The 53450-nt window shown below is 50.8% G+C and carries 52 protein-coding genes (1 of these 52 cut by a window edge); 11 read left to right on the top strand and 41 right to left on the bottom strand.

Annotation, left to right across the window (positions count from 1 at the left end; genetic code table 11):
- Positions 1-316: 316 nt before the first annotated feature.
- Both KQI79_RS03330 and KQI79_RS03325 read left to right on the top strand, forming a co-directional pair.
- Complete coding sequence (locus KQI79_RS03330; protein ID WP_216536803.1) at positions 317-619, top strand: AbrB/MazE/SpoVT family DNA-binding domain-containing protein; 303 nt, start codon at positions 317-319, stop codon at positions 617-619.
- Positions 616-951, top strand: a complete 336-nt coding sequence (locus KQI79_RS03325; RefSeq protein ID WP_216536802.1) for a type II toxin-antitoxin system PemK/MazF family toxin — start codon at positions 616-618, stop codon at positions 949-951. The genes KQI79_RS03330 and KQI79_RS03325 overlap by 4 nt, the downstream gene beginning before the upstream one ends.
- A gap of 79 nt (positions 952-1030) precedes the next feature.
- On the opposite strand, the gene KQI79_RS27445 is transcribed toward KQI79_RS03325, so the two are convergent.
- The 16 genes from KQI79_RS27445 to KQI79_RS03245 form a co-directional block, all read right to left on the bottom strand.
- The gene (locus KQI79_RS27445; protein ID WP_356709468.1) at positions 1031-1120 is read right to left on the bottom strand and encodes a TraB/GumN family protein; all 90 of its coding nucleotides are present in this window, start codon (positions 1118-1120) and stop codon (positions 1031-1033) included.
- Between the two features lie 592 nt (positions 1121-1712).
- Positions 1713-1931, bottom strand: coding sequence for an SHOCT domain-containing protein (locus tag KQI79_RS03315; RefSeq protein WP_216536801.1), 219 nt, complete (start codon positions 1929-1931; stop codon positions 1713-1715).
- Between the two features lie 14 nt (positions 1932-1945).
- Entirely contained in the window at positions 1946-3298 is a 1353-nt protein-coding gene (locus tag KQI79_RS03310; RefSeq protein WP_216536800.1) for a sensor histidine kinase, read from the bottom strand.
- Positions 3288-3989 (bottom strand): response regulator transcription factor, encoded by a 702-nt coding sequence (locus KQI79_RS03305; RefSeq protein WP_216536799.1) that lies wholly within the window; start codon positions 3987-3989, stop codon positions 3288-3290. Before KQI79_RS03305 ends, KQI79_RS03310 begins: the two co-directional genes overlap by 11 nt.
- 92 nt (positions 3990-4081) lie before the next feature.
- On the bottom strand, positions 4082-4342 hold the full coding sequence (locus tag KQI79_RS03300) for an FAD/FMN-containing dehydrogenase (RefSeq protein WP_216536798.1): 261 nt from the start codon (positions 4340-4342) through the stop codon (positions 4082-4084).
- 511 nt (positions 4343-4853) lie between these two features.
- Positions 4854-5603: an ABC transporter permease gene (locus tag KQI79_RS03295; protein ID WP_216536797.1), complete on the bottom strand. Its 750-nt coding sequence runs from the start codon at positions 5601-5603 to the stop codon at positions 4854-4856.
- Positions 5600-6367: an ABC transporter permease gene (locus KQI79_RS03290; protein ID WP_216536796.1), complete on the bottom strand. Its 768-nt coding sequence runs from the start codon at positions 6365-6367 to the stop codon at positions 5600-5602. Before KQI79_RS03290 ends, KQI79_RS03295 begins: the two co-directional genes overlap by 4 nt.
- The gene (locus tag KQI79_RS03285) at positions 6364-7086 is read right to left on the bottom strand and encodes an ABC transporter ATP-binding protein (protein ID WP_483311364.1); all 723 of its coding nucleotides are present in this window, start codon (positions 7084-7086) and stop codon (positions 6364-6366) included. The genes KQI79_RS03290 and KQI79_RS03285 overlap by 4 nt, the downstream gene beginning before the upstream one ends.
- 83 nt (positions 7087-7169) lie before the next feature.
- Positions 7170-7967, bottom strand: coding sequence for a HAMP domain-containing sensor histidine kinase (locus tag KQI79_RS03280; RefSeq protein WP_253297919.1), 798 nt, complete (start codon positions 7965-7967; stop codon positions 7170-7172).
- Between the two features lie 208 nt (positions 7968-8175).
- Positions 8176-8853 carry a response regulator transcription factor gene (locus tag KQI79_RS03275; protein ID WP_216536794.1) on the bottom strand — a complete coding sequence of 226 codons (678 nt, stop codon included), beginning with the start codon at positions 8851-8853 and terminating at the stop codon, positions 8176-8178.
- 131 nt (positions 8854-8984) lie between these two features.
- Complete coding sequence (locus tag KQI79_RS03270; protein ID WP_216536793.1) at positions 8985-9986, bottom strand: TraB/GumN family protein; 1002 nt, start codon at positions 9984-9986, stop codon at positions 8985-8987.
- A 69-nt stretch (positions 9987-10055) separates the two neighbouring features.
- Entirely contained in the window at positions 10056-11345 is a 1290-nt protein-coding gene (locus KQI79_RS03265; protein ID WP_216536792.1) for an ABC transporter permease, read from the bottom strand.
- Positions 11338-12240 carry an ABC transporter ATP-binding protein gene (locus KQI79_RS03260; protein ID WP_216536791.1) on the bottom strand — a complete coding sequence of 301 codons (903 nt, stop codon included), beginning with the start codon at positions 12238-12240 and terminating at the stop codon, positions 11338-11340. The genes KQI79_RS03265 and KQI79_RS03260 overlap by 8 nt, the downstream gene beginning before the upstream one ends.
- Complete coding sequence (locus KQI79_RS03255) at positions 12240-13154, bottom strand: ABC transporter ATP-binding protein (protein WP_216536790.1); 915 nt, start codon at positions 13152-13154, stop codon at positions 12240-12242. The genes KQI79_RS03260 and KQI79_RS03255 overlap by 1 nt, the downstream gene beginning before the upstream one ends.
- Positions 13155-13177: 23 nt before the next feature.
- The gene (locus KQI79_RS03250) at positions 13178-13567 is read right to left on the bottom strand and encodes a GntR family transcriptional regulator (protein ID WP_216536789.1); all 390 of its coding nucleotides are present in this window, start codon (positions 13565-13567) and stop codon (positions 13178-13180) included.
- 42 nt (positions 13568-13609) lie between these two features.
- Positions 13610-14329: a hypothetical protein gene (locus KQI79_RS03245; RefSeq protein WP_216536788.1), complete on the bottom strand. Its 720-nt coding sequence runs from the start codon at positions 14327-14329 to the stop codon at positions 13610-13612.
- A 214-nt stretch (positions 14330-14543) separates the two neighbouring features.
- On the opposite strand from KQI79_RS03245, the gene KQI79_RS03240 reads away from it, so the two are divergent.
- The 3 genes from KQI79_RS03240 to KQI79_RS03230 are packed head-to-tail and all read left to right on the top strand — an operon-like array spanning position 14544 to position 16913.
- The gene (locus KQI79_RS03240; RefSeq protein WP_216536787.1) at positions 14544-15095 is read left to right on the top strand and encodes an RNA polymerase sigma factor; all 552 of its coding nucleotides are present in this window, start codon (positions 14544-14546) and stop codon (positions 15093-15095) included.
- Positions 15079-15435 carry a hypothetical protein gene (locus tag KQI79_RS03235; protein WP_216536786.1) on the top strand — a complete coding sequence of 119 codons (357 nt, stop codon included), beginning with the start codon at positions 15079-15081 and terminating at the stop codon, positions 15433-15435. Before KQI79_RS03240 ends, KQI79_RS03235 begins: the two co-directional genes overlap by 17 nt.
- Positions 15432-16913, top strand: a complete 1482-nt coding sequence (locus KQI79_RS03230; protein ID WP_216536785.1) for a hypothetical protein — start codon at positions 15432-15434, stop codon at positions 16911-16913. The genes KQI79_RS03235 and KQI79_RS03230 overlap by 4 nt, the downstream gene beginning before the upstream one ends.
- Positions 16914-17202: 289 nt before the next feature.
- On the opposite strand, the gene KQI79_RS03225 is transcribed toward KQI79_RS03230, so the two are convergent.
- From KQI79_RS03225 to KQI79_RS03195, 7 genes are all read right to left on the bottom strand, one after another.
- Entirely contained in the window at positions 17203-17667 is a 465-nt protein-coding gene (locus KQI79_RS03225) for a DUF420 domain-containing protein (protein ID WP_216536784.1), read from the bottom strand.
- A 29-nt stretch (positions 17668-17696) separates the two neighbouring features.
- Complete coding sequence (gene ctaG, locus KQI79_RS03220) at positions 17697-18605, bottom strand: cytochrome c oxidase assembly factor CtaG (protein ID WP_216536783.1); 909 nt, start codon at positions 18603-18605, stop codon at positions 17697-17699.
- An 88-nt stretch (positions 18606-18693) separates the two neighbouring features.
- Positions 18694-19011, bottom strand: a complete 318-nt coding sequence (locus KQI79_RS03215) for a cytochrome C oxidase subunit IV family protein (RefSeq protein ID WP_216536782.1) — start codon at positions 19009-19011, stop codon at positions 18694-18696.
- A gap of 3 nt (positions 19012-19014) precedes the next feature.
- The gene (locus KQI79_RS03210; RefSeq protein ID WP_216536781.1) at positions 19015-19647 is read right to left on the bottom strand and encodes a cytochrome (ubi)quinol oxidase subunit III; all 633 of its coding nucleotides are present in this window, start codon (positions 19645-19647) and stop codon (positions 19015-19017) included.
- Positions 19644-21494 (bottom strand): cytochrome c oxidase subunit I, encoded by a 1851-nt coding sequence (gene ctaD, locus KQI79_RS03205; protein ID WP_216536812.1) that lies wholly within the window; start codon positions 21492-21494, stop codon positions 19644-19646. Before ctaD ends, KQI79_RS03210 begins: the two co-directional genes overlap by 4 nt.
- 47 nt (positions 21495-21541) lie before the next feature.
- Entirely contained in the window at positions 21542-22594 is a 1053-nt protein-coding gene (gene coxB, locus KQI79_RS03200; RefSeq protein WP_216536780.1) for a cytochrome c oxidase subunit II, read from the bottom strand.
- 437 nt (positions 22595-23031) lie between these two features.
- Entirely contained in the window at positions 23032-23211 is a 180-nt protein-coding gene (locus tag KQI79_RS03195) for a hypothetical protein (RefSeq protein WP_216536779.1), read from the bottom strand.
- 335 nt (positions 23212-23546) lie between these two features.
- Between KQI79_RS03195 and KQI79_RS03190 the strand changes: the two genes are divergently transcribed.
- The 6 genes from KQI79_RS03190 (at position 23547) to mscL (ending at position 27934) form a co-directional block, all read left to right on the top strand.
- Positions 23547-24725, top strand: a complete 1179-nt coding sequence (locus tag KQI79_RS03190; protein WP_216536778.1) for an MFS transporter — start codon at positions 23547-23549, stop codon at positions 24723-24725.
- 52 nt (positions 24726-24777) lie between these two features.
- Positions 24778-25104 (top strand): zinc ribbon domain-containing protein, encoded by a 327-nt coding sequence (locus tag KQI79_RS03185; RefSeq protein WP_216536777.1) that lies wholly within the window; start codon positions 24778-24780, stop codon positions 25102-25104.
- Positions 25105-25367: 263 nt separating this feature from the next.
- Complete coding sequence (locus tag KQI79_RS03180; protein WP_216536776.1) at positions 25368-25649, top strand: transposase; 282 nt, start codon at positions 25368-25370, stop codon at positions 25647-25649.
- A 432-nt stretch (positions 25650-26081) separates the two neighbouring features.
- A complete protein-coding gene (locus KQI79_RS03175; RefSeq protein WP_216536775.1) occupies positions 26082-26426 on the top strand; it encodes a DUF4870 domain-containing protein in 345 nt (114 codons plus the stop codon).
- Between the two features lie 77 nt (positions 26427-26503).
- Positions 26504-27400: a diacylglycerol/lipid kinase family protein gene (locus KQI79_RS03170; protein ID WP_216536774.1), complete on the top strand. Its 897-nt coding sequence runs from the start codon at positions 26504-26506 to the stop codon at positions 27398-27400.
- A 60-nt stretch (positions 27401-27460) separates the two neighbouring features.
- Positions 27461-27934: a large conductance mechanosensitive channel protein MscL gene (gene mscL, locus KQI79_RS03165; protein WP_216536773.1), complete on the top strand. Its 474-nt coding sequence runs from the start codon at positions 27461-27463 to the stop codon at positions 27932-27934.
- Positions 27935-27976: 42 nt separating this feature from the next.
- Here the strand turns inward: mscL and KQI79_RS03160 are convergent, their stop codons facing one another.
- The 18 genes from KQI79_RS03160 to secA all read right to left on the bottom strand — a co-directional run.
- Complete coding sequence (locus tag KQI79_RS03160; protein ID WP_216536772.1) at positions 27977-28774, bottom strand: TrmB family transcriptional regulator; 798 nt, start codon at positions 28772-28774, stop codon at positions 27977-27979.
- 412 nt (positions 28775-29186) lie between these two features.
- A complete protein-coding gene (locus tag KQI79_RS03155; RefSeq protein WP_216536771.1) occupies positions 29187-31262 on the bottom strand; it encodes an amylo-alpha-1,6-glucosidase in 2076 nt (691 codons plus the stop codon).
- Positions 31243-33390, bottom strand: coding sequence for a glycoside hydrolase family 3 N-terminal domain-containing protein (locus tag KQI79_RS03150; protein ID WP_216536770.1), 2148 nt, complete (start codon positions 33388-33390; stop codon positions 31243-31245). The genes KQI79_RS03155 and KQI79_RS03150 overlap by 20 nt, the downstream gene beginning before the upstream one ends.
- Before the next feature lie 24 nt (positions 33391-33414).
- Positions 33415-34245, bottom strand: coding sequence for a carbohydrate ABC transporter permease (locus KQI79_RS03145; protein WP_216536769.1), 831 nt, complete (start codon positions 34243-34245; stop codon positions 33415-33417).
- Positions 34245-35159 (bottom strand): carbohydrate ABC transporter permease, encoded by a 915-nt coding sequence (locus tag KQI79_RS03140; protein WP_216536768.1) that lies wholly within the window; start codon positions 35157-35159, stop codon positions 34245-34247. The genes KQI79_RS03145 and KQI79_RS03140 overlap by 1 nt, the downstream gene beginning before the upstream one ends.
- 87 nt (positions 35160-35246) lie before the next feature.
- A complete protein-coding gene (locus KQI79_RS03135) occupies positions 35247-36491 on the bottom strand; it encodes an ABC transporter substrate-binding protein (RefSeq protein WP_216536767.1) in 1245 nt (414 codons plus the stop codon).
- A 174-nt stretch (positions 36492-36665) separates the two neighbouring features.
- Complete coding sequence (locus tag KQI79_RS03130; RefSeq protein ID WP_216536811.1) at positions 36666-38213, bottom strand: response regulator; 1548 nt, start codon at positions 38211-38213, stop codon at positions 36666-36668.
- Entirely contained in the window at positions 38191-40029 is a 1839-nt protein-coding gene (locus KQI79_RS03125; RefSeq protein ID WP_216536766.1) for a cache domain-containing sensor histidine kinase, read from the bottom strand. The genes KQI79_RS03130 and KQI79_RS03125 overlap by 23 nt, the downstream gene beginning before the upstream one ends.
- Positions 40030-41530: 1501 nt before the next feature.
- The gene (argH, locus tag KQI79_RS03120; RefSeq protein ID WP_216536765.1) at positions 41531-42946 is read right to left on the bottom strand and encodes an argininosuccinate lyase; all 1416 of its coding nucleotides are present in this window, start codon (positions 42944-42946) and stop codon (positions 41531-41533) included.
- The gene (locus KQI79_RS03115) at positions 42943-44184 is read right to left on the bottom strand and encodes an argininosuccinate synthase (RefSeq protein WP_216536764.1); all 1242 of its coding nucleotides are present in this window, start codon (positions 44182-44184) and stop codon (positions 42943-42945) included. The genes argH and KQI79_RS03115 overlap by 4 nt, the downstream gene beginning before the upstream one ends.
- 36 nt (positions 44185-44220) lie before the next feature.
- The gene (gene argF, locus KQI79_RS03110; protein WP_216536763.1) at positions 44221-45177 is read right to left on the bottom strand and encodes an ornithine carbamoyltransferase; all 957 of its coding nucleotides are present in this window, start codon (positions 45175-45177) and stop codon (positions 44221-44223) included.
- Positions 45178-45194: 17 nt separating this feature from the next.
- On the bottom strand, positions 45195-46391 hold the full coding sequence (locus tag KQI79_RS03105; protein ID WP_216536762.1) for an acetylornithine transaminase: 1197 nt from the start codon (positions 46389-46391) through the stop codon (positions 45195-45197).
- A 34-nt stretch (positions 46392-46425) separates the two neighbouring features.
- A complete protein-coding gene (argB, locus tag KQI79_RS03100; RefSeq protein ID WP_216536761.1) occupies positions 46426-47247 on the bottom strand; it encodes an acetylglutamate kinase in 822 nt (273 codons plus the stop codon).
- 76 nt (positions 47248-47323) lie between these two features.
- The gene (argJ, locus tag KQI79_RS03095; RefSeq protein ID WP_216536760.1) at positions 47324-48568 is read right to left on the bottom strand and encodes a bifunctional glutamate N-acetyltransferase/amino-acid acetyltransferase ArgJ; all 1245 of its coding nucleotides are present in this window, start codon (positions 48566-48568) and stop codon (positions 47324-47326) included.
- A gap of 16 nt (positions 48569-48584) precedes the next feature.
- Positions 48585-49634 (bottom strand): N-acetyl-gamma-glutamyl-phosphate reductase, encoded by a 1050-nt coding sequence (argC, locus tag KQI79_RS03090; protein ID WP_216536759.1) that lies wholly within the window; start codon positions 49632-49634, stop codon positions 48585-48587.
- 212 nt (positions 49635-49846) lie between these two features.
- On the bottom strand, positions 49847-50761 hold the full coding sequence (locus tag KQI79_RS03085) for a YitT family protein (RefSeq protein ID WP_216536758.1): 915 nt from the start codon (positions 50759-50761) through the stop codon (positions 49847-49849).
- Positions 50762-50823: 62 nt separating this feature from the next.
- Positions 50824-51931, bottom strand: a protein-coding gene (prfB, locus tag KQI79_RS03080) for a peptide chain release factor 2 (RefSeq protein WP_216536757.1) whose coding sequence is annotated in 2 segments (ribosomal slippage) — positions 50824-51858 and positions 51860-51931 — 1107 coding nt in all. Because the reading frame shifts where the segments join, the coding sequence is not laid out codon by codon here.
- Positions 51932-52035: 104 nt separating this feature from the next.
- Positions 52036-53450 carry the 3' portion of a preprotein translocase subunit SecA gene (secA, locus tag KQI79_RS03075; protein ID WP_216536756.1) on the bottom strand. Its footprint extends 1096 nt past the window's final position, so only the last 1415 of its 2511 coding nucleotides appear in the window; its start codon lies off the right edge, out of view; it ends in the stop codon at positions 52036-52038.

Raw genomic sequence — 53450 nt, 5'->3', positions numbered from 1 at the left:
ATTGATACACCAAAAAGCTTTCGACCTATGATCTGCCCATATTAATTACCCCAAAAACGGATACAGTTTGCAACTCTATTTTCATTTATGGCGATGGTCGTCAGGCCATGGGGGATTTGTGTGAAAATTCCTGTATTATCGCAGGCTTTTCTCACCAGTGCAGGAATTCGTACTCACATTTGAAAAGTTTCAAATTTAACAACATTATGAGCGCTGCGTTTCTTGCTCGGACTAAGTCTCCCCGGGCTCCGGAGTATCATCTATAAGCTTTATGTATATCATAAGGATATACATTTTCTCGGGGAGTGAAGTATAATTGAATCATAAGAAAGAGAAGGACGTGATTCTAATGACGACTGCAACGCTCAGTAAATGGGGCAACAGTACTGCTGTCCGTATTCCAAACCAAATTCTTAAACGTCTTAATCTGGAAGAAGGCACGGAAATTGAAATCATCGTAACACAGGAAAACGAATTATTATTACGCCCTAAGAAAAAAACACAAGAATCAAATGAGGAGCTGCGCAACCATCTGAAACAGCTGCTTTCCAAAATGAAGCCTGATTCGCCGCGTCATGATGAAGTGGACGTAGGCATTGAAGGAGACGAGCTCATTTGACGATTCCAACTCGCGGCGATTTAATATGGCTCGATTTTGATCCGCAAGCCGGGCATGAACAAGCTGGCCGACGTCCCGCAGTCGTGCTGTCCGAATCGGAGTTCAACGAACTGACCGGCTTTGCTGTCGTGTGTCCGATTACAAGCCAAGTCAAAACTTATCCTTTTGAGGTTCCTCTTCCGGATGGGTCCCCAATTACTGGAGTTGTCCTTACGGATCAATTTAAAAGTTTGGATGTTAAGAAACGGAACATTAAAATTGTGGGCAATGTCGGCAGCGAATCAGAATTTATGAAAGCTGTTCTTCGAAATACTCGATCGATCTTAGCATGAGCAACAAAAAAACGCAGAGCGTTCCATGGACGCTCCGCGTTGCCTTATTCTTTCCCGGCCGGTGATCCGGCCCCGACGCTTACAATTCCTTCTCCACCTTGTACCCCTTCCGCTCCAGCAGCTTGACGATGCCTTGGTCTCCGAGATAATGGGCGGTGCCGACAACGATTCGTTTTTACACTGGATCGCCCGGCTGGCCGGATCATTAATATATCCGTGGGCTGACACGGTCTTCGAGAACGCGAACATACAAGCGAATACGAGCAGCAATCCGCCGCCAATCAGCATTAATCGTAGGATGAAACGGGAATCTAAACGGGTTTGAAGATCATCACATTACCTCCCATGATTTGGTTTGGGCATGATGTGCCTTTCTGACATTCATAGCGCGCAACTATGTAGAGATCAAAACCAAGGAAGTGCGCCTATAGGTAAAGAAACGGAGGGGATTGGAATCCTGTCTCATTATGGAGGAATCTGTGGCATAATAGAGTTTCGTCGCAATTGGAGTCGTGTTAGCGGAGTGTCATGAAGTTAAGTGAAGCTGATGTATGGGTCAGACATCAGACAGAAAAGAAAGATATATTACGAGTTATCGGTTGTATATTGTTGAATAATAACCATTTCTTGTAAATGGTGTAATTTATCCACTCATTGCTCCGGCTGCTGTGAGGGAGTCCAAATTATCAGTATATTGCTAATGCCTGGTACAATGTTCTTGTACCGATAAAAAAAAGCCGCTAAATTAGCGACCTTCCTGATTAGTCACGCAACATATTTTTCATTCGAAGATATTCGTCTTCTGAGATTTCCCCTCTTGCAAACCGCTCATCCAAGATTCTTTCTGGTGTGTTTTCATTGTGGCGTGTGTTTCCTTCTCCTCTTACCCATTTTATTACCAAATAAATTACGCCGACAATTAAAAGAAAATTGATGATCATGCCAAACGTTCCGAACCCAAAACCATAACCCATCATCATTTTGTCTCATCCTTTCATCGAATTATGGGGAGCCGAACACAAACTGTTGTCCCCTTATTGACCTCGCTTGTCACATGTAAGGTTCCAGCATGAGCATCCACAATTGCTTTTACAACGGCAAGTCCTATTCCAGCCCCGCCTGTCTTCCGGTTTCTTGATTTTTCCCCACGGTAAAAACGTTCAAAAATATAAGGGAGTTCCTCTTCCGTGATTCCCATTCCTGTATCGGATATAATGACGACACCTTCGCCTTTATCTTTGGTCACTTCAATATGAATATTTCCTGAATTCGTATATTTATATGCATTTTTTATTAGATTCAAGAATACCTGAACCAGCCGTGAGCGGTCCCCGGTAATCCATACATCACTCTTGTTTACCAGATCAACTGAAAGACCTTTATGCCAATACTGGCTTGATATAGTATTCATCGACTCCCGTACAATTTCATTAAGAGGTACCATTTCCGTCTTAAGCTGAGCCATGGGATTCTCTACAACAGTCAGATTTTCCAAATCACTTATAAGTTGAATCAGGCGCATTACTTGGTCATGACACACTTGAAGCTTATCAGGGGATGGTTCCCAGATGCCATCTTGGAATGCCTCCAAATGGCTTTGTAGAGTCGTTAAGGGCGTGCGCAGTTCATGAGCTACATCAGCGGTCAACGTTTTCCTTAACTGATCTTGTTTCTCCAACCCGTCAGCTAAATGATTAAGAGCCTGGCCCACCTCATAAATCTCCGTATTTTGATTAGTCCCTTCTACACGGGAGCTGAGGTCTCCTTCTTTCATTCTTAAAGCAATATCCTTTATTTCCAAAAGGGGTTGGCTAATACTTTTAGCCATATATCTGCTAAACAGATACGTTCCGACTATGACGATACCTAACGCCACCCATAATAGTGTGTTAAACATGCGGAGGAACTGTTTATTCAGACTTTGGGACGTTTCGTTCACCGATTGGAATTCCAATATTCCCACCTGCTGATTGCCTTTTACAATTTTTTTTTGGATAGGGCTTAGCAAGGGCTTGGATTTCGCCTCTCTATGCATTCCCATTAGGCTGGTATCCCAAATCAAGCGGTGGTCATTGTCATAAACACGTACGACATAGTCGCCAATCATCGCCTGGTGAGAAAGAAGCATCCAAATATCGGTATTCCATTTACCAGTAGATTCATTATAAGAAGCTTCTAGATCTTCAAGAATACTTTGTATTTCCGCCTGCTGCTGATTTTTCTGATACTGATTGAACGAAAGGCCCATGACCAGATTAACAAGCAGGACAATGGACAGAAGCGCACTGAGCGCAACACCGGTATGGGAGACAAGGAGCTTTCTGCTCAATCCACCACTACTTTTCATCAGTATTCACCAAAAATTTATAACCCACCCCAAAGACAGTACCTATAAATTCAGGGTGTTTAGGGTCATCGTTAATTTTATGTCTAATATTCTTGATATGAACATCAATGGTTCGCTCAAAGCCTTCAAAAGTATCACCTTGGCTAAGGTTAACCAGTTCAAGCCGCGAGAACACTCGCTTCGGATGCTTTGCCAAAATTTCCAGCAGTTTGAACTCCATCGGTGTAAGAGGAACGGGCTCATCTTGAAATTTTACTTCATAGCGTTCCAAATCCACGGTTAAACGGCCTTGGGCAAAGGACATTAATGACGTATTATTCTCCTGTTCAGAATGATTAGATCTTCTCAATAAACTAATTACGCGAGCGAGGAGCTCTCTTGGACTGAATGGTTTGGTAATATAATCGTCTGCTCCGATCATAAGTCCATTTATCATATCGTCTTCACTACTTTTCGCCGTTAGCATGAGAATCGGAATGTTCGAAGTCTTCCGTACTATTCTGCACACTTCCTCTCCGGATATATCCGGAAGCATTAAATCCAACACGATAAGATCAGGATGTAATGTCTCAAAAAGATGAAGAGCGCCCTTTCCAGTATCGGCCTCATACACTATATAATTATTTTTCTCCAAGTAAGCCTTGATGACGTGCAGGATATTTTCTTCATCATCCACCAATAGTATCTTCACAAACTTCCTCACCTATCTCTTTTTGTTTACAAAGACAGACCTTCATCATTGAAGGTCTCATCTTATGAAAGTCTTATCTTATTATGACCGGATTAGAAGTTCATCATGCCTGCTCTGAATTGAGAATTTCTCTTGATTCCTGACATTCCTGCCCCATTTGAGTTGTTACAATAATTGTACATTTGCTCAATTTGTTCATTTGACAGGTCGGGATGTATCTGTTTAGCAAAGGGCAGCATATTTTCGAAGAAGCCACTGTTGTTGCCATTGTTTATCGAAGCTGCGTAAGCACCAACTGACCCAATTCCCATAACCAGTAGTAGTGCCCCTAATCCAATCCCCAATTTCTTCATTTTTATCTCCTCCTTATAATTACACTATAAAACAGAGTTATGAAGAATGAATTTGCAACTTATGAAGAAGTTATGAAGGAAAAAAGAGTGAACGTCAAATAGACCCATCTAGCAATCGCCTGTCCCAGCAAGCTCTTCGGCATCGGCTGGGATTTCTGCAGACGAAGCCAAGCGCATAATAGCCATCCGGCCCTTGCGCAGTCACACTGTACGGATTGCTTATGGCTTCCGGCACGGCTTTCAGCGCTTCATCGTATTTGCGACGCGCATGCGCCTGACGTTTAGCAAGAGCTGTATCAAAGGCTACGGAGACCTTTTTATCCAGTGTTCTCTCACGAGCTATAGTAAATAATTCACCACAGAGAAAGTATAACTAAGCTTTCCGTTGATCAACACATCGCCGCACCAGCTTGAACGGGCAAGACTTTCGGTTGCCTGATTCTCCTGCATGAATAACAAAAAGCCTGATACACCAGGCTTTGTCTCAAAAAGTCTTTTAAGAAACCTAAACTTAGGCATCTCGTTTACGGTAAAATACAATAGCTACTGTAATAAAGATCAGTGTCCATAACATTGAAATACCTGTCCCTTGCATTGGTGTAAGGACATTTATTTCATCAGAGGAAGGCGGCATATACATATAATATCCTGCCGTATCCGGCAAATATTTAGGTAGCAAATCTCTCGTCAATGGACTGACAATGTAATAATAACCAAGCAGCATCACTAAAGCAGGAGTGGTTCGTCTTAGTAAAGCACCTATAGCTGCACTGAGAAGTGCGGTTAATGTTAGATAGCCTGTTGCACCTACTAATGTTTTTATCATTGTGTCTATTTCAAACCCTACTGCTGTGTCTCTCATCATAATAAAAGTATATAATACACCTGATGCAGCAATAATAAACGCCACAGGAATGGTTATAATCGCCAATGCCAAATGCTTCGCGGATAATTGAAACCCACGCCAAGGTATCGTAGTTAAAGTCGTTCGAATCTGTCCGCCAGTATACTCCGAACAAGCAGCTAAGATACCGAGAATAATGAACCCTGCTTGAAGATATCCCATAGAAGCAAGTCCTATATTCAGTATATTTTGCGTTCCTGCCGCCCCTTGTAGACCAGCCGAAGTAAAAGCTGCGGCTAAAACTAAATTAAGAATGAATGTACCCATAAGAGTGAGCCATATCAATGGTAATGTAACTAATTTATCCAGTTCAGCACCAAGGATTTGTGTTATCTTTCTACTAGATGAGACACTCATGATGCAACGTCCCTCCTATGGAATACGATAGCTGCAACAATAAAAAAAACGGCTACCCAGGCAAACATGACTAAACCGCCTGTGAACGGGGTGTGAAATCTGTCGAAAAAACTGCCTGTGAACGGGGTGTCGCTCATAGACATAAACATATCAATGCCAGCCCGATCCGGTAAGTAAAATGCCAACTTTGTAACCTTAGAAAACAGGACACTAAATGATACAACGGATGAATTTATGATGAGCACAGCAAGCGGGATTATGCCATTCTTTGTTAGAACAGTAATCCCAAATGCTAAAAGAGCAGTAAATGTCCAGTAACAAACCACGCCGATAAGTCTAGACCATTCAAATGCAGGGGCATATTCACCAAGAATAAGCTGCGTTGCCGATACAGTTGTCATAATAGCAACCATACAAAGCAGTATGCTGATCACGGTCACAGCGCCTGCTTTTGCCAGCAAAAAATGAAGCCTTGATGAAACAACAGTTAAACTTGTTGTAATCTGCTGCCCTCCACCCGATTCACTGCTCTCTGTCAAATATTCACTGCTGACAGCAAGCACACCAAGAATAATGACACCTTGCACACCGAAACCTAATCCATCATAACCGGCTTCCGATAGCCCTGTAGCTATAATCTCCGCTTTTTGTTGTGTAATGACCAAGGCTGCAATGACCGCTGGGGTAAATGCTCCAATAAGAAAGGCAAGCCAAATGCCCGGCAGGGAGAACAATTTAGATAATTCCGCGTTGAATGCTCTCATACAACATCACCTGCATGTTCAGATGTCAGGGCAAAAAAGGCTTCCTCCAGCGTGGAATGGTTACCTATTACTTCTTCCAATGTTCCATCTGCAACGATTTTTCCTTGATGAATAATCACCACATCATCAACCGTCTCTGCAAGCTCTCCCATGAGATGACTGGATAGTAACACCGTGTTTCCAGACGCAGCACGTTCACGTAAAAATGTCCGAATCCAGCGGATTCCTTGTGGGTCGAGCCCGTTAACGGGTTCATCTAAAACCAATATTTTGGGATCGCCAAGCAGTGCAGCTGCCATTCCAAGTCTTCTCCCCATGCCAAGGGAATAACTCCCAACCCTTTTCCCGGCTGCATTCGTAAGACCTACGATTTCCAGAACTTCCTCGACACGTGAGCGAGACAATCCTGCGGCACGAGCAATCCAACGCAAGTGTGCCCGTCCTGTTCGCATACGATGAGCTCCAAATCCATCAAGTGCGGCACCTATCGTTGCTAGCGGATTATGCAATTCTGCGAATGGCTTTCCATTAATTAGTGCACTGCCTGAGGTGGCACGATCTAATCCAAGCAAGATGCGAAGTGTAGAACTTTTCCCTGCCCCATTCGGACCTAAAAAACCAGTTACTCTCCCTGGTCTAGCTTTAAAACTGATACCCGATAAGATTTCCACAGTTCCGCGATGTTTGACCAAGTTATTAATTGTAAGCAACCATAACACTTCCTTTCTGTTATGGTTCTAATTATAAAGAAGCAAAGTTACAACTCGGTTATCACGCTGTTTACTTCTGGGTTAACTTTAGGTTACGCTCTACCAATAGCTACTCTTGTGCCATTTTCATTTGATGTAAAGTCAGCTTTCAGCTTCATTTTTTTCAACATATAATTTGAAGTCGATAAACCAATCCCCGCCCCACGCTCATAGGAAGAGTTATCCATACCTGGACCTCTGTCAGCAACAATGATCTGTTCTTTTTCTACATCAACCACAATGTTTGCATATTTCCCCTCTGCCGCATGGCGAAGAATATTCTGAAATAAATTATCCAGTACCCGTGTCATCCATTTAGGATCTGCTTCCCAATAAAAAGTCTCTTCTGTCGGTAAATCAACATCGAGCTGAATTTCTTTCTCTTCAAATGCAGGATACCACGCAGCAATAGATGCTCTTACTAAACGTCCAATATCTGTTGAAGTGGGATGAAAAGGATGTTTCCCTGATGTAAGCAATGTATAGGAAAGCAAATCATCCATTAGATCTCCGACTCTTGTAATCGTATGGTTCATCTCTGTTAATGAGTTTTGTCCTTCTAAACTTATTGATTCTTTATTTAATCTGGTGACATGTCCTCTCAAAATGGTAAGCGGCGTTCGTAAGTCGTGAGATAAATTCGCAATGAGTCGATGTCGTAATAATTCCTCTTCATATTCTCGCTTGCGACTGTCTTCAAGCTGCTGAATCATCCAATTAAAAGAACTTCCTAACTGGTCTATTTCATCCATACGATCCCTTTGAACAGGTATTGGTTTAGGAAATGAGTTATGATTAGCTGAAAATGACATGACTTCCTGCAAGCGAGCGAGACGTTTTTGAAGTTTCAAGAAGAACAGCCAAGATAATACAACAAATGCGACAATAATAAAACCAAACAATAGCACGGTAACGTAAAATAGATTTAATTTATTTGGATCTTTTTCATGGATATCAGAAAACCCAACGAATGTAAAGAAGAAAATAAGCACAGTTAGAGGAGAAAGATAAATAGAAAATGTCCTTTTAGAAAACGACGAAATAATGATCTAGACTGTTTCATAGTTTCACCCGATAGCCTATTCCCTTTAACGTTTCAATAATCTCCGGGGAATCCGGATGACGTTCCAGCTTTTGGCGCAGTCGATGGATATGCACCATTATTGTTTTATCACCTGTTATATAAGCTTCTTCCCAAATAGCTTCATAAATTTGTTCTTTTGGCAGAACTTGATTAGGGTGGCGTAAGAAATACATTAAAATTTGATGTTGTTTCCCAGTCAATACAATTTCTTCTCCTGTGCGTTTGTCAAATACCATTTGGGCTTCCGGATCTACTTCAATATGATTTCCTAATGAAATGCGTTCGGAATGCGTTCCACCGCTTCGACGGATTAATACTTCTAATCTTGCAACTAATTCATCCGTATGGAACGGTTTCGTTAAATAGTCATCGGCAAATTGTAAACCATCTACCTTATCATCTATCGATGTTCGAGCAGATAACAACAAAATAGGAACAGCAGGAGCTGCCTTTTTTAATCGTTTTCCCACCGTAAATCCGTCTAATCCGGGTAACATGATATCCAAAATAACGATTTCATGCTGATGTACTTCTTTTTCGGCTCCTTCACCGGAAAGCAGCCACTGAACCGAAAATCCTCGCTGTTCCAATTCTTCTTTTAGCAGGCTGCCTATTTTCTCATTATCTTCAATATATAATACGTTTCTTTTCAAGTAACATCCCTCTCTCTAAATTGAGTTCATTATTAGACAGATTAACACAATCTAAAAAATGGCATGAGCAAAAAAACGCAGAGCGTTCCATGAACGCTCCGCGCTGCCATATGGCAATCCGGCCCCGACGCTTACAGTTCCTTCTCCACCTTGTACCCCTTCCGCTCCAGCAGCTTGACGATGCCCTGGTCTCCGAGGTAATGGGCGGTGCCGACGACGACAAAGTACGTTTTATTTCCTTCGCCTTGCAAATATTGCTCGATTTTCTCGGTCATCGTGACGTTCCGCTTGTCGGTTAGCGCCTCCATGTAGATGGCGTAATTGTCGCTGTATTTCTCCTCGACAGGCGCGAACAGGAATTCCGCCAATCCTTGTTCGTTGCCGGTTTTCCAATATTCGGCCAACTGCTGCAGCGTTTCTTGCTTATCCGCCTCCGGATTCAGCGCTAGTTCCAGCAATGTCTTCTGCACGTCTTCGGAAAATCCGTCGAACATTTCAAATTGGAACTGCGCTCCTTCCAGCTCCAGAATATCCTTGCTATCCTTCGCTTTTTGCAAAAAATAGTAATCGATTCCTTGCTGCGGATCGAGTCCGGTAGCGATGGCGTCCATACTTTCCAACAGCATGTTGACGTACCAAACTTCATAGTTCTCCACCATTTCTTCCGGTATCCCGTATTGATCGAACCGATGCTTCAATTGGCTGTACAGCTCAGGGGTTAGGTGATCCTTCAGCTTGGATCCGTCCGCATATTTGGCAAGGCCGTCAATCTGCTGCCGCATCGCGGCCGGGTCGATGTTCGCTACATCGGCTTCCACAACCAATGCAACCGATTCGTCAAAGGCGGATTCGATCTTGGAATGGAGCGGATAGAAATCCGCCGTGGCAACGTGAATCGAGCCTAACATATGCACGGTGTTTCCGTTATGGCTTACTTTCCACAGAAAGCCGCCCGAGCCTTCCCCGCTCCCCGCGCTGTCGCCCGGCGTCGGTGCCGGAGATTCCGTACCCGCCGTTTGTTCCGCCGGCTCCCCTTCTTGCAGGTTGTGCGACGTTCCTCCGCCGGCGCCGCAGCCTGCCATAACGAAAACGAACATCAGGCTTGCCATCAAAATCGTAACTTTCTTCATCATCGGTTTTCTCTCCATCCATCTTCTTTTCTTTCTATATCCGTATCCTCGGTTCACCAGTTAGTCTACATTTTATATTTTGTACGCCTTCATCGCTTTTCGCAGTTCCTTGAACGTAGGCCGTTTGCCGTACATCAATACGCCTGTGCGATAAATTTTGGCCGACAGCCAGCCGAAGACGTAGATGGATACGGCGAGAATAGCGATAGATAGCCAAATTTCCCATGCGGCGACATGACCGACGCCAATGCGCAAAATCATGCTCGTCGGCGAGAAAAACGGAATAAACGACGAAACTTTCACCAAGATCGTGTTCGGCGTCGATACGCTGAACGTGCTAATATAGAAAGCTGCCAAAGACAATACGGTGATCGGCATGACCGCCTGGCCCAATTCCTCGGTGCGGCTTACGAGCGAACCGATCGCCGCGAATAAAGTCGCGTACAAGAAATAGCCAAGTACATAGAAGATGAAACCGTAAATGATCATTGCCGGATCGATTTGCGACAAATCGAGCCCGATATCCGCGAATACGGCCGCATTATGAGGCAGAGACAGATTGACGGCGATCGTGATCGCGAATACGACAATCTGCACCAAACCGACCAAGAACATCCCGATCACTTTCCCGAACATTTGCTGCAACGGCGAAGTGCTCGTAATGAGAATCTCCATAATTCTGGAGCTTTTCTCCGCCGTCACTTCCGATGCGATCATATTGCCTGTCATCATAATCGTCATGAAAAACAGTACCATTAGCACGGTGACCATAATATATCCGATCGCCGCTTGCTCTCCGGTTTTCGCCGGATTCTCTCCCGGTTCCGTCGCAATTTGCTCGCTCTCGATTTGAATCGGAGCGTTTAACGCCTCTTTTTGCGCTTCCGTCAACGAATCCTTCACGATCACTTCCATTTTAATTGTGCGGAGTGCATTTTGCAGCGAGGAACTGACGTTCATATCAATCATTCCTTCGGATTTATAGACGAAATCCGGGAATCCGATTTGCACGTTTTCTTGAGGCACCAAATAGCCTTTAATGACCTTGTTCGCCACTTCCTGCTTCAATTTCGTTTCGTCCGCCTGCGCCGACGCTTCCTGATCGTACAGACGGATTTGCAAATCCGGGTTTTCCTGCTTATCGTAATAATCCTTCAGCATGGCGGCCACTTCCGTTTTGCCGTCCGCCACGACCCCGATCGCCGCCGTTTTGTTCTGGTCTCCGTCGAACAAGGAAATGATAAACGGAATATTGATTCCGATCGTCATGAGAAGAATGAGAACGATCGTCGTGACCAAAAACGCCTTCGTTTTCACTTTGTTCTTAAATGTAAATCCGATAATCGTGCCCAGTTTATTCATTGCTCTCACCTACCGCCTTAATGAAAATTTGATTCAACGTCGGTTCAACCACTTCGAAGCGGTGCACAACCGCCTGTTCCATCGCTTTGGCCAAGATAGGCTGGGCCGCCGCCTCGTCCGAAATGGCGATTTTATAGCCGGACTCGTGCTTCTCCACCGTTCTCACGCCGGGGATTTGCTCCAAACCGGATACTTCCCTGTCCGTACCCAATATGACCTGTTCCCGCGGAAATTTGCTTTTAATTTCTTTCAAGCTGCCCTGCAGCACCGTGTTCGATCTGTGCAATATCGTTACATTGCGGCATAATTCCTCGACATGCTCCATCCGGTGCGTCGAGAACAAAATGCTCGCTCCTTCGTCGCGCACTTCCTTCACCGTTTCTTTCAGCAATTCCACGTTGACGGGATCCAACCCGCTGAACGCCTCGTCCAAAATAAGAAATTGCGGCTTATGAATGACGGCGGCAATAAACTGAATTTTTTGCTGGTTGCCTTTGGACAATTCTTCAATGCGTTTATTGTAGTATTCCGGCACATGAAAACGTTCAAGCCACCGTTTCAAGCTTTTGTCGGCCTCCGAGCGCGACATGCCGCGCAGCTGCGCCAAATAGATGAGCTGATCGCTCACTTTCACCTTCGGATACATCCCCCGCTCTTCCGGAAGGTATCCCATCATTCGCTGCATCTCGGCGTTGTACGGTTTGCCGTTGTATAGAATTCTTCCTCCATCCGGATAGATGAGGCCGAGCACCATTCGCATCGTCGTCGTTTTGCCCGCGCCGTTCGCGCCAAGCAATCCGTAAATTTCCCCTTTCCCCACTTCCAGGTTGACACGGTTCACTGCCGTATGTTCGCCGAATTGCTTCACGACATATTCCAATTGCAATGGTTGCATTATGATTTCTCCTCTCTCATCGTCTGTTTCCGCTGGATTAAATACAGCAACGTTTCATCCAACTCCAGCGTTCTTGTTTTGACCGGGTTCCATCCGAACTCCCGCATCGTCCGCTCCGTGGCGCTCGCGTCGCTGCTGACAAGCCGGATCATGCCGCCCGCTTCCCTTCCCCATTCGACAAGACCGGGAAGTTCGCCCGCATCCTGGGCCATGCCCGTCTCTTCCGTTACCCACATCTCTTTCCAGTTATCGAGCAGGCTGTCTTTTTCGAACATGCCCAGCACTTGGCCTTGGAATACGAAGACGATATAGTCCGCGAGCCGCTTCATTTCATCGACAATATGCGTCGACAAGATGACGGTGCGGTCTCCTTGATCCATGAAGCCGCGAAGTTCGTCAACCATCATCTTCCAAGCAAACGGATCGAGCCCCGACGACGGTTCATCCAGTATGAGCAGTTCCGGTTGACAGGAGAGCGCCATCGTCAATTCGCATTTCCGCCGGACCCCTTTGGACATTTTGCCGAATTTCTGCGTCGGTTTCAGTTGAAACTTCGCTACAAATTCGTCATATTTGCTCCAACTCCAACCCGGATACCAATGCGCCGTAAACTTCGCCAGTTGTTCCAGCGTGAAATGATCTTCATCGCGGCTGGACACTTCCGGCACATAGCCGATTTTTTGCTTGATCGCCCGGTCCAACGGCTTGTCAAGACGCTGTCCCAACAAACTTGCCGTTCCCGCATCCGGATGCAGCAATTCCAATGCGATATTCAGCAGCGTGCTCTTCCCCGATCCGTTCGGACCGACGATGGCAAATACGTACCCTTTCGGAAGCTGCAGATCGACCGGACCGAATAACAACGAATCCCGATGTTTCATGACGCCGTTCATCGTCAAAACGGATTCTTCCATATGAATTCACCTCATTCTGCCATCTATGATTGATATTTTTTCGTCATGATGTCCGTAAAAATGGCCATCATCTCTTCCCGCGAACAGTTCATTCGCATGCCGATGTCGATTGCCGCTTCCATCGCTTCCACAACGGCGGTGCGCCGGTGCCGATCTCGTTCTTCCGTACCGACTTTGGCTACGAATGTGCCGGTTCCTTGCTTCGTGCGCAGCAACCCTTCATTCTCCAGGTCTTGATAGACGCGCCGCACCGTAATGACACTGCAATTCAATTCGCTCGCAAATTCGCGAATGGAAGGCAGCAACGTCCCTGCTTCGATCTGACCGCTTATGATAAGAGAACGCAATTGCACTTCTATTTGATGATATAGCGGCTCAGCGCTATTCTCGTTCAATTGAATCGGAATCCACACCTTAACACCTCTTTTCCCGTTATGCTTCTCGCAGGCATCTAGTTATGCCAAGTCCCTCGTTTGAAGCTTTCGCCTCGACAGCCGGTATGACAAAGCAAGGCTCCCGAGCCCAATGGCTATCGCAGCAAGCGGCATAACGACATTCATTCTCTGCGCCTGTTCAATCGTAAACAAGACGACGTTCGAGCCGAGCGCCTGAACCATGACAGCGACAGCCACCAATAAGAGCATGGAGAGCATCGATAAGTAAAAATATATCTTCCCTTTGAAGCCTAACTCCATGTAAATGTATAGGGCCGAAACGATGAACGCATAGCCGATCCAAGTGAAGGCATACACCAAAAACGGGCCTGCGGACAACAGATTCCGTATGCTTGCCGCAAAAACATACTGTATGGCGAAGAAGAGGATTGCGTTGCCTATCAGCGCAATGAACAGGAGCAATATTCGCGCCAAAATCATTTCTTCCAACTTGACGGGCAGCACCCGCAACCGTCCCAGCGATTTCGTATAAGAATCTTCCCTTAAATACCTTGCCGATTTCCGCGAAAAGAAAAAACCGAGCATGGGAATGAGAATGAGAAAGTAAAAATCCATAAAAAAACCGAACGTTTTGCCATCCTTCGTACCTAGAATCCCTTGCAGCATCGGGACCGACATCCCCCCAATATAAAGGTTGAAAATAACGGTCCAAACCAGCGGTACATGAATTCCTATAAATTCCAACTTCGTAATCATCCAAGCGTTTCGAAGCCGTTCCATGCGCTCACCCTTTCAACTTGCCGTTGCATGTGTATACTGTATATAATCTTATGCACAGTATACATTGCGATCCGGCTGCCGTCAACATCTATAGAAGACCAATGTTTGGAAAATGATATTTTCATTGCAAATTATCTCTCTTCTTTTGTCTTCATTTGCAACCTTTCAGCCGTCTGCAAACATCATAGTATAATGAGGAGTGAGGAGGAAGGTTATGAATCCGGAGCAGGAATGGATCGAGCGGTTGCGCCAAGGAGACGGTTCCGCCTTGTCGAAGCTGATGGACCGGTACGGCAACGATGTGTATCGCACCGCCATATTGCTTATCAAGGACCGCCATCTGGCAGAGGACATTAGCCAGGAAGCTTTTCTCGCCGCTTTTCAAAAGATTCGGCAGTTTCGCGGTCAGGGCAGCTTGCGCGCTTGGCTGCTGCGGATTACAGTCAATCTATGCCGAAGCAAAATGAGGCTCGCCGCCTGGAAACGCTTGTTGTACCGCGATATGACGGATGATGCGATTCCCAGTACGGAGCCGGGACCGGAGCAAGCGGCGGCCCGTTTATCGCTCATGTCCGACATTCAACAATTGCCGTATAAGTATAGGGTCGTTATCGTGCTGTATTACTATCAGGAGTTAACGATAAAGGAAATCGCCGCGGCGCTCGGGGAATCCGAAGGAACCGTCAAAAGCAAATTATCGCGCGGCAGAACGCTGTTAAGAAGCAAGTTAGAGGAAGGAGATGGGGTCGATGGGGCAACCATCTAAACATAACATTCGTTCCGCCTTGGAACGGGAATTAGCCGATGCCGAGTTCACCGATATCATGAAGCGACGGGTTCTGCAGCGTGCCAAGCCGTCTTTCTGGGAGCGTGAAATTCGCATCCCCGGTTCGGCCGCCGCCGCCGTTTGTCTGCTTGTCATTGCAGGCGGCTGGTTGTGGCTGGATTGCGCCGACTCGTCTTCGTCCTATCTCAAGCAGATGCAGGCCGTCATCGAAGAAGAACGCCGCGATATCGGCACAGTTGAGCGGTACGAGTCCGAGTTGATTGCCATGAACGGAGGCGTATATTACAAAGAGCAGCTTCAGAAGGGATGGGAGCGATGATTCGGATCAAAGTCAAAACGTTGGCGCTCGGACTCGCCGGACTATTCCTTCTATCGGCGGTTGCCTATCTTGCCATGCCCTCCGTTCTATACAAAATGCAAAAATACGATGCGGTGTTAACCTATTTTCCTAACAGCAAAGAAGCGCCCGAGGCGTTGTACTGGGCGGCGGAAACGATGGTGCCGTTTCCGGGTCAAGATCATCTGTTGTTCGTCTTTCCGACTGCGTCGTCGTACTCCCATGGAGAGCGAAACTCCAAACGGCAGTTGGCCTACGCCGAGAAACTGTTGGAGCGGCTGCTGTCGGAATATCCGGACTATCGCCATGCCGGTATGGCTCGTTGGAAATTGGCAGACTTATATATGGTCGGGGAAAAATGGGATGAGGCGGAGAAGCTGTACCGGGAGATTGCGCAAGACGATAGCACGTATGGCGAACGCCGCAAAACGGCAAAAATGCATGCGGCGATGCTGGCTTCGCGGCATGTTCGTCCTGATGCCGCCCCTTCCGTAACAGGAAGCGTGCAGATCGGCGACGCTCCCGCCGCGGATGCGTATGCCGTACTTCGCCGCAAAGGAGAGAACGTGTGGCATAGCCCGCCCTTCGGTTATTATCCGATGGCGCTGACGGATCGGGACGGCACATTCCGCTTCTACGATGTCGCCCCAGGCGAATACGAGATTGGAGTCGGCTTGCGGAAAGAGAAGGTCGACGGCTATTATCTTGCCGAGCCGGCGAACCAAACGGTCGTTGTGACGGAAGGAACGACCGCCGAATATGACGTTCGGTTCGTCCCGCAAGTGAAAGTGGTAAACCCGACGAATAAAGAAACGATTGCCGAAGACGTCATCCGCTTCGAGTGGGAGCCGTACCCCGGCGCGGATTATTATAAACTGACCATTTCGGCGATAGATAATGTCCGGGAGGGCGAATCGTACGATACGTTCCCCATTGCATTGGAGGATACGTGGCGCGAGCCCTATGCGGAGTACGGCATCGAAACGCTGCGCACGGTGCCGCGCGGATATGGCAAGACGTCGGACGGAGAAGGGAGAACGCAGTTGTCTCCGGCCGCGATTCTAGGCGCCGTCTATCCAGGAGGCAAATTCGTCTGGTCTGTCGACGCATACGACAGCGACGGCTTAAAAATAAGCAGTTCCAGCGGCTATTATACCTCCTTCGACAACAACCTGCCTTTCTTCTCTCTGGACGATAAGGAGCAGTTGAAAGGCGACAAGCTTGTCGTCGAAGGCAAATACGAAGAAGCGATGCAAACGTACGAAACGGAGCTCCACAACCCATATGCGCTGCGCGCGCTCGCGATCATGCATTTGCACGGCATTACAATGAATGACGAGGGCGATCCGCAGACGGCGCTGAGCTACTTGCGGCAAATTCCGCATCCGAGCCCGTTCGATCGGGAACTGATGCGCGAAACGGAAGCTCGGGCGAGAGAAAGCGACGGCAAGCAAAACTGATGAATCCGGGCGACGGTTAGGCGAAACAGAGAGATGGAGGCCATCAGCCCTGCATCTACTCATTTCGCCTTCTATCGAAATCCCTCTCCCTCAGAAAAGCGGGCCGATCAATGGAATGTGAGGGTAACGACGGTCCGGGCCTCTCAATGATGAAAGTTGGCACACTGAACTAGGGGGATATCGACAGAAGGCGGGGAATGGAGCAGTATGACACAACGCATAAAAACAAAATCGCCTTATTTACGAATCTTCATTCGCAAATAAGGCGATTTCATTTCCTAAGGCAAGCCTACAATCCGAAAATGGCGTCGATCATCGGTTTCGTATGCCCGCCCGGATAGAGAACGTACAGCAAAGTGTACACCATGACGCCGGTAATTGCCGAACCGAACCAGATGACGGCCGTCACCCTGCCCCATTTGCGGTGTTTGGCGAACCGTTTTTTAAATGCCAGGACCAATGTCGTCAAGCCGAATACAGCCGCGATCGTCGCCAGCGTAATATGGAAAAACAAGAAAATATGATAGTACAGCTTCAAATTTTCGGGACCGCCCCATGACGTATTGCCGACGAAGATCGTCCTCGACATATAAATGACGAAAAAGACGATCGCCGCAATAGCTGCTGCAATCATCGTCTTCTGATGCGCTTCGCGCCTGCCCTTTACGATCAGGACCCATCCGATCGCCACGAGTATGGCGCTAATCACGATAAACGACGTGCTGATCGTCGGAAAGATCGTATACAAATCCATCTGTTTCCCCATCCTTTCCCGATGCCGTTCTATGCTTTGTTTAATTGACCGGTTTCCGGTATCACATCCATGATATCATCGTCTTTGCTCTCGCGCTTGAACCAATGAATAAAGACATAGGCAAGCACCGAGCCGTTGACGAATTCCTGTATTAATTTCATTGCAATTCCGCCGATCTGCTGGTCCTCCAGCGGCGTGAACAAGTTGAAAAATGCCGGTCCCTCATACAGCTCCAGCAATACCGCCGGGTCTCCCGAGAAACAGTAGCCCATCGCCTGCGACCATATCTCCGGATCGTTATAGGTCGCATATACCGGGGCGCCCGCGAAAATAATCAACCCGCATGCTGGCGTAATTAATACGCTGTTCAAGAAGATATAGCCCATCTTCTTGACGTCGGACATATTGTTCCATTCCGGTACCGGACATAGAAGCGGCCACCACATCATCATGGACGTGATAAACAAGGCGATATAATAGAGCCGATGCACCGTAAAGTTTAGCATCACGTAATCGTGAACGGCCGGTACGTGATAGAGCGAGAATAAGACGTTAAACAAAACGGCCGCAAAAATCGGATTCATGAGAAAACCGAATTTCCGCAACGGATTGTATTTCAATATCGCTCGCCACAACCAGGCCGGCGTCCCCATTAGCAGCAAAGGCGGCGCGATAATGTACGACAGCGCCATCGCCACCATATGGAAGCTGAACATCATATGGCTAAGAAAGCTGATCGGACCCCCTTGCGCCACATATAGCAATACCATTCCGGTGACAAACGATATTTTCTTGGCAAGCGAGATCTTGTCCGAATCGGCAAAGCGATGTCTCATCGGCCCTACCGCCATCAGATATGCGATTGTTGCCAAAAGCATAAAGCCGAGGAACAACGGGCTCCATAAATCAGAGAAGCTAAAATATTCCAAACCAAGCATGAGGTACCTCCTATCCGATCAGCTTCTTTTTTTCGCAACGATTTGAAAAAAAGAGGGGGCATCTTGTCGAAGCCCTCCTCTTCCCATTTTACCACCAAACCCAGTAGATTGCCATAATGATGCATGTGAAGGCGATGACCGCCCCGCCGAAGATGAATATGATCGGCATCAGGTGACCGCGGTCTTTCATATGCATCCAGTAAGCCATCTGGATGACCACTTGCAGCACGGCCATGACCAGCAAAATGATAATCGTAAATGTCGCATTGACTTCAAGCGCCGCAACCGCCGCGAATGCAATCAGCGTTAAGACGATCGAGAAGATGAACGCGACGATATGCTTTTGGGGACCTTCATGCCTATGCCGGTGTTGGGATTGTTTCGGAGCGGCTTGATCCGTTGTCATCGATTACCCCACCTTTCCCATCAAGTAAACAACCGTAAAGATGAAAACCCAAACGACGTCGATAAAGTGCCAGTAAATGGCCGCCACATATACTTTCGGAGCTGTAACGAAATTCAAGCCTTTGCGGAATAACTGCGCGATCAGCAAGGAGATCCATACGATCCCGAACGCCACGTGCGCCCCGTGAAAACCGACTAGCGTATAGAACGAAGAACTGAATGCGCTCGTCGTAAACTTATGACCTTCATGGACGTATTCAACGAACTCGTAAATTTCCAAACCGAGAAACGCTAATCCTAATATAACCGTAACGATCAACCAATTGAGCATCGACTTGACGCGATAACGATGCATCGCCTGAATCGCGAATACGCTGGTCAAGCTGCTGACCAAGAGAATCATCGTTGCGGCGAAGACCATAGGCAATTGAAACAATTCGCTTGCGGCCTTCCCGTCGGCGATTTCGTTGCGAAGCGCCAGAAACGTCGCGAACAGCGTACCGAACAGGACCGTCTCTCCGCCAAGGAAGAGCCAAAATCCGAGAACCTTATTGCGTCCTTCCAAGGTCGCCTTTTCCGGTTCTTGCGGCCAATTGCTCTCGTTAAACTCTACTTGGTGTTCTGCGTGCGCGTTCATGCTTTAACCCCCTTGTCGTTCAGTTCATCCGGCTCGATATGCCAGCCGTGATCGTCCACGATCGAACGGGCGGCCATGCTTGCGAACGTAATCACCAAACCGATGATGGCAACGATGTAATTGTTGAACAACATGCCGACAAAAGCGTTGCCGAACGTATCTTTGGCGAACATAAAGCCGAAACCTGCGATAAACAGACCGACCGACATCAAGAAAGGCAAGATGGAGGCGGACGGCATATGAATCGGTCCAACCGGCTCGGCAGGCGTCATTTCCTTATTGCCGGCCATTTTTTCTTTCCAATAAGCGTCATATCCGCGAACGAGCGGAGTTTGTTTAAAGTTGTATTCCGGCGGCGGCGAAGGAATCGTCCATTCGATCGTACGCCCGTCTTGCCACGGATCGGCAGGAACTTCGCCGCGTTTCTTCGCGGATACGACGATGTTCAGCAGGAAGAAAATCGTACCGACGCCCATCAGGAACGCTCCGATCGAACTGATCAAGTTCATCGTGTCGAATCCTTGGTTCGGCAAATAAGTAAATACGCGGCGCGGCATTCCGATCAATCCAAGGAAATGCTGCACGAAGAAAGTGAGATGGAAACCGATATAGAACGTGACAAATGTTAATTTGCCCAACGTCTCGTTCAGCATCCGTCCGAACATTTTCGGCCACCAGTAATGGAAACCGGAGAACAAACCGAGTATCAAGCCGCCGACGATAACGTAGTGGAAATGCGCGACGACGAAATACGTATCGTGATACTGATAGTCGGCCGGCGCGGCAGCGAGCATAACACCGGTTACCCCGCCCATAACGAAAGTCGGAATAAATCCGATCGCGAACAAGCTTGCCGTATTAAATGTAATTTGCCCGCCCCACATCGTAAAGATCCAGTTGAAAATCTTGATCCCGGTCGGGATCGCAATCAACATCGTAGCGACGGCGAACAAAGCATTGGCGATAGGCCCTAAACCGACGGCAAACATGTGGTGCGCCCATACCATGAAGCCCAAGAAGCCGATCAGCATGGTTGCGAATACCATCGAGCTGTAACCGAACAACCGCTTTCTGGAGAACGTGCTGATGACTTCGGAAATAATACCGAATGCCGGCAAAATCAAAATGTAAACTTCAGGGTGTCCGAAGATCCAGAAAATATGCTGCCATAAAATCGGGTTCCCCCCGTTGGCAACTTCGAAGAAGTTCGCTCCGAACAATCTGTCGAACGTCAGCAAGACCAGTCCGACAGTAACGGCCGGGAATGCGAACAATATAAGCGCGGACGTAATAAACGCCGTCCATGTAAACATCGGCATACGCATAAACGTCATGCCAGGCGCGCGCATCGTGATAATCGTCGCCAGGAAGTTAATGCCCCCGAGCAACGTACCGATCCCGGCAATCTGCAAGCCGATCGTATAAAAATCGACCCCGTGCGTAGTGCTATATTCGTTCGTTGCAAGCGGAACGTAGGAAGTCCAGCCCGCATCCGGCGCTCCGCCTACGATCCAGCTCAAATTGAGCAGCAAGCCGCCGAAGAAAAACGTCCAAAATCCAAGCGAGTTCAAAAATGGGAACGCAACGTCGCGCGCTCCGATCTGCAACGGTACGATCGCGTTCATTAACGCGAAGATCAGCGGCATCGCCGCCAGAAAAATCATCGTCGTACCGTGCATCGTAATCAATTCGTTAAATACTGCCGCAGAAACGAATTCCATCTTCGGTCCCATAAGCTGGATCCGAATGAGAATGGCTTCTATCCCGCCGATCAGGAAGAATAGACCCCCGGCAATAAGATAAAGAATTCCGATCTTTTTATGGTCTACGGTCGTAATCCAGTCCATCAAACCCCGATACCGTTTCACCGAATGAGCCAAGGTATGTACCCCCTTTATTTCGCGCTGTTTTCATTGTAAGTTAATTTTTGTTCCGCTAAATATTTCGCAATGCCGTCAAGTTCTTCCGGCGTTAGAGGCACCGCTGGCATTTTGTTGCCCGGTTTCACTCTTTGCGGATCGGCGATCCATTCCTTCAAGTTTTGTTCAACCGGTTGTTCCCCGGGACCGGTACCGTTCAACAGTACGCCCGCTACCGCTTCCTTGCTGCCGATGCCCGTAAGGTTAGGGAATGTCGGCGCGCCTTGGTCGCCAATCGCATGGCATGCCAAGCATTGCGATTTGAAAACTTCCCGGATGTGCTCATCTTCCGGCAGAACGGCCGGCGCTTTCATTTCTTCGACCCATTTGCCGAACGCAGCTTCGTCGACCGCTACGACTTTGAAATCCATCAGAGCATGCGAAGGTCCGCACAACTCGGCGCATTTCCCGCGGTAGACGCCGGCTTTCGGCGCTTCAAAATATGCTTTATTAATGTTGCCTTCCGTATTCGTGTCGATTTTCCCCATTAATGAAGGAATCCAGAAGGAATGCAGAACGTCGGCGGTCTTCAATTGAAGAGAAATCCGCTTCGTAGTAGGAACGACAAGCTCCTGGGCCGTGGTCACGCCATATTGCGGATATTCGAATTCCCACCAATATTGATGCGCTGTCACCTTCACTTGAACGGCATTTTCGTCCTTGGAGTGATCCTCGGCGAATTGAAACACGTATTTCACTGTAGGAACCGCTAAAATAATTAAAAGGACAATCGGAATTACGGTCCAAATAATCTCCAGCTTATGATTCCCTTCCACTTGCTCTGGAATTTCGTTTTGCCCTTTGCGTCTCCGGAATCTGAACAATACATAAAAGGTAAGAGCAAAGACGACAACCATTACGAATCCCATGATGGCGATCGACAGTTTTATCAATCCGAATTGCTCTTCCGCTACCGGCCCTTGCGGATTCAAGGCGGACAAATCCGCTCTTCCGCAAGCGGATAGTAATAACGTTAAACCCGCCAACACTGGGAGGAGTCGTTTTACCGCATGCCACCGATTCATCATTAATCAACCCCACTTTTTACGTTTTAGCCAATTGCCAATTTTATGCATAAAAAAAAGGCAATTCACTTGTTAAACACAGAAGTCAAACGTCTTGTCAATTAAGACCATCACGTATAAATATAAATTTCCTTCACCTTTTTGTCAATGTTTTCAAGCCAGTTCACAAATTGTTCTCAAAGCTGTCAAAATCGCACCAGCCCTGAATTTGCAAACGCTTACAATAATAGCTTACGCTTTAATCCGTCAATGATGTCAACCGGAAGCTAAAAGCGGCCATCGCAACACAATTGTCACAATTTAGACACTTTATTCCATATTATCGCCGATATGCTTTTCTTTTATTCGAAAACCGCCGTCAACAGCGCGTTGCCGCGCATCGCCGAAAAAAAGCCGCCAATGCGAAAGCGAGCTTCACAAAGACGGCTGTGCAATTATGATCAAGAATCCAATTTCACCAATTCGTTTTCAACAAGGAGAGTCAATTCCTCCTCATACCCTCCCATAATGTGGTACTTGCGGACATATTCCTTGACAAACTTTCTCGGATCCTTAGGTCGGAAAATTCGCGCCATTTCCTTGATACTTTCCTTCACTTCGTTATGTCCTTTCGTTGCCATGAAGATTCCCTCCCAAAGCGTAATCGAGTATGCTCCATATTAGAGAACGCAGTAAATATTCAACTTTTCCCACATGATGTAAGACAATGCCTGCAGCACCTGTTCGTTACATTATATCATATTCCAGTCAAGTTAAAAACCGCAAAGGACAAATGTAAATATTTGACTTGTTTCATGATATTCCCTCTTTCTTTTTCGAAAACTCTATTCTCTTACTTTCATTACACTTTTGTATAAATAGAATAGGCTAGTGTATAATAATACTAGAAGCTTCCTTATTTATATTGCGTCTACATATTATATCGGCCAACCACATTTATACGAGGAGAGTTTACGTGAAATCGATTCGAAATTTGGGGATAGGAAGAGAGATTTGGCTCTTATCCTTTGTTTTGTTTTTAGTGGAGTTTGCAAGAGGAGCCACTCTGGTCAGTTTCGTCCCAATCTACGGAAAAGAAATATTGATTATTAACGCCACCATGATCGGCGCCGCCATTACCGCGCATTATTTAACCGACACAGGATTGAAAATCGTCATCGGCTACTTGCTCGACCGCTTTTCCATTCGTTTTATCGTCCATTCGGGACTGCTTATTTCGCTTATTGGCATGTTTATGTTCCAGTACGGCTCGAGGCCCGGCCTCTTTATTCTTGCCTCAGCCCTTTACGGCGTCGGAATGTCTCCGATTTGGATCGTTTGCTTGTCGAAAGTATCCCCGGAACGGCGCGCGACGCAGATGGGGTATCTATATACCATTTGGCTGATCGGTATGGGACTCGGCCCTGTCGTGTGCAATCTTCTGATCGACGCGAGCCCGAAGCTGACCTATTGGATTTTGGTGCTGCTGACGCTCGGCGCCTGGTTCCTCTCGATGTTCATTTCCAACGAGAGGCAATCGAGCATCGATACGATTCCGCTGCGCACCCAGCTGCGGATGCTTGGAGAGCGATTGCGCATGATGAGGCCGCTTCTGCCCGGCATGATTTTGCAGACGACCGGCGCAAGCATGATCGTGCCGATCTTGCCGAGTTTCGCCCAAGGATCGCTGGCGCTGACGAGCGGACAATACTCCCTGCTGCTTCTGCTTGGCGGCGCATGCGCCGTCGTCGGGCTTATTCCGATGGGCAAGCTTGCGGACCAGTTCGGTCGCAAATGGTTTCTCGTCATCGGATTCGCGATTTTCGCGTTTGCGCTTTATTCGTTATCGATGCTGCCGTCCTTGCGGCTCACCTTTATATGGGCGATCGTGCTCGGCCTTTCCTACTCGGCCGTTCTGCCCGCATGGAACGCGCTGCTCGCTTCCTACATCCCTCCTTCCCAGAAAGGGCTCGGCTGGGGGCTTTTCTCCACGGTGGAAGGAATCGGCGTCATGATCGGGCCGGTGCTGGGGGGATTTTTGTCGGACATGTATAATGAACAAACGGTCGTTATGATCAGTGCGGTCTTGTTCGGATTGATCGCTCTATTCTATATTCTTTATCCTATAAGATCCTCCAAAGGCGAAGCGCTGTAATAGGCTGCAATTAGGAGTTCGTCTCTTATCCATCTAGCGGAGGGGATGCGGTATGGCTGGAGAGGAGCCATTATACGGAAGCGCAGTTCATTGGATCGGTACCTTTATCGCAGTAAGCGTCGTTTTAGCGATTGTGATCGGCATGATCGCCGTTGTCCGTATGACGGCCGACGATTCGGAGAAGCATCGGGAGTTGAAAAAATATTTCGAAGCGCTGTTCGGAGGAGCTGTGTCGCCCTACGATCCGGAGAAACCGTCGGACCGTACGGCGGCTGAGCCCGCTTCCGCGGAACCGTTCGAAGAAGACTGTCCCGCTTGCGGCGCCGCCGCAACCCACCGCGATGAGCATTGTCCTTCCTGCGGCTTGCGATTGTTCTAAGACTTACAATTTCGGTTGCGGGATGCATGCCAACAATAGCCTTGAGCGTTTCGCGAATACTACCCACGTGAGGCGGATATCCGGAATTAGTGACAGATTCATTGCTTCGAACCGTCATCGGTTTCTTGATGCTGGAATAATGTTGGAACAATGCGGGAAATGGCGTCGGATTGCCGATGAAAATAGTGGCATGCGACCGGGCGCATGATCGCAAGCGGAAAGGGAACCATAGATTAGTAACTTAGCATAAGGGGGTTGCATATATGGATCGCGACGGCAGCGACATGAACCCGATCTCGAAGGAGCGCGTCGAGGTGGACGGCATATACACCAACGAATGGGGAAGAGAGGAGCATCTGCACCGCGGACAGACGTTCCCGGCGGACGTTCAGCTCGGCGTGACGGAATGGGAACTGAAGGAATATATGTTCGACAATCATCATGAAGGACAAACCGATCCAAGACTCGTTCCCAAAGCGGACGACAAAGAGGAAGGCGAAAAACTCGTTCATCCTCGCGGGCATAGGGATCGCCAAGACAAGTAATCATTGCTGCCTTGCCCTGGCGGAGCGCCATCCGCCGGCAAGGTTTTTTTGATGTGTGTTTGCGCGCCTGCAGCAATTTTGTCGCTAACGGATGCAGGAGACGTTATTTGAACAAAATCGAGGCTTTTTAATATGTAACGGAAATGAGGGACCTTATTTGCCGTCATTCGTTCATTTCTCCATACATAATCAACGAATAAGAGCGCTAGGTTCCGTTATAATCCGAGAAGAATGAGCTTTGCCACTTTAAGGTCTTTCAGTTCCGTTACATTTTGAACGCCGCACTCGTGCCTCTATAGTTTGTCGACAATTTCTTACTGTTCGTCAGATTTTGTAAGATTAATGAAAATTGTTCTATCCTTTTCTATGAAGGATATGATTAAATAAAAGTATCTGATTACCAAAATCTACTTATTTAAAGGAGGTTTCCGGATGGAACCCAATATCCCGAGAAAAACGTCTTCCGGACTGGATGAAAATGTGGCGGGACTGCTTTGTTACATTTTGACGTTCGTTACCGGCATCATTTTTGTATTGATTGAAAAAGACAGCAGGTTTGTACGTTTTCATGCATTGCAGTCGATTTTCACCTTTCTCCCGCTCTTTGTCGCTCAAATGATTTTGGCGGGCATTCCTTTCATCGGTTGGATCTTTTCTTCCCTCATCGGACTTCTCATTTTCATTCTATGGATCGTTACGATGATTCAGGCGTTTCAAGGCAAATGGTTTAAATTGCCGCTCGTCGGCGATTTGGTGGAGAAACAGCTGAACAAATAAAAGATTGCGCTCCCGTTCCGTTGTTGTATAATCAATAGCAAATGGCAGAAGAGGAACGACGGCAAGGGGAGAGGCGTTTGTATTTTTTTGTAATTAACCGGCAGGCGGGAAACGGAAACGGCATGCGCGTCTGGCGCAAGATGGAGCGGACGTTGCGGGAGCGGAACATCGAGTACCGCTGCGCGGTAACGGACGTTGCGGAGCAAGCGCGGATGCAGGTGCGGGAAGCGCTCGCCGCCTGGCCGCTGCGCGCGGTCGCAGTGATCGGCGGCGACGGCACGATCCGCAGCGTCTTGCCGGAGCTGAGCGGCAGGGATGTGCCGCTCGCGGTCATTCCGGCGGGATCGGGCAACGATACCGCCCGGGGGTTCGGCATCCCGCGCAAGCCTTTGGCCGCGCTGGAGGTGCTGTTGTCAGGTCGATGCCGGCGCATCGACCTGATCGGCGTTGACGGCGAGCGTTCCGTTACGGCGCTCGCCGTCGGATTTGACGCCGCCGTCGCGGAAGCGGTCAACAACGGCGGCTACAAGAAGTGGTGCAACCGCCTCGGCATCGGGCGGGTTGCGTATATCATCGGAATTATGCATACGCTAATCCGATTTCGTCCCGCCCAGCTCCGGCTCGAGCTCGACGGCGAGCGGACGGCGACGTTCGCCGATGCGTGGATGGCCGCCGTCGCCAACGTCGCAACATATGGCGGCGGCCTTCGCATCTGCCCGCAGGCGCAGCCTGACGACGGCTTGCTCGACGTCTGCGTTGTCCACGGCTGTACGAAATGGCAGCTTCTGCGCCTTTTCCCTACCGTATTGCAAGGCAGGCATACGAAGCTGCCGTATGTGACAATGCTGCGCGCATACGCCGTTTCCGTCTCCTCCGAGTTGCCGCGCATCGCATACGGCGACGGCGAACCTTGCGGCGCAACGCCGCTAAGCGCGCAGGCCGAACCGCAAACGTTGCTCATCGTGACCCCATAGATTTGATTTGACGTGCCGCGGACAGGCCTATACGATAGTAAAGGAGGTAGATTGTGAACTATGAAAATACTCAAAGAATTTAGAGAATTTGCAATACGCGGCAACGTTATCGATTTGGCGGTCGGGGTCATTATCGGCGGGGCGTTCGGGAAAATTGTCACATCGATCGTCAACGACATTATTATGCCGCCAATCGGTAAAGTGTTGGGAGGCTCCAGCTTCGTCGATCTGTTTATCAACTTGGATCCGGACAAGGGCAACTTCGCTTCGCTCGCCAAAGCCCAAGAGGCCGGTGCGGCGGTCATCGCCTACGGCCAATTTATTAATGTAATGCTCGATTTTCTTATTGTTGCGCTCAGCGTGTTTTTGCTAGTGAAGACGATTAATATGCTGAGAAGAAAAGTGATAGCCGAAAAGCCGGCTGAAAAACCAACAACGAAAGACTGTCCTTTCTGTTTGTCCAAAATTCCGGTACAAGCGACGCGCTGCGCTCATTGCACGTCCATTCTCGAAGAGCCTGCCGAAGCGAAATAATTGTCTGTTCGGGCGGTTGCCGTGAGGCAGGCGCCTACTCTATTATTGCAGCTTGAAATATTTCTGATAGATTCGCTCGTAGTTGGCGCCGTACTTCCTTTCAATCTCCGGGCCCATTTCTTGCTCCATCTCGTAAATGACCAAATCATGCGCAAAATTGTTCAGAAGCAGTTCGATCATCGCCGGATGCTCGGTCGCCATCGCTTTCGTCGCTTGTCCTTCGCCGCGCATGCCGATCATGCACCAGCGCCGATCGATGACGAACGAAAATTTGCGCCCGCCGGTCTGCGTCCGCCACGCCCCGTCCCGGCCGTGCACGATCATTTGCTGTGCGAGCCGCAAATCCTCGTCTCCGCCGATGACCGACCACAACACCTTCACACCCCGCTCTTCGGCCGTTTCGAGTTCTTTGCGGAATAGCGAGGCTTCCTCGGTCCATACATCGGCAATAATCTCGAACTGCGCTTTCTCCAGTTCCCGGCGCAAATTATCCATTACTTTCCGATCGCTCTCTATGCTGTAAAATTCCGTCCGATCGTCGCTTCGTTTCGGCATCGACTCCTCTACGATCCGAATCGACTCCTGCATTTTATCGGCTATGCTGCGGGTCAGTTCCTCTACCGGAATCATCGTATATAAAGAAGGCTCGCCTTTGCTGCACATCACGAATCCATGGTCGACCAGCTTCTGCAGCGCCGCGTACACGTTCGAGCGCGATACGCCGAGCCGTTTCGCCACTTCATATCCCGTCATAGCGCCCTGTTCCGCCAGTACAACCAACATCCTCGACTCCATCTCCGTAAATCCTAACACGCGCAAATGCTGCAACAAACGCTCCATTTCTCTGGCTGCCCCTTTCACAGATGCTATCACAACTAACTGTCTGCGATCTCTACTAGTCTCTTAGCCCTATCGTATCAATTTTGCCTAGCTACTGCAACGCGAGATCGAAAAAGCGAATTTTATGTCGATTCCCGGCAAGCGGCTGACTTTTTGCATCCAAGATGAAATTGGTCAGGCGCATGGATACAATCGCATTGGCAGACGCGCTAATTTAAATCTCTTGGCTGCTCGTAAGGGACCGAAGAAAACTATAAGTTACTTGGCGGGAAAAGATCATGCGTGCTGTAAAACACTCGTCGGGCGGGGGATTTCCAACAAGAAGCGGCGTACGCCGACATGAAGCGAAACCGCCCACCGCGCCGGGCAAGCAAAAGGACGGCCCCCCATTAGGCCGCCCTGTACCGTAGCATTATTCCGCTTTATGAATAATCTCGAAGCCGGTCGTATTTTGTACGACCTCCACCTTGACCTCGCTCCCCGCGCCGCCCCGGGAAATGCGAAGCGACAGGTGTCCCGCGCCGATGGCGAGACGCTCGACGAACAACTCGTTCAATTGCTCCGGCAATAACGGGTCGATCGCGATCCGTTTCGTCAGCGCGTCCGGATGCAAGCCCAGCATCGCCTGCATGAAGACGACCGACGTTCCCGCCGACCAGGCCTGCGGCGAGCATGTGGTCGGATACGGCACCGGATAGCCGAGCTCCGAGCCGTATCCGCAGAACAGTTCGGGCAAGCGCTGGTACTCGAAATAGGTGGATGCAGCAAGCAAGCCGGAAATCACCTTGCGCGCTTCCTCCCGATACCCCGAGCGGCTCAGCCCGAGCAATATCATGGCATTATCATGCGGCCATACGCTCCCGTTATGATAACTCATCGGGTAATATCCCGCCGCCTCCGCGCTCATCGTCCGAATGCCGTAGCCGTTAAACATATCGTCGGCCGTCAGTCTTTCGGCCGTCCTTGCTGCCCGCGCCGCGCCGGGAAGCCCGGTCATCAGCAAATGCCCCGGGTTCGATGTCACGGACCCGACTTGCCGTCCTTCCTGGTCGAGTGCGAGCGCGTAGAACTGTTCGTCCTCCATCCAGAAATGCCGTTCGAACCGTTCCCGCAATTCCCCGGCTTCCCGCTCCAGCCGATCGGCGAGCGCATCGTCGCCCATCAGCCTGAAGAGCGGCGCCATGCCTTGCTTCGCCATATACACATAGCCTTGCACTTCGGACAAGGCGATCGGCGACGACGCGTACTCGCCCGACCGGTGAACGATCGAGTTGCTCGAATCTTTCCAGCCTTGGTTCGGGAAGCCTTTCTCCGCTTCCTGGCGGTAAGCGAGGAAGCCCGATTTCAACATCGCCGCGTCGATCCATGCAAGGGCCCGCTCGATATTCGGCTTAAGCTCCTCCGCCAGCGACAAATCGCCCGTCCAGCGGAAATATTCGCCGATCAGCACAAGAAACAAAGGCGTAGCGTCGGCCGATCCGTAATAAGGCGAGAACGGCGATTGCTTCGTCGCGACCAGCTCGCCGAACCGGATTTCGTGCATGATTTTCCCCGGCTCTTCATCGCGCCAAGCGTCGACGGCGGTACCTTGATAAGCCGCCAGGGTGCGCAGCGTTCCGCGCACTTTGCCCGGATCGAGCGGAAGCATGAACAAGGACGTAATCAGGCTGTCTCTGCCGAACGGAACCGCGAACCACGGCAAGCCGGCTACCGGCATATCGCCGTATCCCACGTCGGTCATTAACATCCGTAAATCTTGCAAGCCGCGCCGGTACAAGCCGTTAAACGCCTCCGAATCGGATGTCGCCCGAGCCGTCTCCGCGTCCCATCGCCGGTAAGAAGCCTCCAATCGTTCCAGCCCCTCTTCATAGGAGAGCTCGGTTCCCGCTTGTCCGTCCAACATCGGCGCGACCGTAAAGCAGATGCGCTCCGTCTCTTTCGGCTGCAACGTTATAGAAAAGCGGATCAACCCGGAATCGCTCGCTTCCGTTTCCGGTTTGTCCCAACGTATGCGCGTCTCCCTTGCGATGTTGTCCGCGCCGGAATAACGGATCGTCAAGCTTTGCGGCTCCATGCTTCTGCCGGTGATCGAGCCGACTTCCCCCGTCCGATATTTCCGCACCAGAAACATGTCCTGAAAATCGGCATCGAATGCCGCCGAGAAATCGAACGATACCGTTTCCGGGTAATAGCTCGTTAACGCAATTCGCTCGTACAGCACGCCGCCGAATATAAAACGGTCCCGTACCGCTTCAATGGCGCCGACGTCTTTCGTATCCTTCATTAAACGGATCGAAGCGACATAGCTTTGATTCGCCGCCGAGGAAAGCAACGACGGCTTGTCCCCGTCGATCCACACTTCCATCCGGCTTAAAAACCGCGTATCTTTCGTATATAAACCGTGGCCGATTTCATTGTTCCCGGTAATATCCCCATTCCTGTCCGTTAGCAGGAACAAATCGCCTTCTTTAATGACGCTGTAATCCATCGCCTTCCCTCTCCTTCGTATCCATGACTGTGAACTCTCCCTGAAGCCCTTCCCCGGAGTTCGGGCCGATCCATACGAGGAATTTGCCGGGCTCCACCGCAAACTGCAGCCTTTCGTCCAGCATGCCAAGCTCGTTCGGGGTTAACGTAAAGGAGATTCTTTTCGTCTCCCCTTGTTTCAGACATATTTTCTGAAAGCCTTTCAATTCCTTCACCGGTCTTGTCGTACTTCCCACGACGTCGCGAATGTACAATTGAACCACTTCCTCGCCGTCCCGTTCTCCGGTATTGGTTACGTTTGCGGACACCTTGACGCTTCCGTCGCGCGCAACTTGCCGGGCATCCAGCCGAAGATCGGCATATTCGAACGTCGTATAGCTTAAACCGTAGCCGAACGGATACAGCGGTTCGTCGCTCACGTCGACATAATCTTCGTAAAGATGCGGTCTTCCCGTATTTTTACGGTTATAATAAATCGGAATTTGTCCGGTGGAACGCGGGAACGTCACCGGCAGCTTGCCGCTCGGATTGTACTCTCCGATCAGCACGTCGACCAGCGCATTCCCCGCTTGGGTGCCCGGATGCCATGCTTCGACAACGGCGTCCGCATGCTCATGCACCCATTCCACGGCCAGCGGCCGCCCGCTCATCAGCACGACGACGACCGGCGTCGCCGTATGCCGCTTGATTGCCCGGATCAGCCGTTCCTGGCATTCCGGCAAGCCGATATAGACCCGGTTATAATGCTCTCCGGTCATATCCTCGCTTTCGCCGACGACGACAACGGCGACATCGCTGTCTCTCGCGGCCGCCACCGCTTCTTCCAGCCCCCGCTCCAACGGCTGTTTCACCTCGGATCCCTTGGCATAAGTCACTTCCGCCAACGGGGCGATTCTGGACCGGAAGGCGTCCAGAACGGTGACGACATCCTCCTTGCGGCCTTTCCACGCCCAGCAGCCCATCGCATTTTGGCGGTCGTCGGCCAGCGGGCCGATCAAGCCGATTCGTTTCCGCGCGCCAAGATCTAGCGGCAGCGTATTGCCGCTATTCTTCAATAGAACGATCGATTTCCGCGCACTGTCCCGCGCCTGTTCCACATGCTCAGGAATCATCATGACGCGCTCCCGCTTCCGAACGTCGACATAAGGATGATCGAATAAGCCCAACCGGTACTTCACCGTCAAAATCCGCAGTACCGCGTCGTCAAGCAATGGAAGCATATCGGGCCGTTCCTGAAAAATCCGCTCCAAATGCTCAAGATATACCCCGGAATGCATGTCCATATCCACCCCGGCGGCAAACCCTTTGCACGCCGCATCCTTGCGGTCTTCCGCATAGCCGTGGTGAATCAATTCTTCAACCGATTCCCAATCGCTGACGACGATGCCGGGATAGTTCCATTCCCCTTTTAAAATCTCTCTGATGAGAAACTTGTTGCCCGAAGCAGGGACGCCGTTCAGATCGGTAAAGGCGGTCATGACCGATAACGCCCCGGCTTGGATTCCTTCGTAAAACGGCGGCAAGACCGTTTCGCGCAGCACTCTTTCGGACATGTCCGTCGTATCGTAATCCCGGCCGCCTTCGACCCAGCCGTAGCCCGCAAAATGCTTGACGCATGCGGCAACGGTCGGATAGCCGTTCTCGTCCGGGCTTTGAAAACCTCTTACTCTGGCGGCCGCCGCCTGGTTGGCCAAATATACGTCTTCGCCGGCGCCTTCCGCGATTCTTCCCCAACGCGGTTCGCGCGTCATATCGACCATCGGCGCGAACGTCCAGCGGATGCCTTCGGACGCAGCTTCCGCCGCCGCGATGCGGGCGTTCCGCTCCATCGCCTCCACATCCCAGCTTGCCGCTTCGCCGAGCGGAATGGGGAATATGGTGCGGAACCCGTGAATCACATCGTCCCCGATCAGTAAAGGAATGCCGAGGCGGCTTTCCTCCACTGCGATCCGCTGCAATTCGTTGATCTTCTCCGCGCCGTACACGTTAAGCAGCGATCCGATCTTTCCCTGCTTGATCCATTCGATCTCTTGCGCTTCGCATCGCCCGAACTGCACCGTCTGCCCGATCTTCTCGGTTAACGTCATCCGTTTCAACAACCGCTCTGCCTTCGCTGCATCATTCAACATTGATGTCCTCCCCCCGTCTTCCGGTTACCCTTTAATGCCGGCGCTAGATACGCCTTCGATGTATTGTTTCTGGAACAAGAAGAAGAAAATAAGGATCGGCAAGGTCGACAAGGTCACGCCTGCCATAATTAACGGCGTATTCTCAAAGAACGCGTCCTTCAAGCTGTTCAGCCCGACGACGAGCACATATTTCTCCGGATCGTTCGCTAACGTGCTCGGAATGAGGTAACTGTTCCACGTTCCGGCGAAAGACAAAATCGACATCGTAATTAAGGACGAACGCGCGAGCGGATAGACGATCCGCCAGAAGGCGCCCATTTTCGTCAAGCCGTCGATTCGGGCCGCTTCGATAAATTCGCCCGGCACGCTGATGAAAAACTGCCGCAGCATAAAAATGTACAACGACTGGTACAAGAACGGCACCGTTAACGCCGCGAACGTATTGAGCCAGCCGATCTTCGCCATATTGACGTATACCGGAATCAGGATCATATGGTACGGAACCATCATCGTCGCGACGACGATCCAGAATACGAGCTTCTTCCCTTTAAAATCCAGCTTCGCCAGCGCAAAGCCTGCCATCGGGTTGACGATCAAGTTCCCGATTACGACAATTCCCGTCATAATAACTGTATTTAAAAACCACTTGGGCACATTGTATGCGTCGTTAGTGAAAAACATGGTGTAATTTTCAAAAGTCCATCTGGAAATGTCCACGAATTTATTAACATCTTTCATCGTAATTAACGAGGTATAGACCGTATAAGCAAACGGAAGGATGAAAACGACTCCGAGGATACCGATGATGGCGTATACCAGCAATTTGAAAAAGGTTTTTCGAGCCTTCACGGCCATCACTCCTTATCGTCCAGAAATTTCTTCTGCAGAAACGTAATGAACATAATGATGAAAAAGAATAGAATAACGGCCGCGCTTCCGTATCCGATATTCATATAGCGAATCCCGTGTTGGTAAAAATAAGTGACGACCGTGCTCGTCGCTCCGGCCGGCGATCCAAGCGCACCGTATCGGGAAATCGCCGCAATTTGGTCGTAAATTTGAAACCCGAGGATGGTGGAAACGGAAATAACGAAAAAGGTAATCGGCTTCAAAAAAGGAACGGTGATGAAACGGAATTTCTCCCATTTCGAAGCGCCGTCGATGTCGCCCGCTTCATACAGATCTTTAGGCACTTCTTGCAGCGCGGACAAATAGACGATCATGCTGAATCCGCATTGTTGGAAAATGAACAAAATGCATACGAACATCAAGGCATAGCCCGTATCCGCAAACCAGGTCACGTCGCGCAGGCCGAAAAACGCGAAAAATTTCGTGACAAACGTCCCTTGCTTGAACAGCATCATAAAGACGGTGGTCAGAGCGATTTGCGAGGTGATGTACGGAATAAAGAATACGGTTCGGAAAATGCCTTTGCCTTTGATATTCTGATTCACCAGTATGGCCATCAATAAACCGAGAATCGTTTGGACGGGCACCGCCACGACAACGATTTGCAAGGAATGAAGAACGGCTTGGTAGAACTGCTTGTCGTTCAATATGGCGATATAGTTTTGCAATCCGATAAATTTCGCATCGCCCAGCGCGGCGAAGTTCACGTCTTGAAAGCTTCTTATAAAAGATTCCACGAAAGGATACAAAAACCACCATGCCCATAAAACCAAAAAAGGCAAGACGAGCATCCAGCCTAACGTGAAATCCGAATCGAAGATCGAACGAAACCGGGATTGTTTTTTGGGTTGTCCAGTCATCGAAACCTCCTGTAATTCCACAAATTGTATATTTCAACTCAGGATAAAAGTGTTCCCGTCTCCTTGGCGGAAACGGGAACGCATCCGTTATTTGAATTGTTCTTGCACGCTGTCAAGCAGCTCTTTCGCCGATTTCTTGCTGCCGCCCAGAATCGTTTCTTCCAATTGTTTCACGAGTTCGTCGGTAAACTTCTTCGTTTCCTTCGGATAACCGTAATCGCTGCTGTATTCCATTGCCGGTTCGAGCAATTGATATTCCGGATTTTGTTCAAAATAGTTCGCCGACAAGCTGGATACGGCCGGATTGAAGCCCAAGCTCATAAAATCGGATTGCGTTTTGTCGTTCGTCATGTAGTAGGCCGCTTGGAGCGCCGCTTCTTTGTTCTTCGCGTCTTTCAGGACGACATACGCGTCTGCGCTAAGCGTGCTGCCGTTCACGGTTCCTTTCGGGACCGGAAGGGCGACATATTTCAAATCAGGGTTGGCGTCTTGCAAATAGTTTTTGTACCAGAAACCGCCGGTGCTCATTGCCGCTTTGCCGTTGGCGAACACTTCGCCGTCCCAACCGTAGCCTAACGTCTTCGGCGTTACCGCGACGCCTTCTTCATACATTTTGAATATTTTTTCCAATGCCGCTACGTTCTCAGGGGAGTTAATGCTTTTCCCGTTGTCCCAACCGCCGCCGTAGCTTTTCGCGTAGTTCGTAATATGGAACGCGTCGAGGTTGATCGCAATGCCGTACACGTCATTGGTCGTCAATTTTTTGGCAGCCGCTTCGACTTCGTCCCAAGTCGTCGGATAGTCGCCCAGTCCGGCTTCTTTCCACATCTCCTCGTTAATAAAGAACATGGCAGGCATACCGCTGTTCGGAATCCCGTACTGCTTGCCGTCCACTTTCCAAATGTCCGTCGCCGCTTGCGAGAAACGGCTCATGTCGACGCCCGTCGATTGAATCAAATCGTCCAGCGGGGTGAACAATCCTTTGTCGATATATTCGAAAGCCCCTTCATTGGACAATTTAATAAAATCGGGCGCGACGCCTGCCGCAATTTCGCCCGGCAACGTGTTCCAGAACTGCTCGCTGCTTGGGTATTGTTTAATTTTCAGCTCAATATTCGGATATTGCTCCGAAATGGAATTAGCTGCCTCTTGATATATTTTAAGATCTTGCGCCGTTCCCCAGAAGCCCATCGTTACCGTCGTTTTGGCTCCCGTATCTCCGCCTGCGCCGTTGTTGCCGCCCGCTTCGTTCTTGCCGCCGCAAGCCGACAATACGAGTACCAGCGTCAGCGCAAGCGCGAGCAGCATCGACATTTTTTTCATCTTTCTCATGATAATCCTCCCCTTGTAACCAGTTAAGTATAAGCTTCACCTATGATGTTAGCCCTATTCGACCATAAAAAAAATTAATCAACGAGTGATTAATTTAATAAAATTGACTTTGCTCTATTCTGTTCGCCGGCGGCGCCCGTTTTGTTTAACAATTTTGACTTTCTTTTAATAAAATTACACTGTTTTGCGGTATTCTTTCGGGGACATTCCTACGTATTTATTGAACACGATCGCGAAATGAACCTGGCTATGGAAACCGACCATCTCCGCGACTTCGTAAATTTTATGCCGGTAATCTTTCAACAGTTCTTTGGCGCGCTCAATCCGCACTTCATTCAAATAGTCGAACAGCCCCTTCTCCACTTCTTGCTTAAATAGTCTGCTGATATAGTTGCCGCTCACATGAAACTTTTCTCCCAGCTGTTTCAAAGAGATGTCGTCGTCATAATGGGTCTCAATATATTGCAAAATATGGCGCACAACCGGGCTATATTCTTTATTGCTTCCGAGCGCTCGCAGCCTTACTTTTTCGTCGATGATCGCATGGCACATGTTGGACAATTGTTCGAAATCTTCGATTTCTTCGATTTTGCCGCGGTATTCCAAATAGTCGCCGCTCTCCTCCAGCATAAACAGCAAGCCTTCGTATATTTTTTTGACGTCCCGTTCATTGAGGCATTGGGTTTCCTGTACATATTGTTCCCACTCCGCCAGTTGACGCGCAAACTCGTCGTACCGCTCCTCTATCAGCCCATTCTTCATGCCGGCGATATAGAGGTTGACTTGCTCCAACGCTTCCTCATCGTCGATCGGCCTATGCCGGTAATAGAGCACGGGATCGTCGGGACGGTAAAACCGCTCGCTTAGCGCCTGCTCGGCTTGTTGGCAAGCCTGCCTTACTTCCTGGAAAGAATGAAACGCTTCGCTAACGCCGAATACGGCTTCGACGTTGACGAACCGCTTGAGCGAAGCGGAGATGACCTGAACGATTTCATTGACGCGCGAAAACGCCGCCTGCACGCTCTTCGATTCGCTGACGCTAACGAAGACGTAGAACAGGTTTTCCTGCACTTGCAAAAACTCTGCTTCTTTCTCATGAGCCAGCAGCTCCGACAATAGGTTCGCAATCGTGCTGGAGAGAAGCGACTCGCTGTCTTTCGTGTACCGTTTTATGACTTGCGCGTAATTTTTCACGGTGAATTGAACGGCATACATATTGCCTTCCTTCAACTTCGTCTGGCCGATCGCTCCCATATGGACCAGCAGCCTATTGTGCGGAAAGGTTCCCGTATGCTGTTGCCGCATCGCATCGCCCTGTTCCGCTTGTTCGCCTTGCGGCGACCGCCCGGCTTCAAGCTCGTTCTTCAGTTTCGTTAAAACGTTGGCGATTTCCTCCGCGTTCATGGCCGGTTTATGAAAATAATCGACGGCTCCCAATTTCATCGCCTTTTTAACAAACGTCAAATCGTCAAAGCTGCTCAAAATAATGACGCTGGTGCGGATATTTTTCGCATTGAGCTCCTCCAGCACTTGGAGGCCGTCTTTTCTCGGCATTTTAATATCGAGGAGCACGGCATCGGGCTTCCGCTCTTCGATCAGCTTCAACGCCTCGACGCCGTCGGACGCCTCCCCCACAATTTGCATGCCGCTCGCTTCCCAATCGAAGGCCGACTTAATCCCGATACGAACCAACGGTTCGTCATCGACGATGATCAGTTTCATATCTCTCACCCGCAGACTCATTTGGAATGGATGTTAGGACTGGAATTTTGATCGTTGCGACCGTTCCGCACGGCTCGCGGCTTGCGATCGTCAAGCCGTAATCTTGGCCGTAGTTCAGTTCCAGCCGCTTTCGTATATTTTTCATGCCGATCGGATTGATTTTGTCCGCTTCCGCTCGCGATTCGAACTGCTCCCGTTCGTCGTCCCGCACCCCTTTTCCGTTGTCGGCCACGATCATGATGACATAATTCGCTTCCCGAGCGATGGAAATTGTTAATTTGCCTTTGTAATCGATGCCGTCGAATCCGTGGAACACGGCATTCTCGACAAGCGGTTGAAGCAGAAACTTCAAGGTGTAAAATTCGCGCACTTGCGGGTCGATGTCGAAGGAAACATCGAACTTGTTCAAATATCGCAAGGATAGGATGTCGGTATAGCTGCGAATGAACTCTGCCTCTTCTTGGATCGTGACGTAGTCGCTCTCCGTCTTGACCGTAAATTTGATGACCGAAGAGAACGAGGACAGCGCTTCTTCGATGCCGCTTGCCCCTTGCAGCTTGGCCATCCACTTGATGACATTCAGCGTATTGTATATAAAATGCGGCTTGATCTGGGATTGCAGCGCAAGCATTTCCAAATGCCGCTTCTCCTTTTCCTCCTCATAGATGCGGCGAATCAGGCCTCGGATATCGCGCAGCATATGATCGACGGTTTTGCTGATTTTCCCCGCTTCCCCGTAGCGGATATCCATGCTGACATCGAGATTCCCTTGCGAGACGAGCTTCATTTTCCGTTCGAGCACGGCGAGCGGCCTCGTTATGCTCGTTGCGATGAAAATCGCGATCAGGATCGATAGCGCGAGCAGAACGATGAGGCTAATCGTCGTTATTTTCAAAGTCAGGTAGATGTAGCTGAACATTTCCGTCTTCGGAATGATCGTAATCGCTCGCCAATTCGATACGTCCGAGATCGAGCTGACGAAATACATGTCCTGATGTTCGCCGGTCGTCCGGCCTTCCCCGATGACGGAAGCGAAGTCTTCGCCGATCGCGCTGTCGGCCGCTTGGCCGATCTCTTCCGGATGTTGGCTGTAGATAATATTGTGTTGTTCGTCGATCAAGTAAAACCTGGTATTTTCCGTAAAATGAATGTCGCTCCATAACGTTTTCAACTTTTCGACGCTGATGTTCAGCATGATGAGCCCTAAGCTTTCTTTCGTGTAAGGATCCATGATCGCCCGCCCGATCGACACGACGGGCGCGTGGTCGTAGGACATCAGCTTCTCCGGATGAATCCCGATCGGCACGTACAGCCCTTGCTTGTCCAAAATTTGCCGAACGAACGGTTCATCGCGGAATTCCCGCTCGAAATAACGATGGTCCATATATTCGATATTGCTTCTCCCGATAATAATGCCGTTCTTGCTCTGGTAGACGATGACCGAATCGATCAAATCGGTGTACAGATGCATATTGTTCCGAATCAATCCGTTCACCTTGTCGAAGTCCTGCTCCCGTTCGAGCAGCGGGTAGGCCGATTCGTCGTAGTCTTTGCCCATAATCCGGAAGATATCCCTGTTCTGAACCGGGGACATCGACAGGCGCAGCAGCGGGTTGAGCGAGGTATCGATGTTTTTCACGATCTGATTGTTATTCTCCACCACCACGTCCAGAATCATATTGCGGTTTGACTCCAAATACAGCCACGACAAAACTCCCGCAATCGTGAAGAGCGGTACGATATTGAGGCAGGAAAAGGCGATGATTAATTTATTTTTTAAACTTAAATTCAGAAATTTATGTTTGAGGCGCATCATGATGCATTACCCTTTGCGTTGGATTGTTTTGCTCGCGGCACCGTGGCGGCAAGCGTCTGCGGCTTGCAGGGGGGGCGGCGGCGCGTGCGCGTTTGTGACGCTCCCCTGCGGGGGCGCTGTCCGCGGCGCATGAGCGACAACGTGTTTGCGTTGGCGATATGCCGCCTGCCGGCCGAGGGGCATTGCGTTGGGGGCACTCCTCTGCCGGTACGCTGCTGCCGCGTTGCCTATTGGCGACGCTTTGCGTTCGCCGATTTGCCGCCTGCTGGCCGGGCGCCTTGCGCTCGCGTCACTCCGCTGCGATTGCGCTGCTACTGCATCGCCTATGTGGCGGACGCTTTGCGTTCCCCGCCGATTTGCCGCCTGCTGGCCGGGCATGCGCATCCCGCCTGTGCGTTTTCTCCTGTGCGTAACGGTCAGCGCGATGCTCACTACGCACTGCGCGGAAGCCCCCAACACACGGTAATGCTCTGCACCGCGTCAGCCGGTCGCCCCCATACGCGGTATGCAGGCCAGCTTGATGATTTGCTTCCCTGCCTGCTCGTCAATTCTATGTACACCATCTTAAAGCAAGTCGGCACGAATCGCAATGTTTGGGAGAGCGTCGCTGTGCGTCGGTTAGAAAAGGTAATATTTCAGCGTATGAATGCAATTAGGTTCGTGGGTGGTATGTAGCGCATGGATTGTAACTAGTCTTCACGGTGATATCAAGTTACTTGCACTGCAACTGTACCGCGTGTTGGTATAAGTTACTTCTATTGTGGCTAGAGTGCATGGTGGTTGCTTGGGAGCATTTACTGCATCGGCCACACGTAAAGAGTAACTGCGAAAATCCAGTAATTTGGCAAGGAATATCACATTTGGAGGGTAGCAGATGCAAAAATACAGTTATTCGAACCGATTTTTCGATTTGGGGGTCATTTGAGCGAAAATAACTGGATTTCTGCAGTTACAGGATCGAAAAACGCTGAAATCGTTAAATGTAAATGGATTTTCGCAGTTACATAAGAAAATCGCTGGAGACGATCGTACCGGCGGTCGAATTCGTTGGCTGGTTGAAGGAGCATGGGAATCGGGGCGTGACATAGCCATCGCTCCTTCGGAATAGCTCCAATTTCTGGAGCTAATTTTTTGCTTTATGGCAATATGCGCTCATTATCGGTAAAACCTACCGTTAATCTAAGCCTGATCAGCCATTTCGGCCCATCCGCTCCAAAATAGCTCCACATAATACCGCTAATTCTCATCCATCGCGCTAGGGGAATAAATGAACGCCAGTATTTACCACTAATTCAAAAAACGCTTCAATGCAGCCGAAAACCGAATTGCTTTATATCTGCCACTGCAACATCCTTCCCGGCCAATAAAGCTGGACCGCCACCCAAACATCCTACTCGAACAACAAAACAGGATTCGGCACCCCAACGTCCTTCTCTACAACAAAAACAGGGGCTGGCACCCCGCGTCCTTCTCGGACAATAGATGCAAGCCCCGGCTATGTTTATTTGCATTTCGCTTCGTATTCCGCATGCCAAGCGGATGCTTCCGCCACTGCGCGCTCGGCGCGGGCGATCGCTTCCGCAACTTGCCGCGTGGCGGTGCCGCCGTACACGTTGCGGGCGTCCACCACTTGCTGCGGCTGCAGCACGTCGTAGATCCGCTCGTCGAACAAGGAAGAGAACTGCTTGAACTCGTCCAACGTCAAGTCGAGCAAATATTTCTTCTGCTGGATGCAATACAGTACCGTCTTGCCGATCACTTCATGCGCTTGGCGGAAAGGCAAGCCTTTGCCTACGAGGAAGTCGGCGATATCGGTCGCGTTGGAGAAGTCTTCGTTCACCGCTTTGCGCATCCGGTCGCGATTCACCTTCATCGTTTCGACCATCGGCGCGAACAGGCGCAAAGCGCCGTCCAACGTGCGCACCGTGTCGAACATGCCCTCCTTGTCTTCCTGCATGTCCTTATTGTAAGCAAGCGGCAACGACTTGAGCACGGTCAGCAATCCGAACAGGTTGCCGTATACGCGGCCGGTTTTGCCGCGAACGAGTTCGGCGACGTCCGGATTTTTCTTCTGCGGCATAATGCTGCTGCCGGTGCAGAATGCGTCGTCCAGCTCCACAAATTGGAACTCGGTGCTGGACCAGAGCACCAATTCCTCGCAAAAGCGCGACAGATGCATCATAATAAGCGACGCGTTCGACAGGAACTCAACGATAAAGTCGCGGTCGCTTACCGCATCCAGGCTGTTCTCGTATACGCGGTCGAATTTCAGTTCCTTCGCCACGAAATGGCGGTCGATCGGGAACGTCGTTCCCGCCAGTGCCCCCGCACCAAGCGGCAGCGCGTTAATGCGTTTGTAGCTGTCCTGCAACCGCTCGATATCGCGCTCGAACATCGACACGTACGCCATCATATGATGGGCGAACAGAATCGGCTGCGCCCGCTGCAAATGGGTGTATCCCGGCACGATCGTGTCGAGGTTCGCCTTCGCCTGGGACAAAAGCGCCTGCTGCAGCTTCACGAGCAATCCGACGAATTCGACGACGCGCTTGCGCAAATAAAGGTGCATATCCGTCGCGACCTGGTCGTTGCGGCTGCGTCCGGTATGCAGCTTCCCGCCGACCGGGCCGATCTCTTCGATCAACGTTTTCTCGATATTCATATGAATATCTTCGTCCGAGACGGAAAACTCGATTTCGCCGCGCTGGATCATGCCGAGCACTTTATGGAGGCCTTCCTTAATTTTGTCGACGTCATCCTCCGGCAGTATGCCGCATTTGCCCAGCATGGTCACATGAGCCAAGCTGCCTTGGATATCTTCCTCCGCGAGCTCTTTATCGAATAAGATCGACGCTGTGTATTCTTCTACCAATTGATCGGTTTGTTTCGTAAAACGTCCGCCCCACAGTTTGCTCATTCGTGTTGTCCCCTTTGCGCGACGCCGGTGCCCACTTTCAAGCGCAATGCATTCAAATGGATGAATCCGGTTGCGTCCGCTTGATCGTATGCTTGCGTCGGATCGGCCTCCATCGTCGCAATATCCGGGTTATACAGGCTGACCGGGCTTTTCACGCCGGCGCCGATCACGTTCCCTTTATACAGCTTGATACGGACCGTACCTGTCACATTTTTCTGGCTCTCCGTCACGAGCGCTTGCAGCGCCAGCCGTTCCGGCGCGAACCAGAAGCCGTTATATACGAGCGTGCTGTAACGCGAGAGCAAAGAATCGCGCAAATGCATCACTTCCCGGTCCATCGTGAGCGACTCCATTTTGCGATGGGCCGTAAACAAAATCGTACCGCCCGGCGTCTCGTATACGCCGCGGCTCTTCATGCCGACGAAGCGGTTCTCCACCATATCGACGCGTCCGATTCCGTGTTTGCCGCCAAGTTCGTTCAACTTCTCCATCACTTGCAGCGGCGTCATCCGCTCCCCGTTCACGGCTACGCAATCGCCGCGCTCGAATTCGAGCTCGACGTATTCGGCCTGATCCGGCGCGTCTTCCGGCGAAACGCTCAGCACATACATATCTTTGTTTGATTCCGCACTGGCATCGAACCACGGATCCTCCAGCATGCCGCTCTCAAAGCTGATATGCAGCAGGTTGCGGTCCATCGAGTACGGCTTCGCCGCCGAAGCCTGTACCGGAATGCCATGCTTCTCGGCGTAAGCAATCATCTCCGCCCGTCCCGGGAATTGGTTCCGGAATTCCTCCGAACGCCAAGGCGCAATCACTTTAATCTCAGGCGCAAGAGCCGCAGCCGTCAATTCGAAACGCACCTGATCGTTTCCTTTGCCCGTCGCTCCGTGTGCGATCGCCGTCGCGCCTTCCGCGCGCGCGATATCCACCATCCTCTTGGCGATCAGCGGCCGCGCAATGCTCGTTCCGAGCAAATATTGCCCTTCATACAGCGCTCCCGCTTGAAACATCGGGTAAATGAAATCTTTCGCAAACTCCGCCCGCAGGTCGTCGATATATACTTTCGAAGCGCCGGTTGCCAGCGCTTTTTCCTCCAGACCGTCCAGCTCTTCTTTCTGTCCGATGTCCGCCGTAAAGGCGATAATTTCCGCATCGTACGTTTCTTTCAACCATTTCAGAATGACGGACGTATCCAAGCCGCCCGAGTAGGCCAATACGATTTTTTCCTTTGCCACGTTTCCTTCTCTCCCTTCGTTTGCGAGCCCTGCTATCTACATCAATGCGGCCATAACCGCTTTTTGCGCATGCAGCCGATTCTCGGCCTCGTCGAAAATAATCGAATGCGGCCCGTCGATCACGCCTTCGCTCACTTCTTCCCCGCGATGCGCCGGCAAGCAGTGCATGAATACGTAATCTTCCTTCGCGTATTGCGTCAGTTCTTCGTTCACTTGATAACCCGCAAAAGCCGCCTCGCGTTCTTTTTGCTCCGCCTCAAAGCCCATGCTCGCCCACACATCCGTATATACCACGTCCGCGCTCTCGATCGCTTCTCTCGGGTCGCGGGTCAGGAGCAGGTTTGCGCCTGTTTTCGCGCCGATTTCTTTGGCTTGCGCCACAATGCCGGCATCCGGGTCATATCCTTCCGGCGTCGCGACCGCCACGTTCACGCCCAGTTTCAGGCCGCCCATAATGAGCGAATGCGCCATATTGTTGCCGTCGCCGATGTAGGCAAGCTTCAAGCCGCGCAATTTTCCTTTATGTTCATAGATCGTTTGGTAATCGGCCAACGCCTGGCAAGGATGATTCAAGTCGGTCAGCCCGTTAATAACGGGAATCGTCGCCGCCCGCGCCAAGTCGATAACATTGCGGTGCGCGAACGTGCGAATCATAATGCCGTCGAGATAGCGCGACATCGTTTGCGCCGTATCCCAAATCGTCTCGCCCCGTCCAAGCTGCAAATCGTTCTTGCTTAAAAATAGCGCCTGCCCCCCTAGTTGATACATGCCGACTTCAAAGGAGACGCGCGTCCGCGTGGACGATTTCTCGAAGATCATGCCGAGCGATTTGCCTTTGAGCGGGTGATAGATTTCACCGTTCTTCTGTTTCCGTTTCAAGTCGATCGCCAGATCGATCAAATATTGAATTTCTTCGGGGGAGTAATCGCCTAATGCGAGAAAATCCCGCCCTTTCAAGTTAATCCCCATCTCTTCTTGCACCGTGGGATTCATGGGCATTCCCTCCTGTTCTATGGATGAACGGCTGTTCTGTTCGCCAGCAGCGAGTGAATCATGGAAACAGCCTGATCGATTTCTTCTTTGGTTACAAGCAAATTCGGCAGCAGTCGAATGACGTTCGGTCCGGCCGGCACGAACAGCAGCCCGGCCTTCTGCGCTTCGGCCAGCACCCCGGCGATCGGTTCGACGCATTCGATGCCGATCATCAGCCCTTTGCCGCGAATGTCGCGCACATACGGATTGCCCGCAAGCCGCTCTTGCAACTGCCGCATCAAGTAGTCGCCCATCTCGGCGGCGCGTGCGGGAATTCCTTCGCCGACGATCGTCTCGATCGTCGCAATGACCGCCGCCATCGCAATCGGCGTGCCGCCGAATGTGGTCGCATGGCTGCCAGGAGTGAACGCTTCGCGCAAAGGCGCTTTGGCAAGCATCGCTCCTACCGGGAAGCCGCTTCCCAGCCCTTTCGCCAACGTAAAAATATCCGGCTCGATGCCGTAATGCTCATAGGCGAACAGTTTGCCGGTCCGGCCCATGCCGGTTTGAATTTCGTCAATGATGAGCAGCAAGTTATGCTGCTTGCACAGGCGAACGATCTCTTGCACGAACGCCGGATCGACCGGATGGATGCCGCCCTCGGCCTGCACCAATTCGAGCATGATCGCGCATGTTTTGCCGCCGATCGCGGCGGTCAACGCCTCAACATCATGCATAGGAACATGTTTGAAGCCTGTCGGCAACGGAGAGAACCCATCCTTCACCTTCTCTTGCCCTGTTGCCGTTAACGTCGCAAGCGTGCGCCCGTGGAACGATTGGATAAAGGTAATGACTTCGTACCGGTCGCTTCCAAGCACTTTGTTGTTGTAACGCCGCGCCAATTTGATCGCCGCTTCGTTCGCTTCCGCGCCGCTGTTGCAGAAGAATACCGCATCCGCACAGCTGTTGGCGGTGAGCAGACCGGCCGCCTTTTCCTGATTCGGGATTTGAAACAAATTCGAAACATGCCATAATTCGTCGAGCTGGGCGACCAGTTTCTCCTTCACAGTTTGCGGTACGTGACCCAGGTTCGCGACCGCCAATCCGCTCATAAAATCGAGATACTTGTTGCCTTGATCGTCCCACAGCCAACTGCCCTGGCCTTTCACCAGCGAAATCGGATAGCGCGCATAAGTCGGAAACAATGCGCTTTGCTGCACCTTATTTTCGCTCATTCGATTCACTCCTTCCGTCATCTTTCCTTATTCCTTACCCGCGCACGATTCGCGTGCCGATAGCCGCGCCCTGCAGCACGCTGCGAAGCACGCCCGGTTCCGCGCCGTCGACAATTACGACCTCCCGCACGTCCCCATGAATGCATTGCATCGCCGCCCGTACCTTCGGAATCATGCCGCCGTATATTTCACCCGAGCCAATCATCTCTTCGATATCCGCTACCGTCACGCTCGGGAGGACGGTTCGCCCTCCGTCTGCCGCCGTTCGCATAATGCCCGGCACATCGGTCACGACGATCATGCGCTCGACGCCGAGATAAGAGGCGACTGCTCCTGCCGCCGTATCCGCGTTAATGTTGTATCGCTGTTTGCCGTCCTTGCCGATGCCGATCGGGGCAATGACAGGCATATACCCCATCGCGACGATCCCTTCGATCGCTTCGGCGTTAATATGCGTCACTTCGCCGACAAAACCGATTTCCGCCTCGTTCGCTACCGGCTCTGCCTGAATCAACGCGCCGTCGACGCCGGATAAGCCGAGCGCTTTGGCGCCGCTTGCGCCGATTTTGCGGACGATTTCTTTATTAATCTTCCCGGCCAGCACCATTTCGACGACATCCAATACCGCATCGTTCGTCTTCCGCAAACCGTTCACGAACTCGGTCTCGATGCCCAATTTCGTCAACGTGTCGGAAATGGCCGGTCCGCCGCCGTGCACGATGACCGGAATGATTCCTTCCGCTTGCAGCGCGCATAAATCGGCGTAAAAAGCGTCCGGCAGCGCCGCAAGCGTGCTGCCTCCGCATTTCATGACAAATCGCCGTTGCTTCTGTCCGTTCAACGCATTGTTATCCATGAACTTTACTCCTGTCTCCCTTTATGGCGCAATATGGCCAACTTGCAATATGATTTCATCGAAAACTGTCGTATATTTACGTTCGATACGCCGCATTAATGCGCACATAATCATACGTCAAATCGCAGCCCCATGCCGTCGCTTCGCCTTGACCCATGTGCAGATCCACATGAATGACCACCGTCTGGCCCTTCAAATATTCAAGCGCCGCCTCTTCGTCGAACGGAATCGGCCGCGATTGTTCCAGCATGACGATATCGCCGATGCGAATATCGACCGTCTCCGGATCGACCGGCACGCCGGAACGTCCGACCGCCGCAATGATGCGCCCCCAGTTGGCGTCGGCGCCGAACACGGCCGATTTGACGAGGCTCGAGCCGATCACCGTCTTGGCGATGGCGCGGGCTCCTTCCTCCGTTTCCGCCCCGCTCACGTTCACCTCGATCAGCTTTGTCGCCCCTTCGCCGTCGCGCGCGATCGCCTGCGCCAAATGCTCGCATACCCGGCGAAACGCCGCGGCGAACGCCGGCCAATCGGGATGCCCCTCATGCAGCTTATTGTTGCCGGCCAGTCCGCTGGCCATCGCAACGAGCATATCGTTCGTGCTCGTATCGCCGTCCACGGTGATCATATTGAACGTCACATCGGTCGTTTGGCCCAACAGCCGCTGCAGCGGCTCGCGTTCGATCTCGGCATCCGTCGTCATAAAGGCGAGCATCGTCGCCATATTCGGATGAATCATGCCCGAGCCTTTCGCCGCGCCCGCGATCGTCACGATGTTGCCGTCGACGCGGACTTGAACGCAGCATTCTTTTTTCACCAAATCGGTCGTAAGTATCGCTTGGCAGAAATCCTCCGCTCCGGAATCTTGATCCGTCAACTTCGCAGGCAACGATTCTACGCCCGCGAGCACACGGTCCATCTTAAGCAGTTCGCCGATCACGCCGGTCGACGCGACCGCGACGTAATGCTCCGCGATGCCCAGCCGCTGCGCCAGCGCCGAACGCATCCGATATGCATCCTCTTCGCCTTGCTTGCCCGTGCACGCATTCGCGTTGCCGCTATTCACAAGCACCGCCTGCAGCTTGCCTTCCTGCGCAATGCTCTCGCGCGTCACCTGCAGCGGAGCCGCCTGAAACACATTGGTCGTATAGACGGCCGCCGCCGTCGCCGGCACTTCGCATACGATCGCCCCCAAATCGAATCGGGTCGTCTTCTTCAAGCCGCAATGCAAGCCCCCCGCCCGGAAACCGGCAGGCGTCGTCACCGAGCCGTCCGGCACGATCGCGTAAGGCAGCTCTTCTACCGCATTTTTCCCCATCGTTCGTTCCTCCGTCCTATGGATACACAGGCGTTAGTTTTAAACCTAACGTTTCGTTCCATCCCATCATCAAATTCATATTTTGAATCGCTTGACCCGCGGCGCCTTTGACCAAGTTATCGATCACGGAAATGATCGTCACCCGTCCCGTTCGCTCGTCGGCTGCGAAGCCGATATCGCAATAATTGGAGCCGTACACTTCCTTGGTGGCAGGCCACTTGCCTTTATCGCGTATGCGCACGAACGGGCGTCCCTCGTAATATTGGCGGTACAGCTCGATCAAATCTTCCTCCGTATGCGCGTCGTTCAACGTCGCGTACATCGTCGCCATAATGCCGCGCGTCATCGGAACCAGATGGGGCGTGAACGTCACGGTAACTTGTTCTCCGCTCAGCAGCGAAAGCACCTGCTCGATTTCAGGCGTATGCTGATGCTTATTCACTTTATATGCTTTAAAATTTTCATTAATTTCCGAATAATGGGTTCCCAAGCTCGCGCCTCGCCCCGCGCCGGACACGCCCGATTTGGCGTCCACGATAATCGAACGGGGATCGATCCAGCCTGCGGAAAGCGCCGGAATCAAGCCGAGCAGCGTCGCCGTCGGATAGCATCCCGGATTGGATACGAAGCGGGCGCTCGTCACCTCGTCGCCGAACACCTCGCTGAGGCCGTATACCGCTTCTTGCAGCAGTTCCGTTTGCGCCGGTTCGTGCTTATACCATTGCCGATACTGATCGCCGGACTTCAGCCGGAAATCGCCCGACAGATCGATCACTTTCAAGCCGGCATCCAGCAACTGCGGCACCAGCTTGGAGCTCACGCCATGCGGCGTAGCGGTGAAGACAACGTCCGCCTTCTCGCGGATCGCCGGGATATCGATGCCGTCCAGCAAATCCGTAACGATCTCGGATAGATGGGGATAGCCTTCCGCGATCGGAACCCCGCTGCTGGATGAGGATAGTACCGACGTAATCTCCACTTGCGGATGTCCCCCTAAAAAACGAATCAGTTCGACGCCCCCGTAACCGGTCGAACCGACAATCGCTGCCCTTACTGTTTTGTTCATGTCGCGTTTCCCCTCCAAATCGCCATACTCTGTAAGAGGTCGTTCAAAAGTTTACTTGCGAATACGTCCTTTGCTACGTTCGTTTCCGTACAAGTCCGTCTTCTTACCATTGTACACCAATTGACCCCCTGTGGAAATATTAGCCGTATTTTAAAATATGTATCATTATACATTTGGATTTATAAAAATACAATGCTCAATTTATGTAATTTTTAACTGCCGTGAAGTTTAAATCCTTCGCCCAACACCTCGTTCGTATTGCTAATGATGACAAAAGCGGTCGGGTCGACCCTTTTTACAATCGCCTTCAATTTGCTGACCTCCGTCTGGCCGACGACAACCATGAGAACGGTGCGCCCTTCTTTGGTAAATCCGCCTTGGCCGTCCCACTTCGTCAGCCCGCGGTCCAGTTCATGCAAGATCGCTTCCGTCAACGGCTCCGTCTGCGCAGAAATAATAAAGGCGACTTTGGAAAAGCCGAAGCCTACTTGAACCGCGTCGATCATTTTGCTCGTCACAAACAAGCCGATCAAGGCGTACAGCGCTTTCTCCGGAGACAACAAAACGCCCGCGCACAAAATGACGATTCCGTCCAGCATCGCGACCGACAGCGGGTAGCTTAGACCGGTAAAACGGTGAATGATTTGCGCAACCAGATCAAGGCCTCCGGTGGAACCGCGGCCCCGGTATACGATGCCAAGGCCCAAACCGATTCCCATCCCGCCGTAGATCGACGCAAGCAAGGGATTGTCTGTCGGAGCCGGCCAGTCCCGGGTCAAGTAGACGAATAACGGCAAGACAATGCTGCTGAGCAGCACCTTGAAGCCGAATCGTCTGCCGAGCAGCATCGTGCCGATCACGAATAGAGGGATGTTGAACCCCCATTGGGTGAATGCCGGTTGGATGCCGGTCAATTGTTCGACGAGAATCGAAATCCCGGACACGCCGCCGGAAGCGATTTGATTGGCTAGTAGAAACAAATTAAAGCTGATTGCCACGATAAAACTGCCAAGAATGACGAGGGCATATTCGATGGTCATCTGCAGCTTGCGATTGACAGGTTTCGGCAATCTTCGATTCGGTTTCGATTTCGTTTCCTTGTTTTCTTTGCTTTCTAAGGTATCCATCTCTGTACTCTCCTCGCTTACAAAAAATTCCTACACTGTCGTGTAGGAATTCCGTACTGTGCTTATTCTTGCCGAATCTGGCTGCGTAAATATCCGTCGATGAACGAATCGAGATCGCCGTCCATCACTGCGCCTACATTTCCCGTCTCCACTTGCGTCCGATGATCCTTCACCATGCTGTATGGGTGGAACACGTAAGAACGGATTTGGTTGCCCCAAGCGATATCCGATTGTTCGCCGCGAATTTCTGCCAATTCTTTCTGCTGCTCTTCAATCTTGCGCTCGTACAGCTTGGAACGCAATACCGTCATGGCGCGCTCGCGGTTTTTGATCTGCGACCGTTCGGTTTGGCATGTGACGACGATGCCGGTTGGGATATGCGTAATCCGCACCGCCGAGTCGGTCGTGTTAATATGCTGCCCGCCCGCGCCGCTGGAACGGTAGGTGTCGACTTTCAAATCTTCCGTACGGATTTCAACTTCGACATCTTCGGATATTTCCGGAACGACGTCGCAGGATACGAACGACGTATGCCGCCGTCCCGAAGCGTCGAACGGAGAAATGCGCACCAGCCGGTGCACGCCCTTCTCCGCTTTCAGGTAACCGTAAGCGTTAAAGCCTTTGATCAGCAGCGTTACGCTCTTCACGCCGGCCTCGTCGCCGGGCAAATAGTCGAGCACTTCGACTTTGAAGCCGCGCTTCTCCGCCCATCGGGTGTACATGCGCAGCAGCATTTGCGCCCAGTCTTGCGACTCGGTGCCGCCCGCTCCCGGATGCAACTCCAGAATGGCGTTGAATTTGTCGTACGGCTGGCTAAGCAATAGCTGCAATTGGAAGTTGCTCATTTTGTCCGAGAGTTGCTCGATATTGCCGGCGATTTCGGCCGCCAGCGCCTCGTCCTTCTCCTCCTCGGCCAATTCCAGCATTAATTGCACATCCTCGTACTCTTCACGCAATGCTTCGTATTGGTCGACGACGGCCTTTACGCCGTTCAGTTCGGCGATAATGCTCTGCGCCCGCTCGTTGTCGTCCCAAAAATCGGGCGCCGCCATCTTCTCCTCATAGTTCGCTATCATTTCCTGCTTAACATCTAAGTCAAAGAGACCCCCTAAGGTCGGTTAATCTCTTTGCCACTTCGCGCAAATCATGTTTGACGCTCGGATCGATCATGGCTGTTCACCTCATCATACTGTATGCGGCAACCGCATCGTACATTGCGATTGCCCGCTAGTCCATCTTATGCATGCGCTATGCCCGCGGCAACTTCCGTTTTATTACGCTTTACCGTGGCACATTTTGTATTTTTTGCCGCTGCCGCATGGGCAAGGATCGTTGCGGCCGATCGTCTCGCCGCGCGTGACCGGTTTTTTCTCCGCAGGCTCGCTGCTGCTGTTCGTTGACATTTTGCTTTCTTCCACAACGGCTTGACGTTCCTGGTTGCGTTCCACTTGCGCTTTCATAATATAGGTCGAGACTTCTTCCTGTATACGGCTGATCATCTCATGGAACATCTCGAACCCTTCGAATTGATATTCGCGCAGCGGATCGGTTCCGCCATAGGCGCGCAAATGGATACCTTGGCGCAAATGATCCATCGCGTCGATATGATCCATCCATTTGCTGTCGACGGCGCGCAGGACGATGACTTTCTCGAATTCGCGCATCATTTCCGGCCCCATCGTTTGTTCGCGTTCGTCGTAACGCTGCAATACGAGATTATATATATGCTCGATAATTTCCTCTTTTTCCTTGCCCCAAAGTTCGTCTTTGGTCAATTGGCCTTCTTCGAGCAGTTTGCTGTTGGCATAATCGGCGACTTCTTGCAGCTCCCAATTTTCCGGAATGTCATCCGTGCAATGCGCCTCGACGACGCGTTCGATGCAAGGCTTAATCATATCCAGCACGATTTGCCGGATATTGTCCGAGTCCAACACTTCGCGGCGCTGTTTATAAATGATGTCGCGCTGTTGGTTCATCACGTCATCGTATTGCAAGACGATCTTCCGCATATCGAAGTTGCTGCCTTCTACGCGTTTCTGCGCGGATTCGATGGCGCGGGTAATGAGCTTGCTCTCGATCGGCGATTCTTCGTCGAAACCGAGTTTGTCCATCATCGCGGTAATGCTGTCCGATGCGAAGCGGCGCATTAATTCGTCTTCCAACGACAGATAAAATTGGGACGAGCCCGGGTCGCCCTGACGCCCGGAACGGCCGCGCAGCTGATTGTCGATCCGGCGGCTTTCATGCCGTTCCGTACCGATAATATGCAACCCGCCTGCTTCCGCAACGCCGTCGCCCAGCAAAATATCGGTACCGCGGCCGGCCATGTTCGTCGCGATCGTGACGCTGCCCGCTTGCCCGGCGCGCGATATAATTTCCGCTTCTTCGGCATGGTATTTGGCATTCAGCACTTTATGGGGAACGCCTTTCCGTTTCAGCAACTCCGAGATCAGCTCGGAATTCTCGATCGAAACGGTACCGACGAGCACCGGTTGATTGTTCTGATGGCGCTTGACGATCTCTTCAACGACCGCCTTGAATTTGCCCAGTTCCGTTTTGTACACGATATCGGCCATATCTTTGCGAATATTCGGTTTGTTGGTCGGAATTTGCACGACGTCCAAACCGTAAATTTTCTTGAATTCTTCTTCTTCCGTTTTGGCCGTACCGGTCATGCCGGCAAGCTTGC

Source organism: Paenibacillus sp. MSJ-34, from assembly GCF_018918005.1.
GTDB lineage: Bacteria > Bacillota > Bacilli > Paenibacillales > Paenibacillaceae > MSJ-34.
The sequence above is the reverse complement of the archived record's forward strand: the minus strand, read 5'-3'. Positions and strand labels throughout refer to the sequence as shown.

What these genes read in the sequence shown, in the direction of transcription:
- KQI79_RS03315 (WP_216536801.1), bottom strand. Translation starts at nt 1,931, where the DNA reads ATGATGATGGGTTATGGTTTTGGGTTCGGAACGTTTGGCATGATCATC.
- KQI79_RS03310 (WP_216536800.1), bottom strand. Translation starts at nt 3,298, where the DNA reads ATGAAAAGTAGTGGTGGATTGAGCAGAAAGCTCCTTGTCTCCCATACC.
- KQI79_RS03300 (WP_216536798.1), bottom strand. Translation starts at nt 4,342, where the DNA reads ATGAAGAAATTGGGGATTGGATTAGGGGCACTACTACTGGTTATGGGA.
- KQI79_RS03295 (WP_216536797.1), bottom strand. Translation starts at nt 5,603, where the DNA reads ATGAGTGTCTCATCTAGTAGAAAGATAACACAAATCCTTGGTGCTGAA.
- KQI79_RS03290 (WP_216536796.1), bottom strand. Translation starts at nt 6,367, where the DNA reads ATGAGAGCATTCAACGCGGAATTATCTAAATTGTTCTCCCTGCCGGGC.
- KQI79_RS03270 (WP_216536793.1), bottom strand. Translation starts at nt 9,986, where the DNA reads ATGATGAAGAAAGTTACGATTTTGATGGCAAGCCTGATGTTCGTTTTC.
- KQI79_RS03265 (WP_216536792.1), bottom strand. Translation starts at nt 11,345, where the DNA reads ATGAATAAACTGGGCACGATTATCGGATTTACATTTAAGAACAAAGTG.
- KQI79_RS03260 (WP_216536791.1), bottom strand. Translation starts at nt 12,240, where the DNA reads ATGCAACCATTGCAATTGGAATATGTCGTGAAGCAATTCGGCGAACAT.
- KQI79_RS03255 (WP_216536790.1), bottom strand. Translation starts at nt 13,154, where the DNA reads ATGGAAGAATCCGTTTTGACGATGAACGGCGTCATGAAACATCGGGAT.
- KQI79_RS03245 (WP_216536788.1), bottom strand. Translation starts at nt 14,329, where the DNA reads ATGGAACGGCTTCGAAACGCTTGGATGATTACGAAGTTGGAATTTATA.
- KQI79_RS03240 (WP_216536787.1), top strand. Translation starts at nt 14,544, where the DNA reads ATGAATCCGGAGCAGGAATGGATCGAGCGGTTGCGCCAAGGAGACGGT.
- KQI79_RS03235 (WP_216536786.1), top strand. Translation starts at nt 15,079, where the DNA reads ATGGGGCAACCATCTAAACATAACATTCGTTCCGCCTTGGAACGGGAA.
- KQI79_RS03230 (WP_216536785.1), top strand. Translation starts at nt 15,432, where the DNA reads ATGATTCGGATCAAAGTCAAAACGTTGGCGCTCGGACTCGCCGGACTA.
- KQI79_RS03225 (WP_216536784.1), bottom strand. Translation starts at nt 17,667, where the DNA reads ATGGATTTGTATACGATCTTTCCGACGATCAGCACGTCGTTTATCGTG.
- ctaG (WP_216536783.1), bottom strand. Translation starts at nt 18,605, where the DNA reads ATGCTTGGTTTGGAATATTTTAGCTTCTCTGATTTATGGAGCCCGTTG.
- KQI79_RS03215 (WP_216536782.1), bottom strand. Translation starts at nt 19,011, where the DNA reads ATGACAACGGATCAAGCCGCTCCGAAACAATCCCAACACCGGCATAGG.
- KQI79_RS03210 (WP_216536781.1), bottom strand. Translation starts at nt 19,647, where the DNA reads ATGAACGCGCACGCAGAACACCAAGTAGAGTTTAACGAGAGCAATTGG.
- ctaD (WP_216536812.1), bottom strand. Translation starts at nt 21,494, where the DNA reads ATGGACTGGATTACGACCGTAGACCATAAAAAGATCGGAATTCTTTAT.
- coxB (WP_216536780.1), bottom strand. Translation starts at nt 22,594, where the DNA reads ATGATGAATCGGTGGCATGCGGTAAAACGACTCCTCCCAGTGTTGGCG.
- KQI79_RS03195 (WP_216536779.1), bottom strand. Translation starts at nt 23,211, where the DNA reads ATGGCAACGAAAGGACATAACGAAGTGAAGGAAAGTATCAAGGAAATG.
- KQI79_RS03185 (WP_216536777.1), top strand. Translation starts at nt 24,778, where the DNA reads ATGGCTGGAGAGGAGCCATTATACGGAAGCGCAGTTCATTGGATCGGT.
- KQI79_RS03180 (WP_216536776.1), top strand. Translation starts at nt 25,368, where the DNA reads ATGGATCGCGACGGCAGCGACATGAACCCGATCTCGAAGGAGCGCGTC.
- KQI79_RS03175 (WP_216536775.1), top strand. Translation starts at nt 26,082, where the DNA reads ATGGAACCCAATATCCCGAGAAAAACGTCTTCCGGACTGGATGAAAAT.
- mscL (WP_216536773.1), top strand. Translation starts at nt 27,461, where the DNA reads ATGAAAATACTCAAAGAATTTAGAGAATTTGCAATACGCGGCAACGTT.
- KQI79_RS03160 (WP_216536772.1), bottom strand. Translation starts at nt 28,774, where the DNA reads ATGGAGCGTTTGTTGCAGCATTTGCGCGTGTTAGGATTTACGGAGATG.
- KQI79_RS03155 (WP_216536771.1), bottom strand. Translation starts at nt 31,262, where the DNA reads ATGGATTACAGCGTCATTAAAGAAGGCGATTTGTTCCTGCTAACGGAC.
- KQI79_RS03150 (WP_216536770.1), bottom strand. Translation starts at nt 33,390, where the DNA reads ATGTTGAATGATGCAGCGAAGGCAGAGCGGTTGTTGAAACGGATGACG.
- KQI79_RS03145 (WP_216536769.1), bottom strand. Translation starts at nt 34,245, where the DNA reads ATGGCCGTGAAGGCTCGAAAAACCTTTTTCAAATTGCTGGTATACGCC.
- KQI79_RS03140 (WP_216536768.1), bottom strand. Translation starts at nt 35,159, where the DNA reads ATGACTGGACAACCCAAAAAACAATCCCGGTTTCGTTCGATCTTCGAT.
- KQI79_RS03135 (WP_216536767.1), bottom strand. Translation starts at nt 36,491, where the DNA reads ATGAGAAAGATGAAAAAAATGTCGATGCTGCTCGCGCTTGCGCTGACG.
- KQI79_RS03130 (WP_216536811.1), bottom strand. Translation starts at nt 38,213, where the DNA reads ATGAAACTGATCATCGTCGATGACGAACCGTTGGTTCGTATCGGGATT.
- KQI79_RS03125 (WP_216536766.1), bottom strand. Translation starts at nt 40,029, where the DNA reads ATGATGCGCCTCAAACATAAATTTCTGAATTTAAGTTTAAAAAATAAA.
- argH (WP_216536765.1), bottom strand. Translation starts at nt 42,946, where the DNA reads ATGAGCAAACTGTGGGGCGGACGTTTTACGAAACAAACCGATCAATTG.
- argF (WP_216536763.1), bottom strand. Translation starts at nt 45,177, where the DNA reads ATGAATCCCACGGTGCAAGAAGAGATGGGGATTAACTTGAAAGGGCGG.
- KQI79_RS03105 (WP_216536762.1), bottom strand. Translation starts at nt 46,391, where the DNA reads ATGAGCGAAAATAAGGTGCAGCAAAGCGCATTGTTTCCGACTTATGCG.
- argB (WP_216536761.1), bottom strand. Translation starts at nt 47,247, where the DNA reads ATGGATAACAATGCGTTGAACGGACAGAAGCAACGGCGATTTGTCATG.
- argJ (WP_216536760.1), bottom strand. Translation starts at nt 48,568, where the DNA reads ATGGGGAAAAATGCGGTAGAAGAGCTGCCTTACGCGATCGTGCCGGAC.
- argC (WP_216536759.1), bottom strand. Translation starts at nt 49,634, where the DNA reads ATGAACAAAACAGTAAGGGCAGCGATTGTCGGTTCGACCGGTTACGGG.
- KQI79_RS03085 (WP_216536758.1), bottom strand. Translation starts at nt 50,761, where the DNA reads ATGGATACCTTAGAAAGCAAAGAAAACAAGGAAACGAAATCGAAACCG.